Here is a 56,453-nt window from a genome sequence, read left to right as displayed (position 1 = left end):
TAGCCTAGCAAATAATCCTTTTGGAGGCTTGGACTTGTCTCAATTATTTGACTAGGAGTACCTATGAAACCTCAAAAACCTAAAAATCTAGGTTTTAAGCAGATATACTTTAATCTAGATAAAATACTCTTTCTTTTCTTTTTGACTTTCATGATGATTGAGTTTGTCTGGTTACCATCAAATTCTTGGATTGCTGGACTTTTGCTCCGTCAGACAGGTTATCTCTTTCTTTCCTACAACAATATTTTTGCTATTATAAAGGGTTCTCCCTTTGTTAGTCTTGCTTTATTTGTTCTGGTAATTGTTAATTTATTGGTCGCTTATTACCAGATAGGACTTCTCTTTATTGGTGCTCGGCACCTCCTCTATCATGAAAAGAGGACATTGCTGGAGTATAGTCGCAAGGTCTTTCGCCAAAGTTTCTTATTTATGAGGCAAGTGACGATTTCCAAGATAGCCTTTATTTTCTTTTATATCATGATGCTCTTTCCGTTGATTCGAAAGATTTTAAAGATTTACTACCTTAATAAAATTGTTATACCAGACTTCATCGTTGATTATGTGGAAGACAAGTATTGGCTAGTAGGTATAGTAGTTACTATTTTGGCTTTACTTCTGTTTTATATTTCAGTGCGTTTGATGTTTGCCCTACCTCAGCTTTTATTTGAGAAGAAAACAGTGAAAGAGGCGGTTAGATACAGTCTAGAGAAGACAAGAAAGCACTCCTGGTTTTATACTTGGAACTTGCTTTGGATTGTCGTCAAAACCTACCTATTTTTCATTCTTTTATTGATTCCAATATTAGCAAGTCAGGCATTGATGGATGGTCTGACCCATAAGGAATCTCTTGTGCTGGGAATGATCAACTTTGTTTTGATTAAAAATTTCCACTATATTGCCTTGACTTACTTTCTCATTAAGTTTGTTTCTTTCTTAACAGGAGAAGAATTAGAAATCACACCAAGGAGAAAGAAAGACCATTGGATGAGATGGGGAGTGATGGGCTGTGCCGCTATCTTTTTCGCTCTTGAGGGTTATGTTTATTTAGAAGCTCCAGTTGCCAATAAACCTTTAATCATCTCTCACAGGGGAGTATCTAATAAGAATGGTGTGCAAAATACAGTTCAATCTTTAGAAAAGACAGCTCAACTAAGTCCAGACTTTGTTGAGACGGATGTACAAGAAACAAAAGATGGCCAGTTTGTCATGATGCATGATGCCAATATCAAGAATCTGACGGGAGTTAATGCTAATCCTCAAGATTTAACCTTGGAGGAGTTAACCAAACTCGATATTTCAGAAAATGGTTATCATAGCAAGGTGTCTAGTTTTGATGACTATCTCAATAAAGCCAATGAATTGCATCAAAAGCTTCTTATTGAGATTAAAACCAGTCGAAAAGATAGCCCAGATATGATGAAACGCTTTATGAAAAAATATGGAACGGTTCTTAAGCAGAATGGTCACCAAATGCAGTCCTTGGACTATCATGTGATTGACCAGGTGTTAGCCTACGATTCTCAAATTCCAGTCTATTTCATACTACCTTATAATAGTATTTTTCCCAGAACCAAGGCTACAGGCTATACTATGGAGTATTCAACCTTAGATGAAAATTTTGTCAACAAGCTTTGGAATACCGATCAGAAATTGTACGTTTGGACTATCAATAGTTCAGAGTCCTTTGATAAATCTGTTCATTTGGGAGCAGATGGCATGATAACGGATGACTTGGAACTGATTCAAGACCAGGTTACTATTGCTCAAGAAGATCCAGAGTATACTGAATTGCTTTTCAAACAAGCTATGGAATTCTTTAATTTTTAGTAAGCAAAAAGAGGAACAGTTGTTCCTCCCACGATAGGCAAGTATTCTCTTGAATGCTTGTTTTTCTTATGCTTAGAATGGCAATTTCCCAGCGAAAGCACCCAGTTTTTTCTTGGTAGTTTCATCGATTTGTTCAAGAGCAGAGTTGATGGCTTGAACAGTCATATCTGAAAGAGTTTCAAGGTCTTCTGGGTCAACAACAGCTGGATTGAAGTCAATGCTGACAACTTTTTTGTCACCTGTTAAGGTCGCTTGAACAAGGTCTTGAGCAGATTTGCCAACAAATTGCATAGCAGCAAGTTCAGCTTGGCTTTGTTCCATTTGTTTTTGAAGTTTTTGTGCTTGGCGCATCATGTTTTGCATGTTCATCATGGTGATTTACAGTTTCCTTTTTCAATTATTTTCTTTTTTATTTTATCAATTTTAGAGTAAAAAGTCTATTATTAGTTTAAATTTAAAACATTAAATTTTCTGACAATTTATTGAAAAATGAGTGAAACCATGGTATAATGAAACGTAAAATGAATTCAGGTTTCCTGAGCCAATAGGAGTATACAATGAAAAAACTGGGTTTTGTCCTTTTATCTTCAGCCTTGCTATTGACAGCTTGTACTACTAACCAATCTAAGCCAAGCAATACAAGTGATTCATCTAAGGTGACAGCCTTGTCTGAAGACAAGCAAAAAATGCTTGATAAGGCCACTGCTGACTATAAGATTTTTGTGCAAGAGCAAATCGATAAACTGTTGACAGATACAGAAGGATTTGTCAAACTGTTGAAAGAAGGAAAACTAGAAGAAGCTAAGAAGGTCTATCCACTGATTCGTATGTCTTATGAGCGTTCAGAACCAATCGCCGAAAGTTTTGGAGAGTCAGATGTCAAGATTGACTTCCGTTTGGCAGACTACATGGACGAAAACAAGACAGAGGAAGGTTGGTCTGGTTTCCACCGTATCGAGCGTATCCTTTGGGAAGACAATACAACAAAAGGAACTGAAAGCTACGGTGATCAGTTGGTCAATGATATCAAGGAATTGAAAGCCAAGATTGCAACTGTGGATGTGGACTACAAGGTCATGTTAACTGGAGCTGTTGACTTGCTTAACGAAGTGGCAACAAGCAAGATTACAGGTGAAGAGGAAATTTACTCACATACAGACTTGTATGACTTCCGTGCCAATATCGAGGGAGCTGAGAAGATTTTCCAACTCTTTAAACCTTTACTTGAAAAATCAGACGCTAATCTAGTTAAAGAATTGGAAGCAGATTTCAAATCTGTTAATAGCTTGCTGGACAAACACATGACTGATAAGGAACACTACAAACTCTATACTGATTTGACAAAAGAAGATACTAAAGAATTGTCAGAAGCTGTGACAAAACTAGGCGAGCCTCTGTCACAAATGGGTAAATTTCTTAGTGGAGAATAAGAATCATGACTGAAAAAGACGAAAAGTTTTTTGAAAAGAAAATGGACCGTCGAGAATTTCTGAAAAAAGCAGGGATTGGAGGGGCTGGTTTAGCGCTAGGACTCTCTGGTGCTTCTGCTTTTTTCGCACCTAAGCTAGGAAGTCAGGAAAAAATCTCGTACGGAAATGAAAAAATTGCATTTTATGGCAAGCATCAAGCTGGGATTAGTACGCCCATGCAAAAGAATATCTATTTTGTTGTCTTGGACTTGCATACGACGGATAAGGATAAGATTATCCAGCTGTTCAAGGATTGGACGGATTATAGTGCCAAGTTGGTCGAGGGGGAACTAGTTAAAAAAGATGGACAGAATGCTCTCTTGCCTCCTAGCGATACTGGTGAAACAGTTGGACTCAATCCTCATCGTTTGACGCTGACTTTTGGTGTATCTGCCAGTTTTTTGAAAAAGATGAACTTGGAAAACAAGCGTCCTCAAGTTTTCAGAGATTTACCGCCTTTTCCTAAAGAGCAATTACGTGAAAAATATACTGGTGGGGATATTGTCATCCAGGCCTGTGCAGATGATGAGCAGATTGCCTTTCATGCTATTCGCAATCTTATCCGTAAGGGCAGAAATGCGGTGACCCTTCGTTGGAGTCAGTCTGGTTTTGCAGCTATCGGAGATCGAATGGAGACTCCGCGTAACCTCTTTGGTTTTAAAGATGGAACAGCAAATCCAACCAAGGAGAAAGACTTTGACCGCGTTATCTGGGCTGATAGTAAGGACTGGATGGAAAATGGATCTTATATGGCAGTTCGTCGGATTCAGATGTTTTTAGAGACCTGGGACCGCACTAGTCTCGAAGAACAAGAAAATACCTTTGGTCGTTACAAGGAAAGTGGTGCCCCCTTTGGTAAGAAAAATGAATTTGATGAAGTTGATTTGAGTCTTTTGCCTGATGATTCGCATGTTCGTTTGGCCAAGGAAGTGGATAAGCCACTTTTGCGTCGTTCTTATTCTTACTCAGATGGAATTGATGAAAAAACTGGCCAGTTTGATACAGGTTTGCTCTTCATTTCTTTCCAGAAGGATCCTGATAACTTTGTCAAGGTTCAAACCAATCTAGGTGCTACTGATAAGATGAATGAATACATCACTCACATTGGTAGTGGACTCTTTGCTTGCTTTGGTGGTGTAGAGAAAGGAGGCTACATTGGTCAGAAATTATTGGAGGGCTAGAAGCTGGTTCTTGGTTTTAGCCTTGTCACTTTTAATTCTTTCCCCAGTAGGTGCCCAAGAAAGCTTGAGTTCTTACTTTGTGAAAATCACTGATGCGTCCAAAGCGGTCAAAAATGGCAATCAGTCTGAGGCCCAGAAACTCGTTACGGAGATGGCAACAGATTTCGTAAGAGTAGAAGACAGTGATTCTGATGCTGGTAAGGTTGTCAAGAAAAAGTTAGCTCAATCAGGCGAGATTACTGAAGACAAACTTACTGAAATTTCTGCAGCTCTATTAGCTTTTGAAAAAGAACGAAATCCTGTTGACCTAGATGCGGAAAAAGAAAAATTGGTCAACCGTCTAATTCCTCGTTTTGAAGCGCTAGAACAGGCCATTACCTCCAAAGATTTGGACAAGGTTCGAGGAGCCTTTAAGAAAATGAATTCCACTTGGACCATCAATGAAAGTGTGGTCCGTGACAATAGTACGGCCCATTATGGACGTGTTGAAACTGCCATTTCCTTCCTGCGTAGTAGCATGGAAACCGAGCCTACGGATTTTAACTCCATCCAAACTTCCTTTGAGGACTTAAAAAAGGCTATTGATGATTTTGTAGCTGGAAAAGAAGTTGCAGCAACATCTTCTGATTTGAGCCTTAAAGATGGGATTGCCCTTTTGAAAAAGGCTTTGGAACAATTTCAAGCTGATGACCAAGCATCAGGAGCTGCTAGTATGAAGGAATTTATCACTATTTGGCCAACGATTGAAGGTTCTGTTAGCACGACCAATCCTTCCCTCTATACTCGAGTGGAAAGCGAGAGCCCTGTGATTATGGTCAAGGGAAGTGAGAATGAATACCAAGAAAAATTAGAAAAACTGATTGCAGATTTATCCCAAATTGATACCAGCGCACGTTACAATACCTTTGATGCCATGCTAATTCTTCTAAGAGAAGGTGTAGAAGCCCTCTTAATCGTTATGGCCTTGGTAACTACCTTGAAAGCAGCCAAGATGCGAAAAGGACTCAAGTGGGTTTATGGTGGTGCTATCACTGGAATCATGGCCAGTATTTTTATTGCTTTCATTCTGCAAATTGCTTTTCCAGCAGTGACATCAGGTTCCAATCGTGAAATTATCGAAGGAGCAGTTGGGATTTTTGCGGTAGCTATGATGATTTTGATTGGAATCTGGCTCCACAGCAAATCTTCAGTCAAAAAATGGAATGCCTTTATGGAGTCACAAATGGAAACAGTGACCAAGACAGGTTCCTTTATTTCCATGTTTGCCCTCAGTTTTCTAGCTGTTTTCCGTGAGGGAGCAGAAACCATTCTCTTTTATGTTGGGATTTTACCAAGAATTTCTATCTTTGAATTTGTCTTGGGAATTTCACTTGCCTTGCTTGTTCTTGTAATTATTGCCATCGTGATGAACAAGGCCAGTCAATTCTTCCTGCCACATAAAGTCTTCTTTATCCTGACTTGGATGATTTATGCTCTAGCCTTCAAGATGCTGGGAGTTAGTGTCCACGCTCTTCAGTTGACCAATATGGCACCTAACCACCTGCTGACAGGATTTCCAACAATCGACCTTCTTGGAATTTATCCAAGTTGGGAAGGCTTGGCCAGCCAGCTAATCTTTGTGGTTATTGTCTTGATTGTCACTTTTAGACAGGGTGAAGAATAAATGGATAGAAAAGAATTGACAATCGTTGAACATCTGGTAGAATTTAGAAAGAGATTATTGGCTGTAGTTATTTGTTTCTTTTTGGTATTCTGTGTCTCTCTGCTTTTTGCAGACCAGATTTACCAGTATGTGACCCAATCTTTTCAGCAAAAGTTGATTGTTTTAGGACCTAATGATATTTTATGGATTTACATTCGTTTGTCTAGTCTGATGGCCTTTACCATCACCTTACCTTACACAGTTTATCATATTTGGTCTTTCATCAAACCTGGTTTAAAGAAGGAAGAGGCTAGAGCGATTTTTGCCTATATTCCAGCTAGTTTCCTTTGTTTTCTAGTTGGACTGGCTTTTGGTTTTTACTTTGTAACACCAGCTATACTTCAGGTTTTATTAGGATTGGGAGAAGGATTATTTGAAACGCAGTTAACAGCCCAAAATTACCTGTCCTTTGTTTTTCAAACGACCTTGCCCTTGGCATTGATTTTTGAATTGCCGGTTATCATTGCCTTTTTGACGTCGATTGGACTCATTGGACCAGAATTATTGATTGCTTATCGCCGATACGCTTATTTTATCTTATTGGTACTTGCAGTCATTTTGACACCAGCCGACTTTGTCAGCGATTTGGCAATGACTGTTCCCTTGATCTTACTCTATGAATTGAGTATTGCTATCAGCAAACACATTATAAAACGCAAGCAGAAAGGAGAGAGAAATGGGAATCTTACGTGATATCGGAGCACCAGGATTGATTATCATCGTTTTAGGAGCTCTCTTGATTTTTGGACCAAAACGATTGCCTGAATTAGGTGAGTCAATCGGTAAAATGCTATCTGAATTTAAAAAAGCAGTTAAAGGAACTGAAAATCAAGATAAGGAAGGGTAAGACTTGTCTAATAAAAAAACTTTGTACTCTAGAAACCATTGTGTAGCTAGAGTGCAAAGTTTTTGCTTTTTTAGTTAAAATGAAGACTGTATTCTTTATGAATCTAAAGTATGACATTAAAATGATGATTTTGAGTTTTTATTATTTTTGCTTTGTAGTAAGGTAATATAGTCACTTTTGGTGTGGAATAAGTGAGAAATAAAAATAGTTCCTTGTGTTTGGTCGATAAAGTAAAGCAAGATATATTGCCCGATAATTTTTCCTCTTGTTGGGTACTTACTGTTGATTTTTAGTCCGATTTTTTCATCTGCATCAAAGCCAGCTTCAGGAAAGGTTTCTAAACTTTTTAAGCCGTCTAAAATTTTAACCACAGTATTTTTTGCAGACTGAGATAATAAAAGAACAGTAGTGATGTAGTCATGAATACTGTCAATTGCCTGACTCACTTCAGTAGATAGAATCACTTTATAAGTCATATCGTAGCCTCATATTGTCTAGGGAAGTTCCTTGTCCGGATTCGTATTCTCTTAAGGCGCGTTCAGATTGGGCTTGTAGTTCTTGAATCAATCGCTCACGATGTAAATCTTCTGCGGTTTTTATTGGTAAATCCTGTTCGAGAACAATCTGCTCGATAAAAAGACTAACAGCATCAGTCATAGTCATTCCTTTTTCCTTAATGATAGCTCTAGCTTTTTCCATTGATGACTCATTGATTTTAAAATTGTATTGCTTAGTAAGTGATGTAGTCATGGCATATCTCCAATCTATACTATATATAGCCAGTATATATCTTTTATACTTTTTAAGCAAGAAAAAACTTTGTACTCTGAAAACCCTCGCGTAGCTAACTAGAGTGCAAAGTTTTTTGTCTCTATAATATTTGTAGTGGGTAAATCCCCTATGGATATTATGGAGCCTATTTTGTTGTAGAAAAAAGTCCCATAAAATCTATAATGAAAAGCGATCAAACCATCATTAGAAAGCATCATATGGAACAATTACATTTTACTATACAAATGCAGTTTCTTCAACCGTCAGTTCTTCCCTCAAAAATCACTCTAAAATGTGATATAATAAGGCAGAATTGGAAATAGAAAACTATTTTCATCATTTTTTCAAAGACTCCATTAAGAAAATATGTAAAGACAAGATTAGAAAGTGAATATTCCTATGTCTTCTTACAAAAAGGTCTCTCTTTCTGAGATCAATCAATCTATTGAGACTCCAAATAACAATCATTTTTGGCAAAATCTAAAAGCATTCTTAGGACCTGGTGCACTTGTGGCAGTTGGCTACATGGATCCAGGAAACTGGATCACCAGCGTGGTTGGTGGTGCTTCCTACAAGTATAGTCTCTTATTTATTATTTTGATTTCCTCCATCATTGCCATGCAACTACAACAGATGGCTGGAAGGCTCGGTATCGTGACTAGGATGGACCTAGCACAGGCAACAGCTCATCATGCTCCCAAGTGGCTTCGCTATAGTCTGTGGGTGATTTTAGAATTAGCTTTAATGGCGACAGACTTGGCTGAGGTTTTAGGTTCAGCGATTGCCTTAAATCTTTTGTTTAAAATACCGATTATGGTCGCTATCCTCCTAACCGTTTTAGATGTATTTCTTTTGCTTTTGTTGATGAAATTTGGGTTCAAGAAGATTGAAGCTATCGTTACGACCCTTATTTTAACCATATTAGCTATCTTTACCTATCTGGTGGCTCTATCCAATCCAAGTATTCAGGGGATCTTTAGTGGTTATTTACCGACTTCGACTTTATTTGAAAGTCCCCTGCAGGGACATGAGAGTCAATTAACCTTAGCTTTAGGGATTGTAGGAGCGACAGTCATGCCTCATAATCTCTATCTTCATTCATCCCTATCACAAACAAGAAAAATTAACCACAAAGATAAGAAGGACGTGCGAAAAGCAGTGCGCTTTATGACCTGGGATTCAAATCTTCAGTTGTCCTTAGCCTTTGTTGTCAATTCCTTGCTTCTTATTTTAGGGGCATCCCTCTTTTTTGGTCATGCATCTGAAATTTCGGCCTTTTCTCAAATGTACCATGCTTTACAGGATTCGACAATAGCAGGAGCGATAGCTAGCTCAACTCTGTCAACTTTATTTGCTCTGGCCCTCTTAGCAAGCGGACAGAATTCTACCATCACAGGCACCTTGACAGGTCAGATTGTTATGGAAGATTTCTTGCATCTGAAATTACCTCAGTGGATTATCCGTATCGGGACACGTATTTTTGCCTTGCTCCCTGTGATTATAGTCGCCGTCTTGTTTGGACATCAAGAAAAAACCTTGGATCAGTTATTGGTCTATTCACAGGTTTTTCTTTCAATCGCTCTTCCATTCTCAATTTTCCCCCTAATTTATTTGACATCTAAGAAGTCGCTAATGGGAGAATTTACCAATGCCAAGTGGAACACAATCCTAGGTTACGCAGTTTCCATTATCTTAACCATTCTCAATATCAAACTTCTTTTCGATATTTTTTAAACTTGTTTAAATCAGGTCTCGGCATCAGCTTGAGGATTGATAAAGAAATAATAGTAGCGGTTGGTTTATGAAAATAAGAAACAAAAAAGAACAGTCGAAGCTGTTCTTTTTTTATCATTATTTGAGACCGTATTTTTTGTTGAAACGATCCACGCGTCCATCTGCTTGAGTGAACTTTTGACGTCCAGTGTAGAATGGGTGTGAGTCTGATGAAATTTCAACACGGATCAATGGGTAAGTTTCGCCTTCGAACTCAACTGTTTCGTTAGAGCGTTTTGTTGAACCGCTAAGGAATTGGTAACCAGTAGTTGTGTCCATGAAGACAACTGGGCGATATTCTGGATGGATATCTTTTTTCATTTTGCAATATTTCCTTTCTGCCATGGTCTCTTTGCGAGCCATAGATTGTTACCATACTAGTCTATCAGATTCTGAAAAGTTTGGCAAGTATTTTATCAGTTTTTAAGCAAGTTTTTTAACTTTTGGTAGATGATTTCGTTTTCTTCCAGGCTATAGGAATTGGCACCGCTTGCTAGAGGGTGGCCTCCGCCATTATGTTCCTTGGCGATTTCATTGATAGGATGAATTTTACTGCGTAAGCGAACGCGGTAGTGGCCATCAGCCTGCTCCACAAAAATTCCCCAGAGACTGACACTATCAATGCGTCCAGGAGCACCGACAATGGCTGCAGTTTCAGCATCGGTGACATCGAATTGTTTCAAGATTTCTTGACTCAGGATAACGCGCGCTGCACCATTTTCATCAACTTCCAGATGGTCGTAGATGTAGCCTTGAAGTTTAGCGATTTTGTAGCTCATAGTGTCCATTTTACGAGTGAGAGCCGCAAAGTCAAAGTTATGCTCTCTCAGATAGGCAGCCAGACGGAGGGTCCGTGCAGTGGTAGAAGGGTAGAGGAAACGACCTGTATCACCAACGATTCCTGCAAAGAGCAACTCAGCAGCTCGATCTGACAAGGCCAGTTGGGTAGTTTCAGCAAATAGGGTAATCATCTCACTAGCGCTACTTGAACTAGTGTCCACCCAAGATAGGTCACCATATACATCATCATTTGGATGGTGGTCAATCTTAATGAGAAAATCACCTTGACTATAGCGCTTATCATCGATACGAGCAGTATTCGCCGTATCACAGACGATAACAAGGGCGCCTTGGTAGGTACTATCTTCAACAAGATCCATCTCAGCCATCCAAGTAAGAGTTGGTTCATCAAAACCAACGGCTTTGATGATTTTTTCTGGGAAATGATGTTCCAGCAAAGCTTTCAATCCCACCTGACTTCCCAAGGCATCAGGGTCTGGTTTCATATGACGATGAATGATAATCGTGTCGTATTCTTTGATTTTTTCTAAAATTTGATGGCAAATTTCCATAAATAACCTCAATTCTTTCTCATTTCATTGTAGCACAAGAATTTTTATTTTTAAAATGAAAAAGATGTGATATAATGGAGAAAGATAAATTGAGGAGGACGATATGGCATTAGCAAAAATTGTATTTGCCAGTATGACAGGTAATACCGAAGAAATTGCAGATATTGTAGCAGATAAATTACGTGACTTGGGATTGGATGTCGATGTTGATGAATGTACAACTGTTGACGCTTCAGACTTCTTGGAAGCAGACATCGCTATCGTTGCGACCTATACTTATGGTGATGGAGAATTGCCAGATGAGATGATGGACTTCTACGAAGACCTAGCAGACCTCAACTTGAATGGCAAAATCTACGGAGTGGTCGGCTCAGGAGATACCTTCTACGATGAATTCTGTAAGGCTGTTGATGACTTTGATCGTGTCTTTGTAGCGACAGGGGCAGAAAAAGGTTCAGAGTGTGTTAAAGTTGATCTTTCTGCTGAGGAAGAAGACATTGAACGCTTGGAACAATTCGCAGAAGAATTGGCTGCTAAAGTAGGATAAGCATAAACGTGCGCTGATGCAATCAATCAGTGCATTTTTCTTATTATAAGTCGGGATTTTACTAGCCTATTTGGTGGCTTTTTGATACAATAATTCAAATAAAGGAGGAGACTGTATGGATTTAGATAGTATTCGTCAAGAAATCGATCAAATTGACGACCAAATTGTTAAACTTCTAGAAGAACGAATGCATTTAGTTGAAGGAGTTGTCGCTTACAAGAAGGCTTCGGGTAAACCGATTTTAGATACCGAGAGAGAAGCAGTTATTTTTGAGAAGGTTAGGAGTCGTGTAGAGGACAAGCGCTATCAGGAGACTATTGTCGCAACGTTTTCGGACATACTCAAACGTTCGCGTGATTATCAGGATCAAAATATCAAATGAAAAAAGAACAATTTTATCCGCTAGGGATTTTTCTAGCTGCTATGTTTGGCGGACTTGTCCGCTACTTTGTTTCTTCTTGGTTGCCAGCTAGTCCAGAATTTCCTTGGGGAACCCTTCTTGTCAACTATATAGGAATTTTCTGCTTGGTCTATCTGGTAAAAGGCTATCTGGTATATAAGGGAAGCAGTAAAGGCTTGGTTTTAGCACTGGGGACAGGCTTTTGTGGAGGTTTAACAACCTTTTCCAGTCTAATGCTTGATGCTGTAAAACTGCTGGATACAGGGCGTTATCTTAGTTTGATCATGTATTTGCTTTTGAGTATCGGTGGAGGTCTGCTTTTGGCTTATTATTTGGGGAGGAAGAAATGGTAATCGTCTATCTTGCAATCGCTTGTGGCTGCGGAGCTTTAGTGCGCTATTTCTTTTCTCGATATAATCAAGCTTCTAAATTTCCTCTCGGAACGCTCATGGCCAATCTTTTAGGTTGTTTTTTAATTGGACTATTCTACAATCATGTGGAAGCCAAGGAAGTCTATGCTATTCTAGCAACAGGCTTTTGCGGAGGTTTAACAACTTTTTCGACCTTGAATGACGAACTTCAAAGACTGCTAAGCGATAGGAAGGTCTTTTATTCTTACCTGACTTTGACCTACCTAGGTGGTTTGATTGCGATTTTTTTAGGAATTCTGTTGTAAATTTCTTTACTTTTTTGTGGAAATTTGGTAAACTGTATCTTGTGTGTAATGGACGCACAAAAATACAGTTTATCCGCTGAGGAGGATTCCTCAAGATTGACAAAGATAGGAGAATAAAATGAATCCATTAATCCAAAGCTTGACTGAAGGTCAACTTCGTACAGATATCCCATCATTCCGTCCTGGTGACACTGTTCGTGTACACGCGAAAGTTGTCGAAGGTAACCGTGAACGTATTCAGATTTTTGAAGGTGTTGTTATCGCACGTAAAGGTGCTGGCATCTCAGAAAACTACACAGTTCGTAAAATCTCTAACGGTGTAGGTGTTGAGCGTATCTTCCCAATCCACACTCCACGTGTTGAAAAGATCGAAGTTGTTCGTTACGGTAAAGTACGTCGTGCGAAATTGTACTACTTGCGTGCTCTTCAAGGTAAAGCAGCTCGTATCAAAGAAATCCGTCGTTAATTCGACTAAAAAACTCTGCTTTTTCAGCAGAGTTTTTATCTAGCTCCCTTAGTTCAATGGATATAACAACTCCCTCCTAAGGAGTAGTTGCAGGTTCGATTCCTGCAGGGGGCATTTTAAGAAGCGTAAAGAAACATAAAGAATATTCAAAGTGTTTATTTATAGGCAATCATCACAATTTAGTTTTTTAAAATAGGATAGTATATTTTATTTTTTTGACCAAAACTTGACCAAATTTTGACCAAAAATTAGATTTAAGTTAATGAATATAGAATAAAGTGGATCATGAAAATGCCTTATTTGATTTTACGACTTTCTTTATCATCTTTAATTTAGTTTTACTTGTATTAGCAAGCTTGGTGGAATACAAGTGGAAGAGGGAATATTAATAAAAGTGGAGAAAACGATATTAGTTTCTCTCCACTTTTATGTTTCTAGCTAATTGGTAATAATAAGTTTTAGGATTGAAGTTACCTATCTTTATCTTTCAAAAAATGGTCAATCTTAGCCATCAAGAGCTTGTGGTCGTAAATTTTACAGATATCACGAGCCTGTAAATAATATTCAAGAATTTCATCGTGCTTTAAAAAATCTTTTCCAGCATTCGCAACGATAGTTAAAAGAGGTGCCAACTGATAGCTAGTCTCTTTTTGTTTACAAAAGTCAATGGTTTCTAAGGCTTCTTGGACAGCTTCTAACTCCTTTCCTTTAGAGTGTAAATAATAGGCGAAATTATGTTTAACTCGAATATAACCAAATAAATACTCTTGGTGGTTTAAATCTTTTTCTTGGTACAAACTGATAAGAAGTGAGTTATTTTCTTCGTATTCTGCATCACGTCCTACAGAAAAATAGAAATTAGATAAAGTATTGAGGAGTTTAAGATACACAGATGAACTGGACGAAAGCTTTGGTAAAGTATTTTCTAGACTAGCAATAGCTTCATCTTTGGAATCATGTAAGTAGAAAAGGATAATCGCTTGAATCCATAGAAGATAAAATTCATCTTCGGTAGATAGATATTGAGACTTTTCTTTTTCTAAGTTTAAGAGGTATTCTAAATCCTCGTAATTACGATCTTCAAGTAATTTTTCTGCTAATTTCTTAAAGGGTGTTATATTGGAAGTCATTTCAATCTGTTCATCGAAAAAATATTCTAAGGGAACTTGAAGCCGATTTGCAAGTTTATAGAGTAAATCAGCAGCAGGCATATAGTTGCCACGTTCTATTTTGCTGATTTGGCTTTGCTCACAAATTCCTTCGGAAAGTGTTTTTTGTGAGAAGCCTTTTTCTTTTCTCTTAGCTTTTAGTTTATCAGATAATATGCTCATCTTTAAACCTTCTTTAAATAAATTTACGATTAATTATATACTTTTAATCTCTATTTTTCAAATTTCTAACGCAGAAATAGTCAAAAAAACATAAAATAAAAAAAATATGATAAAAATAATACTTATTTCTTGACAAAGAATATTTAAAGTAGTACACTTACAAGTGTAAAGATAAGAAAAAGGTGGTTAATATGAGTATTTTATTAAACTTTCGTAAAATCATTTTTATATTATCCTTTTTAGGATTGTTTGTAAGCGGTTGCTTTTTTTGAAAAAACTGTAAATCAATCACAATATATTTTGGGCTCGAGAATTATACAACAAGCTGAAACAACTAATGGAGTTGATCTTGGGCTTGCGGATTGATTTATTAAACTTTTTGTGAAATAACATTTATACAGTGAATCGTGTCACGGATCGAATGCCCTAAAGGGGGATTGGTAAGTTCACTTTAACCTATTACTCTCTCATACACTAGTCATACAGGGATTATATCTCTTGATGTGGGTGTATAAATGTTAGGAGGAGAATAGAAATGAGAAATACAGTAATACAGACATTTAATTTATCAAAATCCTATGATGGAAAAATTGTCTTAGATAGGATAGATTTTACATTAAGACAGGGAGAAATCTATGGCTTACTAGGAAGAAATGGTACTGGAAAGACAACCTTTATCAAGGCTATTTTAGGCTTGACAGATATGGATAGTGGTGAAGTGAATATTCTATCTGAAAAACTGTTAGGTGAATTTTCTAAGGACTTGCTATCTCAAATCGGTGTGGTATTGGACAGTGCTTCTTTTTATCCTAATTTAACGGGACCTGAAAATCTCTTTATTTTTGCAAGATTGAGAGGAATTTCGCTAAAACAGGTAGAGCAAGCGTTACAAGTAGTAGGATTAGATGGGGAAAATAAAAAACTATTCAAGCAGTATTCTCTGGGAATGAAGCAAAGGTTAGCAATTGCTAACGCTATTATGCACCAGCCGAAAATTCTGATATTAGATGAACCAACAAATGGTTTAGATCCTATTGGTATCCTTGAAATGCGCCGTTATCTAAAGGAACTCAGTACCAATCATGGCATTTCGATTTTAATATCCAGCCACATTATTTCAGAACTTGAAAAGCTTGTAGATAGAGTTGGGATACTGCATGATGCCCACCTTATGGCTGAAAAGACTATGAAGGAATTAATAGATGGTGCAGATAAAAGGAAAATCCACCTAATTGTTTCGGATGCTCCTCAAGCTAAGGAAGTGCTTTGCAGGATAAATCTGCAAGAACAGATTAGTATTCTTTCGGATATAGAACTTGAACTTCAGGGAGAATCACCTACTTTTGACATTGCAGTCGTATCTAACTCCTTAAAAGACAACGGAATAGTTCTAAAAGAATATTCTTACAAAAACAATGAAAGTTTAGAGGATTATTTTAAGCGGGTAACAGGAGATGAGGGAATTGCTTGATTTAGTGAAGATTGAATTTCTCAAACAAAGGCATCAAAAACTGAATTTGGTTGTATATGGTGTTGTTTCCCTCTACCTAGCTCTCATCTGTTATTATGTAAATGATGCGAGAGGGTTGTTTGACTCCTTTCCCTTTGTCTATAAATTTTCTTTGTCTTATTTAAACTTTTTGATTCTCCCTTTGTATTGTGTTTCCTATACAATACAGACATTCGGTGTTGAATATCGCTATCGCATCATGAACAACTTAAAACTCGCCTCAGCAAATCTGATGAAGACATTCTGGGCTAAGATTTTGTATATAGAAATCAATGCTCTGTGTATCATGTTATTCACCTATATTTCGGTTTCCTTATTTGCACTACTATCTCGCTTTTCTTCAACAGTCAGTTTGTCTTTATTATTAAGATTCTTCTATCTTTGTATGAGTAGTGGTGTCTTAATTCCCATGGGAGTATTTCCTTTAGTTGCTTTGGTCATGATAAAAGTCAGAGGCAAGGAGATAGTTGGAAATTTGGTCGGCGTCATGTATGTTTTAGTGTCATTTTTTTTAGCAAGGACGAGTCCAAATATCAGTCCAGTAACAAGTGCTAACAGTTTAATCTGGGAAGGAAACAGAGAAGGAGTGGTGCTTCAACAGCCAGCTATCTTATCGATTATTGTACTAGGTTTATCTTTACTTGTTTTGTCTTTCTTGTCCATTAAATCTTGGTTAAGAAAGGTGGATGAATAAATGTTGATGCTAGAATTGACTAAACTAAGAAGGCGAAAGATTCTGTATATGATTCCCTTTGTAGCCATCCTGCTCTTTTTGTTAGAGTTTATGATTGGCCATCAGATTTATCAAGGGCATTCGTACGGTAGTGTGAATGGCTGGTATGTAGAAAATGGTTTCTTCTTTTTGAACTACTATTTTCTCCTCCCTTTTGCGAGCATGATTTTAGTGGATTTGATAAGAATAGAACAAGTGTCTAAAACGATTTCAAATCTCAGACTGATTCCTGTCGATTTGAAACAATTACTCCAAGCGAAGTTTATGCTTGCTTTGTTGATTAATCTACTAGTCAGTGAATTCACTTTTTTGGCTATGCTGGTCCTAGAGTTAATGGATGGTGATTTTGCTTTCTCTAGTCTTGCAATGTTATCTTGGGGACTTGTTTATGGAGCAATTGCTTTTGCTTATACACTGTCTGCTGGTATTATTGTCCTCTTCTTAGGAAAATATCGGAAGGAACTTATCCTTGCCCTACCACTTGCCTTTTTATTGTCATTTGCAGGTTTGTTTGCTTTAACAACGGTTGTTGGGCGGTATTATCTGGCAAATTTACTACTAATCATCATGGAGCAATTTACGGTTTTAACAGTTTCTGTATATGCCATTTGGTTGGTTACCTTGGTGGCATGTCTCCTTTATTTGTTGGCAGATAAACGCATGATGAACATTATTTTTGCTTATAAATGACTGTATTTTATATAACTTTTGGAGTTATGAATACAGCGGATTTAAATATTTGTTACTGGTATCTCTTTTGAATTTTTAATCCCAAAGGTTGAGGTGTCTAATTAGATATCAAAACCCGCTCAGCTGAGCGGGTTTCGTCTATTCTTTCCTTTTACAGTACCCATGTACGAATAGCGTGGGCGACGCCAGATTCATCGTTAGTTTTAGTGATGTATTTGGCGATTTTTTTGATTTCTGGATTTCCATTTTCCATGACAACTGGATTACCAACGACTTCCAGCATGGCGCGGTCATTTTCTTCGTCCCCGATAGCCATGGTTTCATCTTTGGTCAATCCTAGTTTTTCAGCTAAGTGAGTAATAGCTGAACCCTTATCTACATTCTTTTTAAGGAGTTCGAGGTAGAAAGGAGCAGATTTGTTAATAGAGTAGCGTTCGTAAAATTCATCTGGAATCTTTTCAATCGCAGCATCGAGAATCTCTGGTTCATCAATAAACATACATTTGACGATTTCCTTATCAGCCATTTCTTCAGGTGTACGATAGAAGATAGGCATGCTGACGAGGGTTGATTCGTGTACAGTGTATTTTCCGATATTACGATTGGCTGTGTAGATGCCATCCTTGGTAATAGCATGCATGTGGACACCAAGTTTGCGACTGAGGAATTCCATATCTAGATAGTCTTCATAAGTCAAGGATTCACTAATAATTTCATGTCCTGTAGCAGTTTCTTGAACAAGGGCACCGTTGAAGGTCACTACATAGTCCCCCTCATCTCTTAAGTTTAATTCGTCTAAAAGTTTGGCAACACCTGCAATGGGACGGCCAGTTGCAATCACGACTTTGACACCAGCTTCTTTGGCATCTTGGATAGCTGCAAAGACCTCAGGAGTGATTTTCTTTTGACTGTTGACAAGGGTTCCATCGATATCGACGGCGATTAGTTTAATACTCATATAGTTCCTCTTTTAGTTTTTATTTGGTTTAAAATGATCGTTTTCGATCAAGTGTAAAAATTGCTGGGTAATGCTTGCAAAGATGCTATTTTGTTCCAACATTTCTTTTGGAAAATAAAAGCGATTATCTCCGTGACGACTGCCAGCAAGGGATTGGACGATAGGAGACAGGCTAGAGAGTTCTGCCAGCTCTCCATTTTTCTGTAAAATCTCAATCTGTGTCCGTGGATTTTCAGATTCGGGACGATAAATATCATAAGGAAGGTCAAAGTTCTTATGAATGGCAGTGTAGTAGTCTGGATCAAAGCCAATGTCTTCAACCAATTTTCTCATGCTGGCGAGTTGGTCTTGATCCTCTTGTGAAAAGGTGATGGATTTAAAGACCTTGCGGTTGACAAAACGTTGCGACAAGTCTGCAAGAATCTTGTCAGGACTGGTCATCCAGAGCTGGAAGTAGGTATTCATCACACCATCATCTAGAGCCAGATAGTCAGACAAGGTCACGTTTTTTTCAAAGAAAGGTAGGAGATGTGGAGAAGTTCGTGCAAAGAAATCTTTGTCCTCAGGATAGAGTTCCTTAGCGCGTTTGAGGAGATTCTGTAGGAGGACTTCCATAGCGCGTGTTGCAGGATGGAAATAGACCTGCATATACATCTGATAGCGACTGAGGACGTAGTCTTCGATGGCGTGCATGCCATTGCGCTGAAAGGCAATACCATTTTCGACAGGACGAATAACTCGGAGGATTCGAGTCAGGTCAAATTCCCCATAAGATGCTCCCGTAAAATAGGAATCGCGCAAGAGATAGTCCATGCGGTCTGCATCAATCTGACTAGAAATGAGTTGCACGACCTGCTTGTTAGGATAGGTATGGTCGATAACACTGGCTACCTTTTCTGGAAAATCTGGTGCCACTTGTAGCAGGACTTGGTGAATCTCCGTCTCAGGACTTTGGATAATTTCCTGCGTAATCGCCTCATGATTTGTGTCAAAGAGATTTTCAAAAGTATGCGAATAGGCACCGTGTCCTAGGTCATGAAGCAGGGCTGCAGTCATGGTTAAGAGAGACTCGGCAGGATTCCATTCCTCAGGATATTTTTCTTCAAAAATCTCTGTGATGCGTCGTGCAATCTCATAGACTCCTAAGCAGTGGGAAAAACGACTGTGTTCTCCACCGTGGAAGGTATAACTGGAAGTTCCCAGTTGCTTGATGCGGCGCAAGCGTTGAAATTCTTTTGTATTAATCAAGTCGTAGATGATTTGATTATTGACATGGATGTAGTTGTGAACAGGGTCACGGAATACTTTTTCGTTCATATGACCATTATAGCAAAAAGCTAGAGTTTTTGGTAAAATAGTAGGACAAGAGACAAGAAAGAGGACTTGATGTGAAGATTCGGATGCGAAATACGATTCAGTTTGATGAGCAGTTGGAAGTGATTGACCAGCTTTATGACGTGGAAGTGCATGAAAAGGGAGATTATAGCTACCTGCTTTTTTATAATGAGGAGAAGGAAAAAGTAGTTATTAAATTTCATGGTCAAGAGTTGGTGATGAGCCGATTTTCCAATCCCAAGACCATTATGCGCTTTCTAAAGGATAGCGATAGTTTAGCCTATATCCCTACACCTATGGGCATGCAGGAGTTTATCATCCAAACGAGCCGTTATGAAATTGATGGGCAAAAGATTGAACTAGACTATCAACTACAAAATCAAGAGGGACATCCCTTTGCCAGCTATCAATTGGAAATTACTTGGGGCTAGTCTCATGTCTTTTTCAAATTTACCTAGCTATCTTCTTAGATTGGCTCCCTAGTGTGGTAGATTAGGCTAATTTTTGGTATAATAAAAGTTATGGAAATCGAAAAAACCAATCGTATGAATGCGCTCTTTGAATTTTATGCAGCGCTTTTGACAGACAAGCAAATGAACTACATAGAGCTCTACTACGCTGATGATTACAGCCTTGCTGAGATTGCCGAGGAGTTTGGTGTCAGTCGTCAGGCTGTCTATGACAATATCAAACGGACAGAAAAGATTCTGGAAGATTATGAGATGAAATTGCACATGTACTCGGACTACATTGTCCGTAGTCAAATTTTTGACCAGATTTTGGAACGCTATCCCAAGGATGATTTTCTGCAGGAACAGATAGAAATTTTAACAAGCATTGATAATAGAGAATAAGAGGAAGAAATATGGCATTTGAAAGTTTAACAGAACGTTTGCAGAACGTTTTTAAAAATCTACGTAAAAAAGGAAAAATTTCTGAAGCTGATGTCCAAGAGGCAACTAAAGAGATTCGCTTGGCCTTGCTTGAGGCCGACGTTGCTTTACCAGTTGTGAAGGACTTCATTAAAAAGGTTCGTGAACGAGCTGTAGGGCATGAAGTCATTGATACCCTCAACCCTGCGCAACAGATTATTAAAATCGTTGATGAGGAACTGACAGCCGTTTTAGGTTCTGATACGGCTGAGATTATCAAGTCACCTAAGATTCCGACGATTATCATGATGGTCGGTTTGCAGGGGGCTGGTAAAACAACCTTTGCTGGTAAATTGGCCAACAAACTCAAGAAGGAAGAAAATGCTCGTCCTTTGATGATTGCGGCGGATATTTACCGTCCTGCGGCTATTGATCAGCTTAAAACCTTGGGGCAACAAATTGATGTGCCTGTCTTTGCACTTGGAACAGAAGTACCAGCTGTTGAGATTGTCCGTCAAGGTTTGGAACAAGCCCAAGCCAACCATAATGATTATGTCTTGATTGATACGGCGGGTCGTTTGCAGATTGATGAGCTTTTGATGAATGAGCTTCGTGACGTCAAAGCTTTGGCTCAACCAAACGAAATTCTGCTCGTCGTTGATGCCATGATTGGTCAGGAAGCAGCCAATGTTGCGCGTGAGTTTAATGCTCAGTTGGAAGTGACTGGGGTCATCCTTACCAAGATTGATGGGGATACTCGTGGTGGTGCTGCCCTATCTGTTCGTCACATTACTGGAAAACCAATCAAGTTCACTGGTACAGGTGAAAAGATTACAGATATCGAAACCTTCCACCCAGATCGCATGTCTAGCCGTATCCTTGGTATGGGGGATATGCTGACCTTGATTGAGAAAGCTTCTCAAGAATACGATGAGCAAAAAGCCTTTGAAATGGCTGAAAAGATGCGCGAAAACACCTTTGATTTCAATGATTTCATTGATCAGTTGGATCAGGTGCAAAACATGGGGCCAATGGAAGACTTGCTCAAGATGATTCCAGGTATGGCCAATAATCCAGCCCTTCAAAATATGAAGGTGGATGAGCGCCAAATTGCTCGCAAACGTGCTATTGTGTCTTCAATGACACCTGAAGAACGTGAAAATCCAGATTTGTTAAATCCAAGCCGTCGCCGTCGTATCGCTGCAGGTTCTGGAAATACATTTGTCGAAGTCAATAAATTCATCAAAGACTTTAACCAGGCTAAACAACTCATGCAAGGTGTCATGTCTGGGGATATGAACAAAATGATGAAGCAGATGGGAATCAATCCAAACAACCTTCCTAAAAATATGCCAAATATGGGAGGAATGGATATGTCTGCCCTTGAAGGAATGATGGGACAAGGTGGTATGCCTGACTTGTCAGCGCTTGGAGGAGCAGGTATGCCAGATATGAGCCAGATGTTTGGTGGTGGACTCAAGGGTAAAATCGGTGAATTTGCTATGAAACAGTCCATGAAACGCATGGCTAACAAAATGAAAAAAGCGAAGAAGAAACGCAAGTAAGACAAAGGAAGGTCGCAGGGCTTTCCTTTTTTATACTCAATGAAAATCAAAGAGCAAACTAGGAAACTAGCCGTAGGCTGTACTTGAGTACGACAAGGCGACGTTGACGTGGTTTGAATTTGATTTTCGAAGAGTATTAGAAAGAAGAAAGCGAGCACTTCCCTAGTTGGAAATGCTCGTTTTTTGATGTGTTTAGACTCTTATACTCAATGAAAATCAAAGAGCAAACTAGGAAACTAGCCGCAGGCTGTACTTGAGTACGGCAAGGCAACGTTGATGTGGTTTGAATTTGATTTTCGAAGAGTATTAGTCTTTATTTTCGTATGGCAAGATTAAGTTCAAGATGATTCCTGTCATGGCTGATAGGGCAGTACCTGAAAGGGTAACTGGACCAAGTTTAAGGATAGCTCCTCCAAGTCCAAGGACCAACATAGCACTTGCGATGATTAGGTTACGCATTTGACCGAAATCAACACGTTCTTTAATCAAGACTTTCAAACCATTGCTGGCGATAACTCCATAGAGAAGGATAGACATACCACCAAGTACAGCATTTGGAATAGTTGAAATCAAGGCAGTGAATTTACCAAGGAAGCTAAGGGCAATTGCGATAAGGGCAGCGTTACGGATAACTGAGACAGAAGCGATACGGGTCATACCGATAACCCCTGTATTTTCTCCGTAAGTTGTATTGGCTGGTCCACCAAGGAAGGCAGAAACAGAAGTTGCGATACCGTCACCAAGAAGAGTACGGTGAAGACCTGGTTCTTTCAAGAATTGACGGCCACAGATTTGACCCAAAACAGTATGGTCTCCGATGTGTTCAGAAATTGTTACGATAGCGATTGGAAAGATAGCAATGGTTTCTGGACCAAAGTAAAGATTGTATTCTTTAAAGGCACCACCTGTGCTAAATGGCAAGTAGAAACCAGGAATCTCGAACCAGTTAGCTTTAAGAACTGGTGTAAAGTCAACCAAGCCAAGGGTTAGTGCGAAGAGGTAACCACCGATAATGGCAAAGAGGAATGGAATGATTCGTAGGAAACCTTTTCCTTTTGTGTTGATAAATGCAGCAATCAAGAAAGTAACAACTGCTACAAGAGCATTTTTCCAATTTCCATCAGCTACAAGACCAGCATTGGTAACAGCTGAACCTGCAAGTCCAAGACCGATAACGATGATCATAGGTCCGATGATGATTGGTGGCAAGAGTTTATCAATCCATTTTGTACCCGCAAAACGAACACTTGCAGCAACAAGGACATAGACCAAACCAGTCAAGATAACCCCTGTTTGGGCAGCAGATACATCGCCACCCATTTCTTTCATAGCAAGTGACATTGCTGTGATAAAGGCAAATGAAGAACCTAGATAAACTGGAACTTTAAAACCAGTTGAAATCATGTAGATGAGTGTTCCAACACCTGAAGCAAAAAGGGCAACAGATACAGGCATTCCCAAAATCAATGGTACCAAGATGGTCGCCCCAAACATGGCGAAAACGTGTTGGAAACTAAGGAGAATTCCTTTTCCAGCCGAAGGACGTTGGTCAACGTCTAGTAACAAATCAACAGTTGATTCTTGTTTCATATAAACCTCACTTTTGGGCATCAAAAAAGAGCCCATTATTTTACAGCAATAGGCCCTCAGAGTAAGACTTCTTTAAAATCTAGACTTTAAAGAGTTTCAAATATTTCTGCGTCTTCGTCACCTCACGGGATGACATTAAAAACCTTTGCTTGTGATAGTATAGCAGAAATTACAAACTTTGTAAATATTTTTTTACTAAAAAATTTAAAGCGGGCGTTTGTTGGGCATGCCAGCCTTTCTTGGGTATTTGTTGGGCGTTTCTTTTTTCTTTTCTACGACTGTGATGTAACGTGGATCTCCATTTGGGAGGGCGTAACTTAGATTATCTTCGACCTTACTAAAGAGGAGATTGAGGGCATTCTTAGCTTCTAATAACTCCTCAGGCGCATTGCTGGCCTTGAGTGCCAATAGTTTTCCGCCAACCTTAAGGTAGGGAATAGTCAATTCAGACAAAACCTGCATGCGGGCAACCGCACGAGCCGTTACAAAATCATATTGAGCACGGAAGTTCTTGTCTTGGGCAAAGTCTTCTGCACGTCCATGGTAGAAATGGACATCGTGCAAATCCAGTTCTTGAGCCAAGAGTTGGAGGAAGTTGATGCGCTTATTGAGTGAATCAATGATGGTCACATCTAACTGAGGATAGAGAATTTTCATCGGCAGACTAGGAAAGCCTGCCCCAGCTCCAATATCAAGCAATTTGATAGTTTCATTGGGAATCAAGCCTTGCAGAATAGGTGCAATCGAATCGTAAAAGTGTTTGAGATAAACTTCTTCCTTGTCCGTAATGGCTGTTAAATTAATCTTTTCATTCCACTCGACCAAGAGCTCAAAATAGCGTTCAAATTGTTTTTTTTGCTGGTCCGAAAGTGGAAGGTTCTGCTCGGCAAGCAAGTTGTAAAATGTTTCTGGTTTCATAGTTATTTCCTTCTTTAGTATCATCTTATTTTACCACAATCATAAAAAATTTGATATACTGGTACTAATCTAAAAGTAGAAAGGACTTATATCATGACTTGGATTATTCTTGGAGTTTTGGCTCTTGTTGTTATTTTTGTGATTGTTAGCTATAACGGTTTGGTTAAGAATCGTATGCAAACAAAGGAGGCTTGGAGTCAGATTGATGTTCAGTTGAAACGTCGAAATGATCTCTTGCCAAACTTGATTGAGACTGTAAAAGGTTATGCCAAATATGAAGGTTCTACCCTTGAAAAGGTGGCAGAACTACGTAATCAAGTGGCGGCAGCGACTTCACCAGCAGAAGCTATGAAAGCTAGTGATGCCCTCACTCGTCAGGTTTCAGGTATTTTTGCAGTTGCAGAAAGCTATCCAGATTTGAAAGCTAGTGCCAACTTTGTTAAATTGCAAGAGGAGTTGACAAACACAGAAAATAAAATTTCTTACTCTCGTCAACTCTATAACAGTGTTGTCAGCAACTACAATGTAAAATTAGAAACTTTCCCAAGCAATATCATCGCTGGAATGTTTGGATTTAAAGCAGCAGATTTCCTTCAAACACCAGAAGAGGAAAAGGCAGTTCCTAAGGTTGATTTTAGCGGTTTAGGTGACTAAGATGTTGTTTGATCAAATTGCAAGCAATAAACGAAAAACCTGGATTTTGTTGCTGGTATTTTTCCTACTCTTAGCTCTTGTTGGCTATGCGGTTGGTTACCTCTTTATGCGGTCTGGGCTTGGTGGCTTGATTATCGCACTGATTATCGGCTTTATCTACGCCTTGTCTATGATTTTTCAATCGACAGAGATTGTCATGTCCATGAATGGAGCGCGTGAGGTGGATGAGCAAATGGCACCAGACCTCTACCATGTAGTAGAAGATATGGCTATGGTCGCTCAGATTCCTATGCCTCGTGTTTTCATCATTGATGATCCAGCCTTAAATGCCTTTGCGACAGGTTCTAATCCTCAAAACGCAGCGGTTGCTGCGACGTCAGGCCTCCTTGCTATCATGAATCGTGAGGAGCTAGAAGCTGTTATAGGACATGAAGTCAGTCATATTCGTAATTACGATATCCGTATTTCGACTATTGCTGTTGCCCTTGCTAGTGCTATCACCATGCTTTCTAGTATGGCAGGTCGCATGATGTGGTGGGGTGGTGCAGGTCGCAGACGAAGTGACGATGACCGAGATGGAAATGGTCTAGAAATCATTATGCTAGTGGTTTCTCTACTTGCAATTGTGCTGGCACCTCTCGCTGCAACCTTAGTGCAACTAGCGATTTCTCGTCAGAGGGAATTCCTAGCAGATGCTTCCAGTGTTGAGTTGACGCGCAATCCTCAAGGGATGATCAATGCTCTACGAAAGTTAGACAATAGTAAACCCATGAGTCGTCCTGTAGATGATGCCAGCAGTGCACTTTATATCAATGATCCCAAGAAAGGGGGAGGGTTCCAAAAACTCTTTTATACCCACCCACCTATCTCAGAACGGATTGAACGTCTAAAACATATGTAGAAAAAATCCAGAGGTCGTCTCTGGATTTTTGATATGTTGCAAATTTATAAATCTTCTAAATTAACTAGCTCCAAACCGCGTTCTGTTAAACGATAGATAGTCGTACAGACCTCTTTTAAGAAACGCCTGTCATGAGTAACAGTGATGAGACCGCCTGGATAAGTTGCAAAGAGTTTTCTGATTTGGGGTTGGGAAGTGGGAGAAAAGTTTCGTGTGGGTTCATCCAGCAGAAGAAAGTTTGGTTTGCGCAGGACTAAATCCAAAAGCAGGAGTTTTCCCTGTTGACCGCCAGATAAGGAGCGAATTTGATGCTGCATTTCTGGATAACTGAAATTGAGACTGGCTAAGTGAGATTGGATTTTCTGCAGTTCCTCTTTTTCACCAGTTTTGCTGAGATAGGCGATTGGGGATAAATCCAATTGCAGTTTCTTGTGATAATCTTGTAGCATAAAACCAAGAGCAATCTCTCTTTTCGCACTTAGTAGTTGCTGTAACTTGGCTAACAGAGTTGATTTTCCAACACCATTTGGGCCTATGATACCGATTTTTTCTTGGCCACGGACAGTTAGTTGTAGTTCCTGAGCCAAAACTCGATCTCCAATGGACAAATTTTCTTTTTCCAGTTGGATTAAGATTTTAGAAGCCGGCAATGGCTGTATTTCTGAGAAGAAAAGTTGAATGTGTTCTTCTTCAAGTGGTTTTTGGGTCATGGACTGAGCTAGCTTTTCGTAGCGTTTTTCTTGAGAGAGAACATTTTTCATCTTTTTGGCCAATAGGCGACCGGCAGTACTGTCTTTGGTAACTCGAAGCGCAGTTTCTACATTTTGCTTGACTCGCCGATGTTTTTCCATGGTTTTATCGTAGGCTCTTTGCTCGTTAGCTGCTTGCTGGCTTTGTCTGGCAAAATTAGCCTTTCTCTGGTCACTATAGCGTTCATAGTCTAAATGTTCTACTAGCGTTTCCGCTTCTTTCCGATGTTTAACCAATCGTAAGTGGACAATAGTATCAGCCGTTTCAGAAAGAAAATCCTCATCATGGGAAATGAAAATAACGGTTTGCTTAATCGTGCGAATCTGACCTTTTAGCCAATCAACTGTTTCAAGATCTAAGTAATTTGAAGGTTCATCTAAAAATAAAATCTCAAAGGGTTTGGCTAATTCATGGATGAGCTGAATTTTCAAGGCTTCGCCACCTGAGAGACTACCAATCTTTTGCTCACTAGCAAAACGGTCGCTATCAAAATGCAACTCCTCAGCCAAACGATAGAGGATACCGTAGTCTAAATCAGCGAGATCTAAAAAGAAGTAGTCGTGTAGAGTTCTATTTTTTAGCTCCTCAGGCAACTTTTGAGGAATGTAGGCTAGTGACTGAAGGTCAGACTGGATATCTCCTTTAATAGTGAAATCAGGCAATGTTTCTCCCATTAAAGCTCGTAGCAAGGTTGACTTTCCATTTCCTTCTTCACCAATAATTGCAACCTTTTCCCTGTCTTGGATAGTCATGCTTAAGTCAGATACAAGGTCTCGTAAATCTTTGTTTTGTGTGATAGTCAGATGATTGATTTTTATCATATTCTTGCCTTTTCTAGAATGTCCATTGTGCATAACAAAAAGCTCTACTTTACCTAGTAGAGCCCAAAGTCACTATTAAAAACGCCATTATCCAAGTCAAAAATCCCATCAAACTAGGTCAGTCTAACCCTATCAAATCCAAGAGGAGCAGATGGCTAGCTTTCTAGTTTTTTGATTTTCAAAGAGGATAAAGTACTAGAAAATCTAGTACCAAAAGAGCATGCAAAAAGAGACAAAAACAAGATCTACTAAATAAAGTTTTTTATTTGATAGACTTAGTTGTTCATGTCTCCCTTACCTCCGAGTATTAGTACCTCTATCCTATACCTTTAAGGATATTTTGTCAATAGTAAATCCAAAATTCTAAACTCTAAAATCCAAAAACAGGTCCATAGAGTGTCAAAACGTGCTTAACTTGATTGTAGTGGAATTTATCATAGTTCCGCCAAGCAGTGCGAGCTTCTTCATTCAGTTTAAGTGTGCTAAGTCCAATCAAGAGACTGGTACGTTGGTAAAATTTCTCAAGATCAATTAAGATAGAGTTATCTAGTTTATCGGCTTTTTTAAGTTGATTGAGAAGCTGGTCAATAATTTGTTGCAAGCGATAGTCATCAGGTAAACCTTGTTTACAGGTCTGGTAGGCTTTATTTAACTCGGAAATGAGTTGATGTGCTTCTAAGATTAGTTCTTTGTCTTCCATATGAGCGTCCTCCTTTGCTCATGTATTGATGCCTATAGTATAGCACAAAAAATATATTTGTCATAATAAATATATCAAAAAATACATTAAGATGTTTTAAAAGTTTAGAGACTTTACTTGACCTCCTTTCATGGTATAATCAAGAGAGTAAATCTTTATGGAGGAAGTATGAAATTAAATATTCAAGAAATCCGTAAGCAGCCTGAAGGTTTGCATTTTGAGCAAACTCTAGACATATCAGCTGACTTACGTGACCGTAACCAAGAAATTTTAGATGTTAAAGATATTCTAGCAGTTGGGAAAGTACAGTACGAAGACCGTATGTATTTCTTAGATTATCAACTATCTTACACCATTGTTCTTGCTTCTAGTCGCAGTATGGAGCCAGTTGAGTTGGCAGAGTCTTATCCAGTAACAGAGGTTTTCATGGAAGGCGCAACCAACCAACTAGATCAGGAAGTTTTAGACGATGACTTGGTCCTGCCTATCGAAAATGGGGAAATCGACCTTGCTGAGAGTGTTTCAGATAATATCTTGCTAAACATTCCAATCAAAGTCCTGACAGCTGAAGAAGAAGCTGGTCAAGGTTTTGTGTCTGGAAATGACTGGCAAATCATGACAGAGGAAGAATACCAGGCCCAACAAACAGTCAAGAAAGAAGAAAATAGTCCTTTTGCTGGCTTACAAGGACTATTTGATGGAGACGAATAATGGTCTTGTCAAAGAAACGCGCGCGAAAAGTGCTAGAAGAAATCATTGCTCTCTTCCCAGATGCCAAGCCAAGTCTCGATTTCACCAATCATTTTGAACTCTTAGTTGCGGTCATGTTGTCAGCTCAGACAACGGATGCAGCGGTAAATAAGGCCACACCAGGTCTCTTTGCTGCCTTTCCAACGCCACAAGCCATGTCTGTTGCGACAGAGAGTGAGATTGCTTCACACATTTCTCGTCTTGGGCTTTATCGAAATAAAGCGAAGTTCCTTAAGAAGTGTGCGCAACAGTTATTAGAAGATTTTGATGGTCAAGTGCCTCAGACACGTGAGGAATTGGAGAGTCTGGCAGGTGTTGGTCGCAAGACAGCCAATGTTGTGATGAGTGTAGGATTTGGGATTCCAGCCTTTGCAGTGGATACTCATGTGGAGCGTATTTGTAAACACCACGATATCGTCAAAAAATCAGCGACACCACTTGAGGTGGAAAAGCGTGTCATGGATATCCTGCCGCCTGAGCAGTGGTTAGCAGCTCATCAGGCCATGATTTATTTCGGAAGAGCCATTTGTCATCCTAAAAATCCAGAGTGTGACCAGTACCCACAGTTATATGACTTTAGCAATTTATAAGATGAGTCATCAAAAGTTTTTGCTTGATTTTAAGCATGATTTGTGCTATATTATTTGATAACTAAATATTCCTTTAAACCTGTCCCGTGAGGCAGGCAAGGAGCGCGATGATAAAGTAGAAGGGTGAAGTCTATACTGTTTGCAGTAGGGCTCGCTTAGCTATACATTCTAAGTCTCCTTGTTTAAGGAGACTTTTCTTTTTGGAGGTTTGTCATGAAGACAAAAGAAGTTGTAGACGAATTGACCGTCAAACGAGCGATTACTCGTATTACTTATGAGATTATCGAACGTAACAAAGATTTGAATAAAATCGTCTTGGCTGGTATTAAAACTCGTGGTGTCTTTATTGCCCACCGTATCAAAGAACGTTTGGAGCAACTAGAAAATCTTTCAGTTCCTGTCGTGGAATTGGACACTAAACCTTTCCGTGATGATGTTAAAAGCGGAGAAGATACTTCTTTGATTTCTGTTGATGTGACAGGCCGTGAGGTTATCTTGGTGGATGATGTGCTCTATACAGGTCGTACCATCCGCGCTGCTATTGATAATATTGTCGGTCATGGTCGTCCTGCGCGCGTGAGTTTAGCAGTTCTAGTCGATCGTGGACATAGAGAACTGCCAATCCGTCCAGATTACGTTGGAAAAAATATCCCAACTAGTCGTTCTGAAGAAATCATCGTAGAGATGGCAGAACTTGATGGTCAAGACAGAGTTCTGATTACTGAAGAAGCTTAGAAAGCTAAAGGAGTAGCCATGTCAGAAAATCAACTAGCATTGAACCATGTGGTGTCCATGGAAGACCTCACTGTCGATCAAGTGATGAAATTGATCAAGCGAGGTATTGAGTTTAAAAACGGAGCTCAGCTTCCCTATGAAAACCACCCGATTGTTTCCAACCTTTTCTTTGAAGATTCCACACGGACGCATAAGTCCTTTGAAGTGGCAGAGATTAAATTGGGATTGGAAAGACTTGACTTTGATGTCAAGACCAGCTCGGTCAATAAGGGTGAGACACTTTATGATACCATCTTGACTTTATCTGCTTTAGGAGTTGACGTCTGTGTGATTCGCCACCCAGAGGTTGACTACTACAGAGAGTTAATTGCTAGTCCCACGATTACGACTTCCATCATCAATGGTGGAGATGGTTCGGGTCAACACCCTAGCCAGAGCTTGCTTGATTTGATGACCATTTATGAGGAATTTGGTCATTTTAAGGGTCTCAAGGTTGCGATTGCAGGCGACTTGGATCACTCACGTGTTGCCAAATCCAATATGCAGATTTTGAAACGCTTGGGAGCTGAGCTTTATTTTGCTGGACCTGAGGAATGGAGAAGTCAAGAGTTTGCAGACTATGGACAGTTTGTAACCATTGATGAAATCATTGATCAGGTGGATGTTATGATGTTTCTTCGTGTGCAACATGAACGTCATGATAGTGGAGCTGTCTTTTCAAAAGAAGACTACCATACCCAACATGGCTTGACTCAAGAACGTTATGATCGTTTGAAAGAAACAGCAATCCTCATGCACCCAGCTCCAGTCAATCGTGATGTAGAAATCGCAGACCACTTGGTTGAAGCACCAAAATCACGGATTGTCCAACAAATGACCAATGGTGTCTTTGTTCGAATGGCAATCTTAGAATCCGTACTGGCGAGTAGAAACGCCAACTAAAACACAAGACGTTAAAAGACGCCAGTGAGCGTCCACGAGAGGTGAAAATATGACAAAAAGACTTCTAGTATTAGAAGATGGTACAATTTTTGAAGGCAAAGCCTTCGGAGCAGATATTGATGTAACAGGCGAAATCGTCTTTAATACAGGGATGACCGGCTATCAAGAGTCTATTACAGATCAGTCTTATAATGGACAAATCTTGACCTTTACTTATCCTTTGGTAGGAAATTATGGAATTAACCGTGATGATTACGAATCCATTATTCCAACTTGTAAGGGAGTCGTTGTTTTCGAAGAAGCGCGTAGAGCAAGTAACTGGCGAAATCAAATGACCTTGGATGAATTTTTGAAAGCTAAGAAAATTCCGGGTATTTCAGGGATTGATACGCGTGCCCTTACCAAGATTATCCGTAAGCATGGTACCATGCGAGCAACCTTGACTCATGTTGGGGACAGCATGGATCATGTGACGGACCAGCTCCAAGCAACAGTCTTGCCGACAGACAATATCAAACAGGTTTCCACTAAAACTTCATATCCTGCTCCAGGAGTTGGTTTAAGTGTAGTGCTAGTGGACTTTGGTCTCAAGCACTCAATCTTACGTGAACTTTCTAAGCGAAACTGTAACGTGACGGTTGTTCCTTATTCGACAACAGCTGAAGAAATTCTTCATCTTAATCCTGATGGAGTGATGTTGTCAAATGGGCCAGGTAACCCAGAAGATGTTCCACAAGCACTCGACATGATTCGCGGTGTGCAAGGGAAAATCCCAATCTTTGGTATTTGTATGGGGCACCAACTCTTTGCAATGGCAAACGGTGCAAAGACTTACAAGATGAAGTTTGGTCACCGTGGCTTTAACCATGCGGTACGTGAAATTGCAACAGGACGAGTAGACTTCACCAGCCAGAACCATGGTTATGCAGTTAGCCGTGAGGATTTGCCAGAGCATTTGATCATCACCCATGAAGAAATCAATGATAAGTCAGTTGAAGGTGTGCGTCACAGATACCAACCTGCTTTCTCTGTTCAATACCACCCAGACGCAGCACCTGGTCCACACGACGCTAGCTACCTCTTTGATGAATTTATCGAGATGATGGAAGCTTTTAAACAATCAAACTAAGAACGAGTAAAAATTCGTCGGAGAATTTATTTAATGTCGCCCCGAGAGGCGACGAATAGAAAGGCAGGTCGTTTCTTTTAGTCGCTATTAGGCGAACTAAAAACTCCCTGCACTAGATTTTTTACCGAAAAGTATCGTTTCGCTAAAAAATCGTCGGAGAATTTATTTAATGGCAACCCGAGAGTTGCCGAATAGAAAGGAGAAGATACATTGTTCGCGGAAGTGAACACGCCCTAAGAACTGTGTGAAAAAGATAAACATCGTTTTGACGCTGAAGGCGTCTGCACCGAGTTTCCTATTTTCACTTTGTTCTTGTCAGGCTTTGTATCATAAACTATGCCTAAACGTACTGATATTCAAAAAATTATGGTGATTGGTTCTGGTCCGATTATTATTGGTCAGGCTGCTGAGTTTGACTACGCTGGGACCCAGGCTTGCTTGTCGTTGAAAGAGGAGGGTTATGAAGTTGTCTTGGTTAACTCAAACCCTGCAACTATCATGACGGACAAGGAGATTGCGGACAAGGTTTACATCGAACCGATTACACTTGAGTTTGTGACACGTATTCTTCGTAAGGAACGTCCAGATGCCTTGCTTCCAACTCTTGGTGGGCAAACAGGGCTTAATATGGCTATGGAATTGTCTAAAAACGGCATTCTAGATGAGCTCGGTGTCGAACTTCTGGGAACTAAATTGTCTGCCATCGACCAAGCGGAGGACCGTGACCTCTTTAAACAATTGATGGAAGAGCTCAACCAACCAATTCCAGAATCAGAAATTGTAAATACGGTTGAAGAAGCAGTTGCCTTTGCTGCAACTATTGGCTACCCAGTCATTGTCCGTCCAGCCTTTACCCTTGGTGGTACTGGTGGTGGTATGTGTGCCAACGAGGAAGAATTGCGTGAAATCGCTGAAAATGGGTTGAAATTGTCACCTGTTACCCAATGTTTGATTGAACGTTCGATTGCTGGCTTCAAGGAAATCGAATATGAAGTCATGCGTGACTCAGCTGACAATGCTTTGGTTGTTTGTAACATGGAAAACTTTGACCCAGTTGGGATTCACACAGGAGATTCTATTGTATTTGCTCCAGCGCAAACCATGTCAGACTATGAAAACCAAATGCTACGTGACGCTAGCTTGAGCATTATTCGTGCCCTCAAGATTGAAGGTGGATGTAACGTCCAGCTAGCCCTTGATCCGCATAGCTTTAAGTATTATGTTATCGAAGTAAATCCTCGTGTATCGCGTTCTTCAGCCCTGGCATCTAAGGCGACAGGTTATCCGATTGCTAAATTGGCTGCTAAGATTGCTGTGGGATTGACCTTGGATGAGATTATCAATCCAGTTACAGGTTCAACCTACGCTATGTTTGAACCAGCCCTCGACTACGTCGTTGCCAAGATTCCACGTTTCCCATTTGACAAGTTTGAAAAAGGGGAACGCCGTCTTGGTACCCAGATGAAGGCGACTGGAGAAGTCATGGCGATTGGCCGTAACATTGAAGAGTCACTTCTTAAAGCTTGTCGCTCACTTGAAATTGGCGTTCACCACAATGAAATGCCAGAACTTGCAGCAGTTTCTGATGATGCTTTGATTGAAAAGGTTGTGAAAGCCCAAGATGACCGTCTCTTCTATGTGTCAGAAGCTATTCGCCGTGGTTACACACCAGAAGAAATTGCTGAATTGACTAAGATTGATATCTTCTATCTTGATAAACTCTTGCATATCTTTGAAATTGAGCAAGAATTAGGTGCCCATCCACAAGATCTAGAAGTTTTGAAAACTGCCAAACTCAATGGTTTCTCAGACCGTAAGATTGCGGAACTTTGGGAAACGACTGCAGACCAAGTTCGCCAACTTCGTTTGGAAAACAAGATTGTCCCAGTCTACAAGATGGTTGATACCTGTGCGGCAGAGTTTGACTCTGAAACACCATACTTCTATTCAACCTATGGTTGGGAAAATGAGTCTATCAAGTCTGATAAGGAATCTGTACTTGTCCTAGGTTCAGGTCCAATCCGTATCGGTCAAGGGGTTGAGTTTGACTACGCAACTGTTCATTCTGTTAAGGCTATTCAAGCAGCTGGTTATGAAGCTATTATCATGAACTCAAACCCAGAGACCGTTTCTACGGACTTCTCTGTGTCTGACAAGCTCTACTTTGAACCATTGACATTTGAAGATGTCATGAATGTCATTGACTTGGAGCAACCAAAAGGCGTTATTGTTCAGTTTGGTGGTCAAACAGCTATCAACCTTGCGGAGCCATTGGCAAAAGCAGGTGTGACCATCCTTGGCACACAGGTTGCTGACCTAGACCGAGCTGAAGACCGTGACCTCTTTGAGCAAGCTCTCAAAGACTTGGATATTCCACAGCCACCAGGACAAACAGCGACTAATGAAGAAGAAGCAGTGCTTGCAGCACGCAAGATTGGTTTCCCAGTCCTCGTTCGTCCATCTTATGTTTTGGGTGGACGTGCCATGGAAATCGTTGAAAACGAAGAAGACCTTCGTTCTTACATGCGAACTGCTGTTAAGGCTAGTCCTGACCACCCAGTTCTTGTCGACTCTTACATCGTTGGGCAAGAGTGTGAAGTTGATGCTATTTCAGACGGAGAAAATGTCCTCATCCCTGGTATCATGGAGCATATCGAACGTGCCGGTGTCCACTCAGGTGACTCAATGGCCGTTTATCCACCACAAACCTTGTCGCAAAAGGTTCAGGAAACCATCGCAGATTATACCAAACGTCTAGCAATTGGTCTTAACTGTCTTGGAATGATGAACATCCAGTTTGTCATCAAGGATGAAAAAGTCTACGTTATTGAGGTCAATCCACGTGCCAGCCGTACGGTTCCATTCCTTTCTAAGGTAACCAATATCCCTATGGCTCAAGTAGCGACCAAGCTCATTCTTGGGCAAAGACTTGAAGAACTTGGATACCACGATGGACTTTATCCAGAAAGCACTCGAGTTCATATCAAGGCTCCTGTCTTCTCCTTTACGAAACTAGCTAAGGTAGACAGCTTGCTCGGTCCTGAAATGAAGTCAACAGGGGAAGTTATGGGTTCTGATACTACTTTGGAAAAAGCTCTCTATAAGGCCTTTGAAGCTTCTTATCTACACTTGCCAACCTTTGGAAATGTTGTATTTACCATCGCTGATGATGCAAAAGAAGAGGCCTTGGACTTAGCTCGTCGTTTCCAAAATATTGGCTACGGTATCCTTGCGACAGAAGGGACAGCAGCCTTCTTTGCTAGTCATGGATTGCAAGCCCAACCTGTTGGTAAGATTGGTGATGATGAACAGGATATCCCAAGCTTTGTTCGCAAAGGGAAAATCCAAGCGATTATCAATACTGTCGGAACCAAACGAACTGCTGACGAGGATGGTGAGCAAATCCGTCGTTCAGCCATTGAACATGGTGTGCCACTCTTTACAGCCTTAGATACAGCTAATGCCATGCTTAAAGTGCTGGAAAGCCGTAGCTTTGTCACAGAAGCGATTTAAATAGAAAAAAGAGAAGGTGTGACTATCTTCTCTTTTTTGTTATATTTTTTTTTTGTAAACTACTGATTAATCAGTTTTTGCGATAAGCTTTAATACTATGACTATACCATTCTTGCATTTCTTTTGATGGTGGTGTCATATAATCCCCGTACATCTGGTTTAAAAATTGGTCATATTTTTTAGGAACGGGCAACATACGGCCTTCAAACTCAGTTAAAATCAGTTCTTTAAAGGTGTCAACTGGGAAGACTTCTTTCATACCTTCCTTACCAATCCCAATTCCTCCTTCATATTGAGGAGTGTTGGTTGCAGCTTTTTTGACTAGCTGATCAATTTTCTTGTAAAAGTAACGGGGATTGACCAATCGGAGAGCGTACCAGCTACATAATCTTAACAAATCTTTTAGTTTGCTATCACCGTGAACTGCACGTGATTTTTTGATATAAGCTAGTTGACGAAGGGCTACATACTTATAACTCTTGTCGACAATGCTCAAGTCTGTAAAGCGATCAATTGGGAAGACATCGATGAAGAGACTGGTGTCATGACGCTTGTACTTAACATGGTCTTCGATAACAGTAGAAGTATCCAAAATCGATGCGAAATTATGGAAGTACCAAGAAGAAGTGTCGTAGGAGAGAACCTTATAACGAGGATGATTTTCTTCCTCAATAATCTTCAGTAAACGCTCATAATCTTCACGATAAAGGGAAATATCAATATCATCGTCCCAGGGAATCATACCTTTGTGGCGGATAGCTCCAAGCATGGTTCCATAACTGAGAAAATAAGGAATATCATGTTTCTTACAAGTCTCATCAATATAGTCTAGCAGAGCTAGTTGAATTTCTTTAATTTCTTCTTTTTCTAAATATTGCATCCTAATCCTCCAATTTGTAGGCATGAAATTCATGACTGTAGAAGCGTTTTTCTTCAGGTGGTAGGGTCATATAATCTCCATAAAATTGTGTCAAAATAGTATCAAATTTTTCAGGCGCAGGAAGGCTTAAATTCTCAAAGGCCAAATCGATTGTTTTATCGAAGGTACCACTTGGGAAGACTTCTTTTTCCTTAAATTTAGATGGGATAAAGGCCATATACTGCCCATTTTCACGACTATATTTTTGAATTTCGTTCTCGATTTTATTTGCGAAATAACGAGGTGAAACCGGTCGAAGGAGCAACCAAAAGGCTGTTCGTATCCAATCTTTTAAAAGGTTATCTTTATAGACAATATTTTTATGTTTACTGAAAGACAGAAGTTTGAAGCTTTCCAGTTTATAACAAATATCAATGACCTTAGGGTCATCAAAGCGATCCATAGGGAAAATATCGATAAAAACACCAGAATCATAGGTTTTTGTATTTCGAGTATCAATAATTTTAGTTGTACTGTCGGTTACTTTGATAAAGTTGTTAAAGTAGTTTTTATCAGTTTCTAAGGATAGGAGCTTATACTTGCTTTTTTCCTTTTGAAAAATGGTAATAAATCGTTGGTAGTCTTCTCGAGGCATGGACAGATCAATATCGTCGTCCCAAGGGATAAAGCCTTGATGTCGAACTGCCCCAATCAGAGTACCGTAGTTAATAATATAGTTGATATTGTGCTTCTTACAGAGAGTATCAATATAATCCAAAATTTCTAATTCAATTTGTTTGGCATCTTCAATGGTTAGTTGTTTCATTCTACACTCCTATGATCTTTTGAATTTATTTTTTAAGGCTAGGACATGGTTTAAAAATTCATAGAAAATGCTATCTTTGGTGAAGACAAGTAGACCAATATAAGAGATGGCTGATAGCAAGACAATCAAACCAGTATTAATCAAAAATGGCAAATTAATGACCATATCCACAGGATACAAGAAATTAATCAGGAGATAAATTCCTACGAAAGAAAGTGAAAAGAGGGAGTATCGAACAGTATAGCTGAAGATATGTCCCAAGTGGATAAGCTGTTTTCTATGAATGAAAATGATATAGAAAACAAGTAGAGAGGCCTCTGATAACATAGTTGTCAGTAAGTAGTATTCAGGAGCTACGATATGGTTGAAAAAGAGGAGACTATTTAAGCCCAAATTGAGTAATCCTGCAAAGACTGTATAGACTGTGATACGTTTTTCATAGCCATTTGTAAAGAGAATTTGGGAACCAAGAATGGTATCTAGTGCCAGAATAATTGTACGAAAAGCGAAGAGAGAGGTTAAGATACCACCTCCGATATATTTTTCACTACCGTAAAGTAGGATGGCATTTGATCCTAAAACCATGAGTCCAAAACTCAGTGGAATGATAAAGAAGTTAAAGATTCGACTTCCTCTGTTAACAAGGGCGACATAAGCTTCCTTATCGCCTTTTCCTAGATAGTAACTGAGACGAGGCACACTCACTCCAATTGCACCTGTTACAACCCCAGCTATAACGGTCACAATTCGTTGAGCCATAGTATAGTAACTAACGTTGACATCAATTCCTGTTTTAACGAGGAAGAGACGGTCCAAAAATGTGAAGAGCATATTGGCATTGGCAAAAACCAACATGGCTGTTAGAGGGAGAAAGAGCGGTTTAAAATCACTTAGGTGAATCTTAACAAGTTTAATGTCTCTTTTAATCCAAAAATAACTAATCAGATAGTTAATCAGTGTCGATAAACTCATCACGAGTGTGTAGACGACAATATCATGTTCATTTTTGACAAACAGGAAAATAGAGACCAGCATCAGGATACGGATGAAGGCAGTCTTGTAGAAAAGAAAACTGTAATTTTCCAGAGCCTCATTGACCCATTCGATTGAAAAAATCTGGGCAATGAGTTGAATTCCCATAACAAGGTAGACTTTTTTGATAATTGGATTATCAGTAAAGAAGAGAGGATAGGCTAGGATATAGACAGCAGTGGTCAAAATCGTACAAGCTATACACAGATAAAAAAGACTAGAGAAGGTTCTATTAAGATCCTTTTTGTTATCCTTGACATTACTGATGGCACGTAAACCGTAGTTATAGACTCCATAAGTCGCAAAGGGCAAGAAAAATGACAAAATAGTGTCAACTGAGTTGAAGTAACCATAGTCAGTTCGGTCTAGGACACGCGCGACATAGGTTCCAGTTAGGATGGGAAAAATAATATTTAAGACACGAATTCCCATATAAGATAGAGCATTTAATTTTATACTTTTCATTCAATTTACCTCGTTTTTCATTATATCATAAAGTTAGCTAATAAGAAATGAAGGGCAGTAAGTCGAGTAATCACTTTGAAGTTTCAAAGTTTGATTTTAAGTTTTCTTTAAGGAAAATATATTATTCTGAAGGACTCTAACATTTCACAGCCATTTATTTGTAATTGCTACAGAATTCCTAGTCATTACTAGAAATGGACTAGTTTCTTTGAATAATAGAACTGCTTAATCCGCCTATTCTAGAAGGGGAGGACCGGTATTTCTTTCATGATGGGACTAGATTGTGGTATAATAGAGAGAATAAGTTTTTTAGTAAGACAAAGGAGAAAATAGATGATTTATGCAGGAATTCTTGCTGGTGGAACTGGCACACGCATGGGAATCAGTAATTTGCCAAAACAATTTTTAGAGCTAGGTGATCGACCTATTTTGATTCATACAATTGAAAAATTTGTCTTGGAACCAAGCATTGAAAAAATTGTGGTTGGGGTTCATGGAGACTGGGTTTCCCATGCAGAGGATCTTGTAGATAAATATCTACCTCTTCATAAGGATCGTATCATCATTACAAAAGGTGGTGCTGACCGTAATACGAGTATTGAGAAAATCATTGAAGCTATCGATGCTTATCGTCCGCTTACTTCAGAGGATATCGTTGTTACGCACGACTCTGTTCGTCCATTCATTACGCTTCGCATGATTCAGGACAATATCCAACTTGCCCAAAATCATGACGCAGTGGACACAGTGGTAGAAGCGGTTGATACTATCGTTGAAAGCACTAATGGTCAATTCATTACAGATATTCCAAATCGTGCTCACCTTTATCAAGGACAAACACCTCAAACATTCCGTTGCAAGGACTTCATGAACCTTTACGGTTCTCTCTCTGTTGAAGAGAAAGAAATCTTAACAGATGCATGTAAGATTTTTGTGATCAAAGGAAAAGATGTGGCCTTGGCTAAGGGTGAATACTCAAATCTAAAAATCACAACAGTGACAGATTTGAAGATTGCAAAAAGTATGATTGAGAAAGACTAGTGAAATGATTAATCAAATTTATCAACTGACTAAGCCCAAGTTTATCAACGTCAAATACCAGGAAGAGGCTATTGACCAAGAAAATCATATCCTCATACGTCCTAATTATATGGCGGTCTGTCATGCGGATCAGCGTTACTATCAAGGAAAACGTGATCCAAAGATTTTGAATAAAAAACTTCCAATGGCAATGATTCACGAGTCATGTGGAACCGTTATTTCTGACCCAACAGGAACCTATGAGGTTGGGCAAAAAGTTGTCATGATTCCGAATCAGCCTCCTATGCAGAGTGATGAAGAATTCTATGAGAACTACATGACAGGGACCCATTTCTTGTCTAGTGGATTTGATGGCTTTATGAGAGAGTTTGTTTCTCTCCCTAAAGACCGTGTAGTGGCTTATGATGCTATCGAAGATACGGTTGCAGCCATTACAGAGTTCGTCAGTGTTGGCATGCATGCCATGAATCGTCTATTGACTCTTGCTCATAGCAAGCGGGACCGAATCGCCGTTATCGGAGATGGAAGTTTGGCATTTGTGGTTGCTAATATTATCAACTATACTCTACCAGAAGCTGAGATTGTGGTTATTGGTCGTCATTGGGAAAAGTTGGAACTTTTCTCATTTGCCAAAGAATGTTATATCACTGATAATATTCCTGAAGATTTGGCCTTTGACCATGCTTTTGAGTGTTGTGGTGGTGATGGTACTGGACCAGCTATAAATGACTTGATTCGTTACATTCGTCCTCAGGGAACGATTCTCATGATGGGTGTTAGCGAATATAAAGTCAATCTCAATACACGCGATGCCTTAGAAAAAGGTTTGCTCTTGGTTGGTTCCTCTCGTTCTGGTCGCATCGATTTTGAAAATGCCATCCAAATGATGGAAGTCAAGAAATTTGCCAATCGTCTTAAAAATATCCTTTATCTAGAAGAACCTGTAAGAGAAATTAAAGATATTCACCGTGTCTTTGCGACCGATTTAAATACAGCCTTCAAAACTGTGTTTAAGTGGGAAGTATAAGTGCTGGAGGTTAATTGTGGAGAAAATCATTAAAGAAAAAATTTCTTCCTTACTCAGTGAAGAAGAGGAAGTCCTCAGTGTTGAACAACTGGGGGGAATGACCAATCAAAACTATTTGGTCAAAACAACAAATAAGCAGTACATTGTTAAGTTTTTTGGTAAAGGGACTGAAAAACTAATCAATCGTCAAGATGAAAAGTACAATCTTGAATTACTCAAAGATTTAGACCTAGATGTAAAAAATTATCTTTTTGATATTGAAGCTGGTATCAAAGTAAATGAGTATATCGAATCTGCGATTACACTTGATTCAACTACAATCAAGACCAAGTTCGATAAAATTGCTCCAATTTTACAAACCATTCATGCTTCTGGCAAGGAATTAAGAGGAGAATTTGTTCCTTTTGAAGAAATCAAGAAATACGAATCCTTGATTGAAGAACAAATTCCTTATGCTAACTATGAAGTAGTTCGAGAAGAAGTCTTCTCCTTGGAGAAGAGACTGGCTGACTTAGGTGTTGACAGAAAATCTTGTCATATCGATTTGGTGCCTGAAAACTTTATCGAATCACCTCAAGGACGACTTTATCTGATTGACTGGGAATATTCATCAATGAACGATCCAATGTGGGATTTGGCTGCCCTCTTTTTAGAGTCTGAATTTACTCCTCAAGAGGAAGAAGACTTCTTGTCTCACTATGAGAGTGATCAAACACCTGTCTCTCGTGAAAAGATTGCAATCTATAAAATTTTGCAAGATGCTATCTGGAGTCTATGGACTGTCTATAAGGAAGAGCAAGGTGCAGATTTTGGCGACTATGGTGTGAGTCGTTACCAGAGAGCTGTTAATGGTTTGGCTTACTATGGAGGTTCAGATGAAAAATAAAAATGGAGTTTCTTTTGGTCTACTCTCAGGTATTTTCTGGGGGTTAGGTCTAACAATTAGTGCTTATATCTTTTCAATTTTTACAGATTTGTCGCCCTTTGTGGTGGCAGCTGCTCACGATTTCTTGAGTATCTTTATCTTACTAGCTTTTCTTTTAGTAAAAGAAGGGAAAGTTCGTCTCTCAATTTTCTTAAATATTCGCAATGTTAGTGTGATCATCGGAGCCTTACTAGCTGGTCCTATCGGTATGCAGGCTAATCTTTATGCGGTTAAGTATATCGGAAGTTCCTTAGCTTCATCGGTATCTGCTATCTACCCTGCAGTTTCAGTTTTATTGGCTTTCTTTTTTTTGAAGCACAAGATTTCGAAAAATACTGTGTTTGGGATCATCTTGATTATTGCAGGGATTATTGCTCAGACCTATAAGGTTGAACAGGTCAATTCCTTCTACATTGGGATTCTTTGTGCATTGGTTTGTGCTATTGCATGGGGAAGTGAGAGTGTTCTTAGCTCCTTTGCTATGGAAAGTGAATTGAGTGAAATCGAAGCCCTCTTAATTCGTCAAGTGACTTCATTCTTGTCCTATCTTGTAATTGTGCTCTTCTCTCATCAGTCATTTGCAGAAGTAGCCAATGGGCAATTGCTAGGTCTCATGATTGTCTTTGCAGCCTTTGATATGATTTCTTACTTGGCTTACTATATCGCTATCAATCGCTTGCAACCTGCTAAAGCTACTGGATTGAACGTGAGCTATGTAGTTTGGACTGTCTTGTTTGCAGTTGTTTTCTTGGGTGCACCGCTAGATATGTTGACAATTATTACGTCACTTGTCGTTATTGCTGGAGTTTATATTATTATTAAAGAATAAAGGAGATTCGTGTGAAAGCCATCATCTTAGCAGCGGGCTTGGGAACTCGCTTGCGTCCTATGACTGAAAATACCCCTAAAGCCTTGGTTCAGGTTAATCAAAAACCCCTGATTGAATACCAAATTGAGTTTCTCAAAGAAAAAGGAATTAACGACATCATCATCATCGTTGGTTACCTTAAAGAACAATTCGATTATTTAAAAGAGAAATATGGTGTTCGCCTCGTCTTCAATGATAAATACGCTGACTACAATAACTTTTACTCTCTCTATCTTGTAAAAGAAGAATTAGCTAACAGCTATGTTATTGATGCCGATAATTATCTCTTTAAAAATATGTTCCGCAATGATTTGACACGTTCGACTTATTTTAGTGTCTATCGTGAAGATTGTACTAATGAATGGTTCTTAGTCTATGGCGATGACTACAAAGTTCAAGACATTATTGTTGATAGCAAGGCAGGTCGCATCCTTAGTGGTGTATCCTTCTGGGATGCTCCAACTGCAGAAAAGATTGTCAGCTTTATTGACAAGGCTTATGCAAGTGGTGAATTTGTTGATCTCTACTGGGACAATATGGTTAAGGATAATATCAAAGAGCTGGATGTCTATGTTGAAGAATTAGAAGGCAATAGTATCTATGAAATCGATAGTGTCCATGACTATCATAAATTAGAAGAAATTCTTAAAAACGAAAATTAAAGATTCCAACATCTGGCTAAAATAGTCGGATGTTTTTTTGATTTTTTACGAATAGATAGATGAGTAGAAAAAGAAATGGAGATATTTATGAAAATCACAAACTATGAAATCTATAAATTGAAAAAATCAGGTTTGAGCAATCAACAGATTTTAAACGTTCTAGAATACGGTGAAAATGTCGATCAAGAACTGTTGTTAGGAGATATTGCAGATATATCAGGTTGCAGAAATCCAGCTGTTTTTATGGAACGTTATTTTCAGATAGACGATAAGCATTTGGAGAAGGAGTTTCAAAAATTTCCATCTTTCTCTATTTTAGACGACTGTTATCCTTGGGATTTAAGTGAAATATACGATGCGCCTGTGCTTTTATTTTACAAGGGAAATCTTGACCTCTTGAAATTTCCTAAGGTAGCAGTTGTGGGCAGTCGTGCTTGTAGCAAACAGGGAGCTAAGTCAGTTGAAAAAGTCATTCAAGGCTTGGAAAATGAACTGGTAATCGTAAGTGGATTAGCCAAGGGCATTGACACAGCAGCCCATATGGCAGCTCTTCAGAATGGTGGAAAAACCATTGCAGTGATTGGAACAGGTTTGGATGTGTTTTATCCTAAAGCCAATAAACGTTTGCAAGACTACATCGGCAATGACCATCTGATTCTTAGTGAATATGGACTTGGTGAACAACCTCTAAAATTTCATTTTCCTGCCCGTAATCGCATCATTGCTGGACTTTGTCGAGGTGTGATTGTAGCAGAGGCTAAGATGCGCTCAGGTAGTCTCATTACCTGTGAGAGGGCAATGGAAGAAGGACGCGATGTTTTTGCTATTCCTGGAAGTATTTTAGATGGACTATCAGACGGTTGCCATCATTTGATTCAAGAAGGGGCAAAATTGGTCACCAGTGGGCAGGATGTTCTTGCAGAATTTGAATTTTAATACTCTTCGAAAATCTCTTCAAACCACGTCAGCTTCACCTTGCCGTAGGTATGGTTACTGACTTCGTCAGTCTCATCTGCAACCTCAAAGCAGTGCTTTGAGCAACCTGCGGTTAGTTTCCTAGTTTGCTCTTTGATTTTCATTGAGTATAAGAAGAAAGTCCGCTTACTAGACAAACTTTTCTTCTATATATAGTAGCTAAGTCTTGACAGTTATGGCAAAATGGTTTACACTTTATAAAGTTTATTACTTTGAAAAGGTGTGATACTGTGGCTACGGCAACAAAAAAGAAAAAATCAACAGTTAAAAAAAATCTAGTAATCGTGGAGTCGCCTGCTAAGGCCAAGACGATTGAAAAATATCTAGGCAGAAACTACAAGGTTTTAGCCAGTGTCGGGCATATCCGTGATTTGAAGAAATCCAGTATGTCTGTCGATATTGAAAATAATTATGAACCGCAATATATCAATATTCGAGGAAAGGGCCCTCTCATCAATGACTTAAAAAAAGAAGCCAAAAAAGCTAATAAAGTCTTCCTGGCGAGTGACCCGGACCGTGAAGGAGAAGCGATTTCTTGGCATTTGGCCCATATTCTCAACTTAGATGAAAATGATGCCAACCGTGTGGTCTTCAATGAAATCACCAAGGATGCGGTCAAAAATGCTTTTAAAGAACCTCGTAAGATTGATATGGACTTGGTCGATGCCCAACAGGCTCGTCGTGTCCTAGACCGTTTGGTAGGCTATTCGATTTCGCCTATTTTGTGGAAGAAGGTCAAGAAGGGCTTATCAGCAGGGCGCGTTCAATCTATTGCGCTTAAGTTAATCATTGACCGTGAGAATGAAATTAATGTCTTTCAGCCTGAAGAATACTGGACAATTGATGGTGTCTTTAAAAAGGGAACCAAGCAATTTCAGGCATCCTTCTATGGAGTAGATGGCAAAAAGCTGAAACTGACTAGCAATGATGAGGTCAAGGAAGTCTTGTCTCGTCTGACTAGTAAAGACTTTTCAGTGGATCAGGTGGATAAGAAAGAGCGCAAACGCAATGCTCCATTACCTTATACTACTTCATCTATGCAGATGGATGCTGCCAATAAAATCAATTTCCGTACTCGAAAGACCATGATGGTTGCCCAACAGCTCTATGAAGGGATTAATATTGGTTCTGGTGTCCAAGGTTTGATTACTTATATGCGTACTGATTCGACCCGTATCAGTCCTGTAGCCCAAAATGAAGCTGCAAGTTTCATTACGGATCGTTTTGGTAGCAAGTATTCTAAGCATGGTAGCAAGGTTAAAAATGCTTCAGGTGCTCAGGATGCCCATGAGGCTATTCGCCCGTCTAGCGTTTTTAATACACCTGAAAGTATTGCTAAGTATCTGGACAAGGACCAGCTCAAGCTCTATACCCTTATCTGGAATCGTTTTGTGGCTAGCCAGATGACAGCTGCTGTCTTTGATACTATGGCTGTTAAATTGTCGCAAAATGGAGTTCAATTTGCTGCCAATGGTAGTCAGGTTAAGTTTGATGGTTATCTTGCCATTTATAATGATTCTGACAAGAATAAGATGTTACCGGACATGGCTGTTGGAGATGTAGTCAAGCAGGTAAATAGCAAACCAGAGCAACATTTCACTCAACCGCCTGCTCGCTATTCTGAAGCGACACTGATCAAGACCTTGGAGGAAAATGGGGTTGGCCGTCCGTCAACCTACGCACCAACAATTGAAACCATTCAGAAACGTTATTATGTTCGCCTTGCAGCCAAACGCTTTGAACCGACAGAGTTGGGAGAAATTGTTAATAAGCTCATCGTTGAATATTTCCCAGATATCGTAAACGTGACCTTTACAGCTGAAATGGAAGGCAAACTGGATGATGTCGAAGTCGGAAAAGAGCAGTGGCAACGTGTCATTGATGCCTTTTACAAACCATTCTCCAAAGAAGTGGCCAAGGCTGAAGAAGAAATGGAGAAAATCCAGATTAAGGATGAACCAGCTGGATTTGATTGTGAAGTGTGTGGCAGTCCAATGGTCATTAAACTTGGTCGTTTTGGTAAGTTCTATGCTTGTAGCAATTTCCCAGATTGCCGTCATACCCAAGCAATCGTGAAAGAAATCGGTGTTGAGTGTCCAAGTTGTCATCAGGGACAAATCATTGAGCGTAAAACCAAGCGTAACCGTCTCTTCTATGGTTGCAATCGCTATCCAGAATGTGAATTTACCTCTTGGGATAAGCCTGTTGGTCGTGACTGTCCAAAATGTGGCAATTTCCTCATGGAGAAAAAAGTCCGTGGTGGTGGCAAGCAGGTTGTATGTAGTAATGGTGACTACGAAGAAGAAAAGATTAAATAAGAGGAGAGTCCTGAAAGTGAATTTCAGGCTCTTTTTGGTTGGAACTTGACAAAATTCACCATTGTATGCGAAACTAGAAGAAGATTATTTTATACTCAATGAAAATCAAAGAGCAAACTAGGAAACTAACCGCAGGTTGCTCAAAGCACTGCTTTGAGGTTGCAGAAGAGACTGACGAAGTCAGGAACCATACCTACGGTAAGGGTGACGTTGACGCGGTTTGAAGAGATTTTCGAAGAGTATTAACTAGGAGAAGTTATGCGTCTTATCTATCTAATTATTGGTTTCTTATCACTGGCCTTGGCTATTATTGGGGTTGTTTTGCCCTTATTGCCGACAACGCCTTTTCTTTTGTTGTCTATTGCTTGTTTCTCAAGAAGTTCCAAGCGCTTCGAAGATTGGCTTTATCATACCAAACTCTATCAAGCATATGTGGCTGATTTTCGTGAGACCAAGTCCATTGCGCGTGAACGTAAGAAAAAAATCATCGTATCTATCTACATCTTGATGGGAATTTCCATTTATTTTGCACCTCTTTTACCAGTCAAAATCGGTCTAGGAGCCTTGACCATCTTTATCACCTATTATCTCTTCAAGGTCATTCCAGACAAAGAATAGTTAAAATAGTAGTTATTTGCCTTGATAAAATTGAAAGCATATTCACAACAATATGATATAATAAGTTTAAAGTAATCTTCAAGGAGAATCAAATGATTTACGAATTTTGTGCTGAAAATGTGACCTTGCTTGAAAAAGCGATGCAGGCTGGATCTCGTCGAATCGAACTCTGTGATAATCTTGCAGTTGGTGGGACAACACCCAGCTATGGAGTGACTAAGGCAGCGGTTGAATTGGCAACCAACTACGATACGACCATTATGACCATGATTCGTCCACGTGGTGGCGACTTTGTCTATAATGACCTAGAAATTGCTATCATGCTAGAAGACATTCGGTTGACTGCTCAGGCTGGAAGTCAAGGGGTCGTTTTTGGTGCTTTAACTGCTGATAAGAAGTTGGATAAAGCTAATCTTGAGAAGCTGATAGCTGCATCAAAAGGAATGGAAATTGTCTTCCATATGGCCTTTGATGAATTAAGTGATGAAGATCAACTGGAAGCTATTGACTGGCTCAGTCAAGCTGGTGTTACTCGTATCTTAACTCGTGCTGGTGTGTCTGGCGACTCCTTAGAAAAACGTTTTGCTCACTATCACAGAATTTTGGAGCACGCTAAAGGTAAAATTGAAATTCTACCAGGTGGGGGGATTGACCTTGACAACCGTCAAACCTTTATCAATCAGCTAGGCGTGACACAATTACATGGAACCAAGGTTGTCTTTTAAAAAATAGAAAGGAACTGCTAGCTTTGGGTAGCAGTTTTCACTTATGTTTGAAATTTTTAAATCCTATCAGTTTAATCAAGAAAAGGCTCATGATTATGGTTTTGTAGAAAATGGTGGAGTGTGGACCTATAGTTGCCAAATTTTGCAGGATGACTTTGTCATGACTGTGTCCATCACTACTGATAATGTGAGTTTTCAAGTCTTTGACCAGGAGACTGGTGACCTCTATCCTCAAGTTCATATGGAAAGTATGACAGGAAGTTTTGTTGCAAGTGTCCGTGAGGCTTGTCTGGAGATTCTCTACCAGATTCGGAAGGCTTGTTTTGAGGTACAGGATTTTATCTGCCCTCAGACTAAGCGAATCATGACTCAAGTTCAGGAAAAGTATGGTAATGAGCTGGAGTATCTGTGGGAGAAATCGCCTGATACGGCAGTGTTAAGACATGAAGGCAATAAAAAGTGGTATGCCGTCTTGATGAAAATTTCTTGGGATAAGCTGGAAAAGGGCAGAGAAGAGCTAGTGGAAGCAGTCAACCTCAAACATGACAAAGTAGCCGATTTACTTTCAAAAAAGGGCATTTATCCAGCTTTTCATATGAATAAACGTTACTGGATTAGTGTGGCGCTTGATGATACTTTATCAGATAAAGAAGTATTGGAATTTATAGAAAAAAGTTGGAACTTAACCACTAAAAAATGAAACATTTCAATGGTTTTCAAGAACTTTCAATTAGCAAAATATTCTCTACTGAAGAAATTTTCAGAAAATATTGGATTTTTTCTTGACAAGCACTTTTGCCTATGCTAAAATACTAAACAAGATATCAAACGAAGGAGAAAGTCAAACATGAAAACAGCTAAGTTTAATCAATTTGCTTTGTTGTTGAGGTACTCGGGCTAGTGCAAAAAGCATTAGTCCTGTTTGGCTTACCAAGCGGGAGTGAATCAACATCTCGCTTGGGTTTCTGAGCGAGATGTTTTTTTAAAACCACATTTGGAAAAGGGGAAATCTTATGAGAACAGTTGAATTTCTAGATACCAGCCTTCGGGATGGAGAACAGACGCCGGGTGTTAACTTTTCAATCAAGGAAAAAATTGCCATTGCAAGACAGCTGGAGAAATGGGGCATTTCAGCCATCGAAGCTGGTTTTCCAGCGGCTAGTCCAGACTCATTTACGGCAGTTCAGGAGATTGCTAAGACCTTGAAGAAAACGGCAGTGACTGGTTTGGCCCGCTCTGTCAAGTCTGATATTGATGCTTGTTACGAAGCCCTCAAGGATGCCAAATATCCACAGGTTCACGTCTTTATCGCTACTAGTCCCATTCACCGCAAGTATAAGCTCAATAAGAGCAAGGAAGAGATTCTAGAAGCTATTAAGGAGCATGTCTCTTATGCACGTTCCAAGTTTGAGGTTGTCGAATTCTCTCCTGAGGATGCGACCAGAACAGAGTTGGATTTCCTCTTACAAGTCGTTCAAACAGCGGTTGATGCAGGTGCGACTTATATCAATATCCCTGATACGGTAGGATTTACCACACCAGAGGAATATGGAGCTATCTTCAAATACTTGATTGAGAATGTCAAAACGGAACGTCAGATTATCTATTCGCCTCACTGTCATGATGACCTCGGAATGGCAGTGGCTAATAGCCTTGTTGCTGTCAAGAATGGGGCAGGACGAGTCGAAGGAACCATCAATGGTATCGGGGAGCGAGCTGGTAATGCTGCTTTGGAAGAAATTGCAGTGGCCCTCAATATTCGTCAAGATTACTATCAAGCAGAAACTAGTATTGTTTTAAATGAAACCATCAATACGTCAGAAATGGTTTCTCGCTTCTCAGGTATCCCAGTTCCTAAAAACAAGGCCGTTGTTGGTGGCAATGCCTTTTCTCATGAATCTGGTATTCACCAAGACGGAGTCCTTAAAAATCCTCTTACTTATGAGATTATCACCCCTGAATTGGTCGGTGTCAAGAGTAACAGCCTCCCACTTGGAAAATTGTCAGGTCGCCATGCCTTTGTTGAAAAACTAAGAGAACTGGCCTTAGACTTTACAGAAGAGGATATCAAACCACTCTTTGCTAAGTTCAAGGCATTGGCCGACAAGAAACAAGAAATCACAGATGCAGATATTCGTGCTCTGGTAGCTGGAACCATGGTTGAAAATCCAGAAGGCTTCCACTTTGATGATTTACAACTTCAAACTCATGCAGATAATGACATTGAAGCACTCGTTAGCCTAGCCAATATGGATGGTGAGAAAGTTGATTTCAATGCGTCAGGGCAAGGTTCTGTTGAAGCAATCTTTAACGCTATCGATAAGTTCTTTAACCAATCCGTCCGCTTGGTGTCCTATACTATTGACGCTGTGACAGATGGAATTGATGCCCAAGCTCGGGTTTTGGTCACTGTTGAAAACAGAGATACAGAAACCATCTTTAATGCAGCAGGGCTTGATTTCGATGTACTGAAAGCATCTGCTATTGCCTACATCAATGCTAATACCTTTGTTCAAAAAGAGAATGCTTGTGAGATGGGACGCAGTGTTTCCTATCGTGATATGCCTAGTGTGTAAAGGAGAAAGCTATGACAAAGAAAATAGTAGTTCTGGCAGGGGATGGAATCGGCCCAGAAATCATGGAGGCTGGTTTAGAAGTTTTGGAAGCTCTAGCTGAAAAAACAGGCTTTGACTATGAAATAGACAAACGACCTTTTGGAGGTGCAGGAATTGATGCAGCAGGCCATCCTTTACCTAGTGAAACCCTCAAAGCATGTAGAGAAACAGATGCCATTCTCCTAGCGGCTATCGGTAGTCCTCAGTATGATGGAGCAGCGGTTCGCCCTGAACAAGGCTTGCTAGCTCTCCGTAAGGAACTCAATCTCTATGCCAATATTCGCCCTGTAAAAATCTTTGACAGTCTCAAGCATTTGTCACCACTCAAACCGGAACGAATTGCTGGTGTAGACTTTGTTGTGGTACGGGAGTTGACAGGTGGGATTTATTTTGGGGATCATATTCTTGAAGAAAGAAAAGCGCGTGATATCAACGACTATAGCTATGAGGAAGTGGAGCGGATTATTCGCAAAGCCTTTGAAATCGCAAGAAGTCGGAGAAAAATCCTTACCAGTATTGATAAGCAAAACGTGTTGGCAACATCAAAACTCTGGCGGAAAGTAGCTGAGAAGGTCGCAAAGGATTTCCAAGATGTGACCTTGGAACACCAGCTAGTCGACTCAGCTTCCATGCTTATGATTACTAATCCTGCTAAGTTTGATGTCATCGTGACGGAGAATCTTTTCGGCGATATCTTATCTGATGAATCAAGCGTTCTATCAGGTACACTCGGGGTTATGCCATCAGCCAGTCATTCTGAAAACGGACCAAGTCTCTATGAGCCCATTCACGGTTCAGCTCCTGATATTGCAGGTCAAGGAATTGCTAATCCTATCTCCATGATTTTATCAGTAGCCATGATGCTGAGAGACAGCTTTGGACGTTATGAGGATGCAGAGCGTATCGAGCGTGCTGTTGAGGCAAGTTTGGTAGCTGGAATTTTAACGAGAGATATAGGAGGACAGGCTTCGACCAAGGAAATGACAGAAGCCATTATTGCAAGGTTATGAAGTTAGACGAAAAAATTACTCTAGTTCTCTTGATTTGGAATGTCATGGTTTTCTTGATTTATGGCATTGACAAATCCAAGGCAAGGAGAAGAACTTGGCGCATCCCAGAGAAAATCTTACTCATTTTAGCCTTTACTTGTGGTGGTTTTGGAGCTTGGTTTGCAGGAATCATTTTTCACCACAAGACTAGAAAATGGTACTTTAAAACAGTTTGGTTTCTTGGGATGGTGACCACACTAGTAGTCTTATATGTTATTTGGAGGTAATGGATGGTAGGAAAATCGATTTTTGATAAATTATGGGACCGTCATGTCATCACAGGAGAAGAAGGGCAGCCCCAACTCATGTATGTGGATCAGCACTACATCCACGAGGTGACCAGTCCTCAGGCTTTTCAAGGATTACGAGATGCAGGTCGCAGATTGAGACGACCAGACTTGACATTTGGAACCTTTGACCACAATGTCCCGACGGTCAATATCTATGATATTCGAGATGTGATTTCCAAGGCGCAAATTGATAAACTAGCTGAAAATGTTAAGGAGTTTGGAATTGAACACGCAGCCCACGGTTCTGAAAAGCAAGGAATTGTTCATATGGTTGGTCCAGAAACAGGACGAACCCAACCAGGAAAGTTCATCGTCTGTGGAGACAGTCATACGGCTACTCACGGAGCTTTCGGAGCCATCGCCTTTGGGATTGGAACTAGTGAGGTTGAGCATGTCTTTGCGACCCAGACACTCTGGCAGGTCAAACCCAAGAAAATGTTAGTTGAATTCAAAGGTGTACCTCAAAAGGGAGTCTATTCTAAGGATTACATACTCACCTTGATTGCCAAGTATGGTGTCGCCTGTGGTGTTGGCTATGTGGTGGAATATCGTGGGGAAGCGATTGATGCTTTGACCATGGAAGAGCGAATGACTATCTGCAATATGTCCATCGAGTTTGGTTCTAAGATGGGCATCATGAATCCAGATCAGACGACTTATGACTATCTCAAGGGACGGGAATGTGTTCCAGAAGCTTTCGAGGAGGCGGTTTCTGACTGGAAGACCCTAGTCAGTGACGAGGATGCTGTCTATGATAAGGTTATCCAGATGGATGTCTCAGACTTGGCTCCCATGGTGACTTGGGGAACTAATCCTGCTATGGGGGTTGACTTTGACAGTAGCTTCCCAGAAATTAAGGATATGAATGATGAGCGAGCTTATAATTACATGAACTTGGAGCCTGGTCAAAAGCCAGCGGATATTGAACTAGGTTATGTTTTTATCGGATCTTGTACCAATGCTCGTCTCAGCGATTTACAACTGGCTGCTCGATTTGTCAAAGGAAAGAAAATCGCTCCCAACTTAACGGCTATCGTAGTTCCTGGCTCTCGTCCTGTCAAACGAGCTGCTGAGAAGTTGGGCTTGGACAAGGTATTCCTAGATGCTGGCTTCGAATGGAGAGATCCAGGGTGTTCTATGTGTCTAGGAATGAATCCTGATAAAGTACCAGATGGTGTTCATTGTGCCTCAACTAGCAACCGTAACTTTGAAGATCGACAAGGCTTTGGTGCTAAGACTCATCTCTGCAGTCCAGCCATGGCAGCTGCGGCAGCTATCGCAGGGCGCTTCGTAGATGTTCGACAAATGCAAGAAGCCCAGTAAGGAGAGGATATGGAGAAATTTACAGTTTATAGGGGAACAACCGTTCCACTTATGAATGACAACATCGACACTGACCAAATCCTTCCCAAGCAGTTTCTCAAGTTAATTGATAAAAAAGGCTTTGGTAAGTACCTCATGTATGCTTGGCGTTATTTGGATGACAAGTATACTGAGGACCCAGACTTTGTCTTTAACCGACCTGAATATCGAAAAGCTAGTATTCTCATCACAGGGGATAACTTTGGGGCTGGCTCTTCGAGAGAGCACGCAGCTTGGGCTCTAGCAGATCACGGCTTTAAGGTCGTTATTGCAGGATCTTTTGGAGATATTCATTACAATAATGAACTCAATAATGGTATGTTGCCCATTGTTCAACCTAGGGAAGTTATAGAAAAATTAGCTCAGCTCCACCCAAGTGATCAGGTAACTGTGGACTTGGAACAACAAAAAATTATCTCACCAGTTGGAGAATTCACTTTCGAAATTGATAGCGAGTGGAAACACAAGCTCCTAAATGGATTGGATGATATCGGTATTACTTTGCAGTATGAAGATTTGATTGCTGCTTATGAAAAACAACGACCAGCCTACTGGCAGGATTAGAAGAAAAATAGAAAAGGAAATAGAATTATGACAAAACACATTCAATGGAACGGAACACTTTCACAAGAAGGCTATGACATTTTAAAAGGTGAGGGCGGATGTATCGTTTGCCCTACAAAAGTCGGCTACATCATCATGACCAGCGATAAGGCAGGACTTGAACGTAAGTTCGCAGCCAAAGAGCGTAACCGTAACAAACCGGGGGTTGTTCTTTGCGGTAGCATGGATGAGCTCCGCGCTTTAGCACAACTCAACCCAGAAATTGAAGACTTTTACCAAAAACATTGGGATGAAGATATTCTTCTTGGCTGTATCCTTCCTTGGAAACCAGAAGCTTTTGAGAAATTGAAAGCTTACGGTGATGGTCGTGAAGAACTGATGACTGACGTTCGTGGAACTAGCTGCTTTGTTATCAAATTTGGGAAAGCTGGTGAACAGTTAGCTGCTAAACTTTGGGAAGAAGGTAAGATGGTCTACGCTTCATCTGCAAACCCATCTGGTAAAGGAAACCGAGGTAAGGTTGAAGGAATCGGTCAACGTATCGAAGGAGCAGTGGACCTTGTTATCGAAGCTGACGACTATGTTGCTTCAATCCAGCCAGACAAAACGATTGAAACTCGCTACGAGCAAGGTGTGATGGTGTCTATGGTCGATAAAGACGGCAAGCTTATTCCAGAACAAGGAGGAGCACGCTCAATCTCACCAGCACCAGTTGTGATCCGTAAAGGACTTGACATTGATAAAATCATGATGCATCTGTCAGACACCTTTAACTCATGGGACTACCGTCAGGGTGAGTATTATTAGAATGTAGAAGAAGTGGGGAGAAAATAATCTCTCCTCTTTTTTGTTGTTTATATAAGAAAATCCGAACATTATATTTTAAAATATAAAATAATTTGACAAAACCTGTACTTTGGTTTATAATAAATTAAGGAAACGTCGGAAAAGGCGTAGTGATGCGCAAGCATAGGTAGGTCATTACAAAAGAAACGAGACATCGATATGTTAAATGAATTTCCAATTTTTGATTACGAAGATATCCAATTGATTCCAAACAAATGTGTCATTAAAAGCCGTGCAGAAGCGGATACAAGTGTCACTCTAGGAAATCACACCTTTAAACTACCTGTTGTACCAGCTAATATGCAGACGATTTTGGATGAAAATGTCGCAGAGCAACTAGCTAAAGGGGGTTACTTCTACATTATGCACCGTTTTGATGAGGCGGGACGCATTCCCTTTATTAAGCGCATGCACGATCAAGGGCTCATTGCTTCTATCTCTGTCGGTGTTAAGGACTATGAGTATGATTTCGTTAGCCAGCTCAAGGCTGATGCTCCAGAATACATCACGATTGACATTGCCCATGGTCATGCGGATAGCGTGATTTCTATGATTCAACACATCAAGAAAGAATTGCCAGATACTTTTGTCATTGCTGGAAATGTGGGAACACCAGAAGCTGTGCGTGAATTGGAAAATGCTGGTGCGGATGCTACTAAGGTTGGAATCGGTCCTGGTAAGGTTTGTATCACCAAGGTCAAGACTGGTTTTGGTACAGGTGGTTGGCAGTTAGCTGCTCTACGCTGGTGTGCTAAGGCTGCACGTAAACCGATTATCGCTGATGGAGGAATTCGTACACACGGTGACATTGCTAAGTCTATCCGCTTCGGTGCCAGCATGGTCATGATTGGTTCCCTCTTTGCAGGACACATTGAAAGTCCAGGGAAAACGATTGAAGTTGATGGTGAACACTTCAAAGAATACTACGGTTCAGCTTCACAATATCAAAAAGGTGCTTACAAAAATGTGGAGGGCAAACGCATCTTGCTTCCTGCCAAAGGCCATTTGCAAGACACTTTAACTGAGATGGAACAAGATCTTCAAAGTGCTATTTCTTATGCAGGTGGACGTCAGGTTGCTGACCTTAAACACGTTGATTATGTTATCGTGAAAAACTCTATCTGGAATGGGGATGCTTCCCACTAAGACGGGCCATCTGACCAGAAAAAAACTTGTTATTAGAGCAAATTTCTGTTATAATAAAACAAGTTTCCACCCTTAGTGTAATGGATATCACGTAAGATTCCGGTTCTTGAGATGGGGGTTCGATTCCCTCAGGGTGGATATAAAGAAAAAAGCCTTTAATAGGGCTTCAGATTGAAGACAAAGTCCTTAGAACACAAGTTTCTAAGGGCTTTTCTTTGTGTAAAGTCGTATAATAGAGGTAA

General features: G+C 39.9%; 61 protein-coding genes and 2 tRNA genes (1 of these 63 running past the window's edge). 47 read left to right on the top strand and 16 right to left on the bottom strand.

The window, feature by feature from the left end:
• A protein-coding gene (locus tag M1F37_RS08060) for a 3'-5' exonuclease (RefSeq protein WP_247935404.1) crosses the window boundary here: on the top strand, positions 1-55 show its end. It extends 536 nt beyond the left edge of the window; 55 of the gene's 591 nt are visible here — the last part of the coding sequence; the start codon falls outside the window, past its left edge; its stop codon occupies positions 53-55.
• A gap of 8 nt (positions 56-63) precedes the next feature.
• Positions 64-1,827, top strand: a complete 1,764-nt coding sequence (locus tag M1F37_RS08055) for a glycerophosphoryl diester phosphodiesterase membrane domain-containing protein (RefSeq protein ID WP_247935403.1) — start codon at positions 64-66, stop codon at positions 1,825-1,827.
• A gap of 72 nt (positions 1,828-1,899) precedes the next feature.
• Here the strand turns inward: M1F37_RS08055 and M1F37_RS08050 are convergent, their stop codons facing one another.
• Positions 1,900-2,199 (bottom strand): YbaB/EbfC family nucleoid-associated protein, encoded by a 300-nt coding sequence (locus M1F37_RS08050; protein WP_000981526.1) that lies wholly within the window; start codon positions 2,197-2,199, stop codon positions 1,900-1,902.
• Between the two features lie 185 nt (positions 2,200-2,384).
• Between M1F37_RS08050 and efeO the strand changes: the two genes are divergently transcribed.
• The 5 genes from efeO to tatA are packed head-to-tail and all read left to right on the top strand — an operon-like array spanning position 2,385 to position 7,026.
• The gene (efeO, locus tag M1F37_RS08045) at positions 2,385-3,257 is read left to right on the top strand and encodes an iron uptake system protein EfeO (protein WP_247935402.1); all 873 of its coding nucleotides are present in this window, start codon (positions 2,385-2,387) and stop codon (positions 3,255-3,257) included.
• Positions 3,258-3,262: 5 nt separating this feature from the next.
• Entirely contained in the window at positions 3,263-4,477 is a 1,215-nt protein-coding gene (gene efeB / locus M1F37_RS08040; protein ID WP_247935401.1) for an iron uptake transporter deferrochelatase/peroxidase subunit, read from the top strand.
• Positions 4,452-6,140 (top strand): FTR1 family protein, encoded by a 1,689-nt coding sequence (locus M1F37_RS08035; protein WP_247935400.1) that lies wholly within the window; start codon positions 4,452-4,454, stop codon positions 6,138-6,140. The genes efeB and M1F37_RS08035 overlap by 26 nt, the downstream gene beginning before the upstream one ends.
• A complete protein-coding gene (gene tatC, locus M1F37_RS08030; RefSeq protein WP_247935399.1) occupies positions 6,141-6,872 on the top strand; it encodes a twin-arginine translocase subunit TatC in 732 nt (243 codons plus the stop codon).
• Positions 6,856-7,026: a twin-arginine translocase TatA/TatE family subunit gene (gene tatA / locus M1F37_RS08025; RefSeq protein WP_247935398.1), complete on the top strand. Its 171-nt coding sequence runs from the start codon at positions 6,856-6,858 to the stop codon at positions 7,024-7,026. The genes tatC and tatA overlap by 17 nt, the downstream gene beginning before the upstream one ends.
• A 116-nt stretch (positions 7,027-7,142) precedes the next feature.
• Here the strand turns inward: tatA and M1F37_RS08020 are convergent, their stop codons facing one another.
• Together M1F37_RS08020 and M1F37_RS08015 are read right to left on the bottom strand one after the other, a co-directional pair.
• Positions 7,143-7,502, bottom strand: coding sequence for a type II toxin-antitoxin system RelE/ParE family toxin (locus M1F37_RS08020; RefSeq protein ID WP_247935397.1), 360 nt, complete (start codon positions 7,500-7,502; stop codon positions 7,143-7,145).
• Positions 7,492-7,776, bottom strand: a complete 285-nt coding sequence (locus M1F37_RS08015; protein WP_247935396.1) for a type II toxin-antitoxin system RelB/DinJ family antitoxin — start codon at positions 7,774-7,776, stop codon at positions 7,492-7,494. The genes M1F37_RS08020 and M1F37_RS08015 overlap by 11 nt, the downstream gene beginning before the upstream one ends.
• Positions 7,777-8,196: 420 nt before the next feature.
• Between M1F37_RS08015 and M1F37_RS08010 the strand changes: the two genes are divergently transcribed.
• The gene (locus tag M1F37_RS08010) at positions 8,197-9,531 is read left to right on the top strand and encodes an Nramp family divalent metal transporter (RefSeq protein WP_247935395.1); all 1,335 of its coding nucleotides are present in this window, start codon (positions 8,197-8,199) and stop codon (positions 9,529-9,531) included.
• 117 nt (positions 9,532-9,648) lie between these two features.
• On the opposite strand, the gene M1F37_RS08005 is transcribed toward M1F37_RS08010, so the two are convergent.
• Entirely contained in the window at positions 9,649-9,891 is a 243-nt protein-coding gene (locus M1F37_RS08005; RefSeq protein ID WP_000710764.1) for a type B 50S ribosomal protein L31, read from the bottom strand.
• Positions 9,892-9,986: 95 nt separating this feature from the next.
• Positions 9,987-10,922 (bottom strand): DHH family phosphoesterase, encoded by a 936-nt coding sequence (locus tag M1F37_RS08000; RefSeq protein ID WP_247935394.1) that lies wholly within the window; start codon positions 10,920-10,922, stop codon positions 9,987-9,989.
• 103 nt (positions 10,923-11,025) lie between these two features.
• Between M1F37_RS08000 and M1F37_RS07995 the strand changes: the two genes are divergently transcribed.
• From M1F37_RS07995 to M1F37_RS07970, 6 genes are all read left to right on the top strand, one after another.
• Positions 11,026-11,469 (top strand): flavodoxin, encoded by a 444-nt coding sequence (locus M1F37_RS07995; RefSeq protein ID WP_001162125.1) that lies wholly within the window; start codon positions 11,026-11,028, stop codon positions 11,467-11,469.
• Between the two features lie 115 nt (positions 11,470-11,584).
• On the top strand, positions 11,585-11,851 hold the full coding sequence (locus tag M1F37_RS07990; RefSeq protein WP_247935393.1) for a chorismate mutase: 267 nt from the start codon (positions 11,585-11,587) through the stop codon (positions 11,849-11,851).
• Positions 11,848-12,222, top strand: coding sequence for a fluoride efflux transporter CrcB (gene crcB / locus M1F37_RS07985; RefSeq protein ID WP_247935392.1), 375 nt, complete (start codon positions 11,848-11,850; stop codon positions 12,220-12,222). Before M1F37_RS07990 ends, crcB (M1F37_RS07985) begins: the two co-directional genes overlap by 4 nt.
• Positions 12,216-12,545: a fluoride efflux transporter CrcB gene (gene crcB / locus M1F37_RS07980; RefSeq protein WP_247935391.1), complete on the top strand. Its 330-nt coding sequence runs from the start codon at positions 12,216-12,218 to the stop codon at positions 12,543-12,545. Before crcB (M1F37_RS07985) ends, crcB (M1F37_RS07980) begins: the two co-directional genes overlap by 7 nt.
• Positions 12,546-12,663: 118 nt before the next feature.
• A complete protein-coding gene (gene rplS / locus M1F37_RS07975; protein WP_001068669.1) occupies positions 12,664-13,011 on the top strand; it encodes a 50S ribosomal protein L19 in 348 nt (115 codons plus the stop codon).
• 42 nt (positions 13,012-13,053) lie between these two features.
• Positions 13,054-13,125, top strand: a tRNA-Arg gene (locus tag M1F37_RS07970).
• Positions 13,126-13,481: 356 nt separating this feature from the next.
• Here M1F37_RS07970 and M1F37_RS07965 read toward each other — a convergent pair.
• Positions 13,482-14,342, bottom strand: a complete 861-nt coding sequence (locus M1F37_RS07965; protein ID WP_247935390.1) for a helix-turn-helix domain-containing protein — start codon at positions 14,340-14,342, stop codon at positions 13,482-13,484.
• A gap of 535 nt (positions 14,343-14,877) precedes the next feature.
• Here M1F37_RS07965 and M1F37_RS07960 point away from each other — a divergent pair.
• From M1F37_RS07960 to M1F37_RS07950, 3 genes are read left to right on the top strand one after another with little or no spacing between them, the layout of a single operon-like run.
• Positions 14,878-15,813 (top strand): ABC transporter ATP-binding protein, encoded by a 936-nt coding sequence (locus tag M1F37_RS07960; RefSeq protein WP_247935389.1) that lies wholly within the window; start codon positions 14,878-14,880, stop codon positions 15,811-15,813.
• Entirely contained in the window at positions 15,806-16,546 is a 741-nt protein-coding gene (locus tag M1F37_RS07955; protein ID WP_247935388.1) for an ABC transporter permease, read from the top strand. The genes M1F37_RS07960 and M1F37_RS07955 overlap by 8 nt, the downstream gene beginning before the upstream one ends.
• Positions 16,547-17,275 carry an ABC transporter permease gene (locus M1F37_RS07950; RefSeq protein WP_247935387.1) on the top strand — a complete coding sequence of 243 codons (729 nt, stop codon included), beginning with the start codon at positions 16,547-16,549 and terminating at the stop codon, positions 17,273-17,275. It begins immediately after the preceding gene.
• 151 nt (positions 17,276-17,426) lie between these two features.
• On the opposite strand, the gene yidA is transcribed toward M1F37_RS07950, so the two are convergent.
• The gene (gene yidA / locus M1F37_RS07945) at positions 17,427-18,233 is read right to left on the bottom strand and encodes a sugar-phosphatase (protein ID WP_247935386.1); all 807 of its coding nucleotides are present in this window, start codon (positions 18,231-18,233) and stop codon (positions 17,427-17,429) included.
• A gap of 12 nt (positions 18,234-18,245) precedes the next feature.
• The gene (locus M1F37_RS07940) at positions 18,246-19,550 is read right to left on the bottom strand and encodes an HD domain-containing protein (RefSeq protein WP_247935385.1); all 1,305 of its coding nucleotides are present in this window, start codon (positions 19,548-19,550) and stop codon (positions 18,246-18,248) included.
• Between the two features lie 71 nt (positions 19,551-19,621).
• On the opposite strand from M1F37_RS07940, the gene M1F37_RS07935 reads away from it, so the two are divergent.
• From M1F37_RS07935 to ffh, 3 genes are all read left to right on the top strand, one after another.
• A complete protein-coding gene (locus M1F37_RS07935) occupies positions 19,622-19,999 on the top strand; it encodes a DUF1934 domain-containing protein (protein WP_247935384.1) in 378 nt (125 codons plus the stop codon).
• Between the two features lie 90 nt (positions 20,000-20,089).
• Positions 20,090-20,422, top strand: a complete 333-nt coding sequence (locus M1F37_RS07930) for a putative DNA-binding protein (RefSeq protein ID WP_000402066.1) — start codon at positions 20,090-20,092, stop codon at positions 20,420-20,422.
• Positions 20,423-20,433: 11 nt separating this feature from the next.
• On the top strand, positions 20,434-22,005 hold the full coding sequence (gene ffh, locus M1F37_RS07925) for a signal recognition particle protein (RefSeq protein ID WP_247935383.1): 1,572 nt from the start codon (positions 20,434-20,436) through the stop codon (positions 22,003-22,005).
• A 306-nt stretch (positions 22,006-22,311) separates the two neighbouring features.
• Here the strand turns inward: ffh and M1F37_RS07920 are convergent, their stop codons facing one another.
• Complete coding sequence (locus M1F37_RS07920; protein WP_247935382.1) at positions 22,312-23,595, bottom strand: uracil-xanthine permease family protein; 1,284 nt, start codon at positions 23,593-23,595, stop codon at positions 22,312-22,314.
• Positions 23,596-23,799: 204 nt separating this feature from the next.
• Positions 23,800-24,513, bottom strand: a complete 714-nt coding sequence (rsmG, locus tag M1F37_RS07915) for a 16S rRNA (guanine(527)-N(7))-methyltransferase RsmG (protein WP_247935381.1) — start codon at positions 24,511-24,513, stop codon at positions 23,800-23,802.
• Between the two features lie 93 nt (positions 24,514-24,606).
• On the opposite strand from rsmG, the gene M1F37_RS07910 reads away from it, so the two are divergent.
• Together M1F37_RS07910 and htpX are read left to right on the top strand one after the other, a co-directional pair.
• Positions 24,607-25,167 carry a LemA family protein gene (locus M1F37_RS07910; RefSeq protein WP_000219846.1) on the top strand — a complete coding sequence of 187 codons (561 nt, stop codon included), beginning with the start codon at positions 24,607-24,609 and terminating at the stop codon, positions 25,165-25,167.
• 1 nt (position 25,168) lies between these two features.
• Positions 25,169-26,068, top strand: a complete 900-nt coding sequence (gene htpX / locus M1F37_RS07905; protein ID WP_247935380.1) for a zinc metalloprotease HtpX — start codon at positions 25,169-25,171, stop codon at positions 26,066-26,068.
• A gap of 44 nt (positions 26,069-26,112) precedes the next feature.
• Here htpX and M1F37_RS07900 read toward each other — a convergent pair whose 3' ends face one another.
• Positions 26,113-27,672, bottom strand: coding sequence for an ATP-binding cassette domain-containing protein (locus tag M1F37_RS07900; protein ID WP_247935379.1), 1,560 nt, complete (start codon positions 27,670-27,672; stop codon positions 26,113-26,115).
• Positions 27,673-28,009: 337 nt separating this feature from the next.
• Complete coding sequence (locus M1F37_RS07895; RefSeq protein ID WP_247935378.1) at positions 28,010-28,339, bottom strand: helicase BlpT; 330 nt, start codon at positions 28,337-28,339, stop codon at positions 28,010-28,012.
• A gap of 168 nt (positions 28,340-28,507) precedes the next feature.
• On the opposite strand from M1F37_RS07895, the gene M1F37_RS07890 reads away from it, so the two are divergent.
• The 6 genes from M1F37_RS07890 (at position 28,508) to carB (ending at position 35,998) form a co-directional block, all read left to right on the top strand.
• The gene (locus M1F37_RS07890; RefSeq protein ID WP_247935377.1) at positions 28,508-29,050 is read left to right on the top strand and encodes a YceD family protein; all 543 of its coding nucleotides are present in this window, start codon (positions 28,508-28,510) and stop codon (positions 29,048-29,050) included.
• Positions 29,050-29,679 (top strand): endonuclease III, encoded by a 630-nt coding sequence (nth, locus tag M1F37_RS07885; RefSeq protein WP_115904738.1) that lies wholly within the window; start codon positions 29,050-29,052, stop codon positions 29,677-29,679. Before M1F37_RS07890 ends, nth begins: the two co-directional genes overlap by 1 nt.
• A 213-nt stretch (positions 29,680-29,892) precedes the next feature.
• A complete protein-coding gene (gene pyrR / locus M1F37_RS07880) occupies positions 29,893-30,414 on the top strand; it encodes a bifunctional pyr operon transcriptional regulator/uracil phosphoribosyltransferase PyrR (RefSeq protein WP_247935376.1) in 522 nt (173 codons plus the stop codon).
• Positions 30,415-30,432: 18 nt separating this feature from the next.
• Positions 30,433-31,356: an aspartate carbamoyltransferase catalytic subunit gene (locus M1F37_RS07875; protein WP_247935375.1), complete on the top strand. Its 924-nt coding sequence runs from the start codon at positions 30,433-30,435 to the stop codon at positions 31,354-31,356.
• 49 nt (positions 31,357-31,405) lie between these two features.
• Entirely contained in the window at positions 31,406-32,485 is a 1,080-nt protein-coding gene (locus M1F37_RS07870) for a carbamoyl phosphate synthase small subunit (RefSeq protein WP_077805018.1), read from the top strand.
• A gap of 336 nt (positions 32,486-32,821) precedes the next feature.
• Positions 32,822-35,998 carry a carbamoyl-phosphate synthase large subunit gene (carB, locus tag M1F37_RS07865; protein WP_247935374.1) on the top strand — a complete coding sequence of 1,059 codons (3,177 nt, stop codon included), beginning with the start codon at positions 32,822-32,824 and terminating at the stop codon, positions 35,996-35,998.
• Positions 35,999-36,068: 70 nt separating this feature from the next.
• On the opposite strand, the gene M1F37_RS07860 is transcribed toward carB, so the two are convergent.
• The 3 genes from M1F37_RS07860 to tacF are packed head-to-tail and all read right to left on the bottom strand — an operon-like array spanning position 36,069 to position 39,180.
• A complete protein-coding gene (locus M1F37_RS07860; RefSeq protein WP_247935373.1) occupies positions 36,069-36,878 on the bottom strand; it encodes a LicD family protein in 810 nt (269 codons plus the stop codon).
• A 1-nt stretch (position 36,879) separates the two neighbouring features.
• Positions 36,880-37,683 (bottom strand): LicD family protein, encoded by an 804-nt coding sequence (locus tag M1F37_RS07855; RefSeq protein WP_247935372.1) that lies wholly within the window; start codon positions 37,681-37,683, stop codon positions 36,880-36,882.
• Positions 37,684-37,692: 9 nt separating this feature from the next.
• The gene (tacF, locus tag M1F37_RS07850) at positions 37,693-39,180 is read right to left on the bottom strand and encodes an oligosaccharide flippase family protein (RefSeq protein WP_247935371.1); all 1,488 of its coding nucleotides are present in this window, start codon (positions 39,178-39,180) and stop codon (positions 37,693-37,695) included.
• Positions 39,181-39,513: 333 nt separating this feature from the next.
• Between tacF and M1F37_RS07845 the strand changes: the two genes are divergently transcribed.
• The 6 genes from M1F37_RS07845 to dprA all read left to right on the top strand — a co-directional run bounded on the left by M1F37_RS07845 (position 39,514) and on the right by dprA (position 44,639).
• A complete protein-coding gene (locus tag M1F37_RS07845) occupies positions 39,514-40,221 on the top strand; it encodes a 2-C-methyl-D-erythritol 4-phosphate cytidylyltransferase (RefSeq protein ID WP_247935370.1) in 708 nt (235 codons plus the stop codon).
• A gap of 4 nt (positions 40,222-40,225) precedes the next feature.
• Positions 40,226-41,248 carry a ribitol-5-phosphate dehydrogenase gene (locus M1F37_RS07840; RefSeq protein ID WP_000609877.1) on the top strand — a complete coding sequence of 341 codons (1,023 nt, stop codon included), beginning with the start codon at positions 40,226-40,228 and terminating at the stop codon, positions 41,246-41,248.
• A 16-nt stretch (positions 41,249-41,264) separates the two neighbouring features.
• Positions 41,265-42,134 carry a phosphotransferase gene (locus M1F37_RS07835; RefSeq protein ID WP_247935369.1) on the top strand — a complete coding sequence of 290 codons (870 nt, stop codon included), beginning with the start codon at positions 41,265-41,267 and terminating at the stop codon, positions 42,132-42,134.
• Positions 42,124-43,002 carry a DMT family transporter gene (locus M1F37_RS07830; RefSeq protein ID WP_247935368.1) on the top strand — a complete coding sequence of 293 codons (879 nt, stop codon included), beginning with the start codon at positions 42,124-42,126 and terminating at the stop codon, positions 43,000-43,002. The genes M1F37_RS07835 and M1F37_RS07830 overlap by 11 nt, the downstream gene beginning before the upstream one ends.
• Before the next feature lie 11 nt (positions 43,003-43,013).
• Positions 43,014-43,703, top strand: a complete 690-nt coding sequence (locus M1F37_RS07825; RefSeq protein WP_070527772.1) for a sugar phosphate nucleotidyltransferase — start codon at positions 43,014-43,016, stop codon at positions 43,701-43,703.
• 87 nt (positions 43,704-43,790) lie between these two features.
• Positions 43,791-44,639, top strand: coding sequence for a DNA-processing protein DprA (dprA, locus tag M1F37_RS07820; RefSeq protein WP_020902792.1), 849 nt, complete (start codon positions 43,791-43,793; stop codon positions 44,637-44,639).
• Here dprA and M1F37_RS07815 read toward each other — a convergent pair.
• Positions 44,636-44,782 (bottom strand): hypothetical protein, encoded by a 147-nt coding sequence (locus M1F37_RS07815; RefSeq protein ID WP_031233114.1) that lies wholly within the window; start codon positions 44,780-44,782, stop codon positions 44,636-44,638. The genes dprA and M1F37_RS07815 overlap by 4 nt on opposite strands.
• 126 nt (positions 44,783-44,908) lie before the next feature.
• Here M1F37_RS07815 and topA point away from each other — a divergent pair, with 126 nt between their 5' ends.
• The 13 genes from topA (at position 44,909) to M1F37_RS07755 (ending at position 56,349) form a co-directional block, all read left to right on the top strand.
• Complete coding sequence (gene topA / locus M1F37_RS07810) at positions 44,909-46,996, top strand: type I DNA topoisomerase (protein ID WP_020902794.1); 2,088 nt, start codon at positions 44,909-44,911, stop codon at positions 46,994-46,996.
• 98 nt (positions 46,997-47,094) lie between these two features.
• Positions 47,095-47,220, top strand: a complete 126-nt coding sequence (locus tag M1F37_RS10015; RefSeq protein ID WP_004258001.1) for a hypothetical protein — start codon at positions 47,095-47,097, stop codon at positions 47,218-47,220.
• Between the two features lie 34 nt (positions 47,221-47,254).
• Positions 47,255-47,614 (top strand): YbaN family protein, encoded by a 360-nt coding sequence (locus tag M1F37_RS07805; RefSeq protein ID WP_004258004.1) that lies wholly within the window; start codon positions 47,255-47,257, stop codon positions 47,612-47,614.
• A gap of 92 nt (positions 47,615-47,706) precedes the next feature.
• Positions 47,707-48,339, top strand: a complete 633-nt coding sequence (locus M1F37_RS07800; RefSeq protein ID WP_070527769.1) for a copper homeostasis protein CutC — start codon at positions 47,707-47,709, stop codon at positions 48,337-48,339.
• A 43-nt stretch (positions 48,340-48,382) separates the two neighbouring features.
• Entirely contained in the window at positions 48,383-49,039 is a 657-nt protein-coding gene (locus tag M1F37_RS07795) for an MmcQ/YjbR family DNA-binding protein (RefSeq protein WP_247935367.1), read from the top strand.
• Positions 49,040-49,352: 313 nt separating this feature from the next.
• The gene (locus M1F37_RS07790; protein ID WP_247935366.1) at positions 49,353-50,915 is read left to right on the top strand and encodes a 2-isopropylmalate synthase; all 1,563 of its coding nucleotides are present in this window, start codon (positions 49,353-49,355) and stop codon (positions 50,913-50,915) included.
• An 11-nt stretch (positions 50,916-50,926) separates the two neighbouring features.
• Positions 50,927-51,964: a 3-isopropylmalate dehydrogenase gene (gene leuB, locus M1F37_RS07785; RefSeq protein WP_247935365.1), complete on the top strand. Its 1,038-nt coding sequence runs from the start codon at positions 50,927-50,929 to the stop codon at positions 51,962-51,964.
• On the top strand, positions 51,961-52,230 hold the full coding sequence (locus M1F37_RS07780; RefSeq protein WP_247935364.1) for a DUF1294 domain-containing protein: 270 nt from the start codon (positions 51,961-51,963) through the stop codon (positions 52,228-52,230). The genes leuB and M1F37_RS07780 overlap by 4 nt, the downstream gene beginning before the upstream one ends.
• A gap of 3 nt (positions 52,231-52,233) precedes the next feature.
• Positions 52,234-53,616 (top strand): 3-isopropylmalate dehydratase large subunit, encoded by a 1,383-nt coding sequence (gene leuC, locus M1F37_RS07775; protein ID WP_247935363.1) that lies wholly within the window; start codon positions 52,234-52,236, stop codon positions 53,614-53,616.
• A gap of 9 nt (positions 53,617-53,625) precedes the next feature.
• Complete coding sequence (gene leuD, locus M1F37_RS07770; RefSeq protein ID WP_247935362.1) at positions 53,626-54,219, top strand: 3-isopropylmalate dehydratase small subunit; 594 nt, start codon at positions 53,626-53,628, stop codon at positions 54,217-54,219.
• Between the two features lie 27 nt (positions 54,220-54,246).
• A complete protein-coding gene (locus M1F37_RS07765; protein WP_247935361.1) occupies positions 54,247-55,026 on the top strand; it encodes an L-threonylcarbamoyladenylate synthase in 780 nt (259 codons plus the stop codon).
• A 198-nt stretch (positions 55,027-55,224) separates the two neighbouring features.
• Positions 55,225-56,211: a GMP reductase gene (locus M1F37_RS07760; RefSeq protein WP_125454453.1), complete on the top strand. Its 987-nt coding sequence runs from the start codon at positions 55,225-55,227 to the stop codon at positions 56,209-56,211.
• Between the two features lie 66 nt (positions 56,212-56,277).
• Positions 56,278-56,349 (top strand) — tRNA-Arg (locus M1F37_RS07755).
• Positions 56,350-56,453 lie beyond the last annotated feature (104 nt).

This window comes from Streptococcus mitis (assembly GCF_023109105.1).
GTDB classification, from domain to species: Bacteria; Bacillota; Bacilli; order Lactobacillales; family Streptococcaceae; genus Streptococcus; species Streptococcus mitis_BW.
Note: the sequence above shows the minus strand (reverse complement) of the source record. Positions and strands in the feature narration are given on the sequence as shown.

Bases quoted from the DNA above. Each gene is read 5' to 3' on its own strand.
- M1F37_RS07990 (WP_247935393.1), top strand. From the start codon at position 11,585: ATGGATTTAGATAGTATTCGTCAAGAAATCGATCAAATTGACGACCAA.
- tacF (WP_247935371.1), bottom strand. From the start codon at position 39,180: ATGAAAAGTATAAAATTAAATGCTCTATCTTATATGGGAATTCGTGTC.
- M1F37_RS08015 (WP_247935396.1), bottom strand. From the start codon at position 7,776: ATGACTACATCACTTACTAAGCAATACAATTTTAAAATCAATGAGTCA.
- pyrR (WP_247935376.1), top strand. From the start codon at position 29,893: ATGAAGACAAAAGAAGTTGTAGACGAATTGACCGTCAAACGAGCGATT.
- yidA (WP_247935386.1), bottom strand. From the start codon at position 18,233: ATGAGTATTAAACTAATCGCCGTCGATATCGATGGAACCCTTGTCAAC.
- leuD (WP_247935362.1), top strand. From the start codon at position 53,626: ATGGAGAAATTTACAGTTTATAGGGGAACAACCGTTCCACTTATGAAT.
- M1F37_RS07840 (WP_000609877.1), top strand. From the start codon at position 40,226: ATGATTAATCAAATTTATCAACTGACTAAGCCCAAGTTTATCAACGTC.
- M1F37_RS07895 (WP_247935378.1), bottom strand. From the start codon at position 28,339: ATGGAAGACAAAGAACTAATCTTAGAAGCACATCAACTCATTTCCGAG.
- leuC (WP_247935363.1), top strand. From the start codon at position 52,234: ATGGTAGGAAAATCGATTTTTGATAAATTATGGGACCGTCATGTCATC.
- M1F37_RS07940 (WP_247935385.1), bottom strand. From the start codon at position 19,550: ATGAACGAAAAAGTATTCCGTGACCCTGTTCACAACTACATCCATGTC.
- M1F37_RS07995 (WP_001162125.1), top strand. From the start codon at position 11,026: ATGGCATTAGCAAAAATTGTATTTGCCAGTATGACAGGTAATACCGAA.
- efeB (WP_247935401.1), top strand. From the start codon at position 3,263: ATGACTGAAAAAGACGAAAAGTTTTTTGAAAAGAAAATGGACCGTCGA.
- htpX (WP_247935380.1), top strand. From the start codon at position 25,169: ATGTTGTTTGATCAAATTGCAAGCAATAAACGAAAAACCTGGATTTTG.
- M1F37_RS08020 (WP_247935397.1), bottom strand. From the start codon at position 7,502: ATGACTTATAAAGTGATTCTATCTACTGAAGTGAGTCAGGCAATTGAC.
- M1F37_RS07875 (WP_247935375.1), top strand. From the start codon at position 30,433: ATGTCAGAAAATCAACTAGCATTGAACCATGTGGTGTCCATGGAAGAC.
- M1F37_RS08005 (WP_000710764.1), bottom strand. From the start codon at position 9,891: ATGAAAAAAGATATCCATCCAGAATATCGCCCAGTTGTCTTCATGGAC.
- M1F37_RS07795 (WP_247935367.1), top strand. From the start codon at position 48,383: ATGTTTGAAATTTTTAAATCCTATCAGTTTAATCAAGAAAAGGCTCAT.
- M1F37_RS07910 (WP_000219846.1), top strand. From the start codon at position 24,607: ATGACTTGGATTATTCTTGGAGTTTTGGCTCTTGTTGTTATTTTTGTG.
- M1F37_RS07845 (WP_247935370.1), top strand. From the start codon at position 39,514: ATGATTTATGCAGGAATTCTTGCTGGTGGAACTGGCACACGCATGGGA.
- M1F37_RS07890 (WP_247935377.1), top strand. From the start codon at position 28,508: ATGAAATTAAATATTCAAGAAATCCGTAAGCAGCCTGAAGGTTTGCAT.
- efeO (WP_247935402.1), top strand. From the start codon at position 2,385: ATGAAAAAACTGGGTTTTGTCCTTTTATCTTCAGCCTTGCTATTGACA.
- M1F37_RS10015 (WP_004258001.1), top strand. From the start codon at position 47,095: ATGAAAATCAAAGAGCAAACTAGGAAACTAACCGCAGGTTGCTCAAAG.
- M1F37_RS07760 (WP_125454453.1), top strand. From the start codon at position 55,225: ATGTTAAATGAATTTCCAATTTTTGATTACGAAGATATCCAATTGATT.
- M1F37_RS07870 (WP_077805018.1), top strand. From the start codon at position 31,406: ATGACAAAAAGACTTCTAGTATTAGAAGATGGTACAATTTTTGAAGGC.
- M1F37_RS08000 (WP_247935394.1), bottom strand. From the start codon at position 10,922: ATGGAAATTTGCCATCAAATTTTAGAAAAAATCAAAGAATACGACACG.
- nth (WP_115904738.1), top strand. From the start codon at position 29,050: ATGGTCTTGTCAAAGAAACGCGCGCGAAAAGTGCTAGAAGAAATCATT.
- M1F37_RS08010 (WP_247935395.1), top strand. From the start codon at position 8,197: ATGTCTTCTTACAAAAAGGTCTCTCTTTCTGAGATCAATCAATCTATT.
- rsmG (WP_247935381.1), bottom strand. From the start codon at position 24,513: ATGAAACCAGAAACATTTTACAACTTGCTTGCCGAGCAGAACCTTCCA.
- M1F37_RS07830 (WP_247935368.1), top strand. From the start codon at position 42,124: ATGAAAAATAAAAATGGAGTTTCTTTTGGTCTACTCTCAGGTATTTTC.
- M1F37_RS07765 (WP_247935361.1), top strand. From the start codon at position 54,247: ATGACAAAACACATTCAATGGAACGGAACACTTTCACAAGAAGGCTAT.
- carB (WP_247935374.1), top strand. From the start codon at position 32,822: ATGCCTAAACGTACTGATATTCAAAAAATTATGGTGATTGGTTCTGGT.
- dprA (WP_020902792.1), top strand. From the start codon at position 43,791: ATGAAAATCACAAACTATGAAATCTATAAATTGAAAAAATCAGGTTTG.
- crcB (WP_247935392.1), top strand. From the start codon at position 11,848: ATGAAAAAAGAACAATTTTATCCGCTAGGGATTTTTCTAGCTGCTATG.
- tatC (WP_247935399.1), top strand. From the start codon at position 6,141: ATGGATAGAAAAGAATTGACAATCGTTGAACATCTGGTAGAATTTAGA.
- M1F37_RS07855 (WP_247935372.1), bottom strand. From the start codon at position 37,683: ATGAAACAACTAACCATTGAAGATGCCAAACAAATTGAATTAGAAATT.
- M1F37_RS07920 (WP_247935382.1), bottom strand. From the start codon at position 23,595: ATGAAACAAGAATCAACTGTTGATTTGTTACTAGACGTTGACCAACGT.
- M1F37_RS07930 (WP_000402066.1), top strand. From the start codon at position 20,090: ATGGAAATCGAAAAAACCAATCGTATGAATGCGCTCTTTGAATTTTAT.
- M1F37_RS08055 (WP_247935403.1), top strand. From the start codon at position 64: ATGAAACCTCAAAAACCTAAAAATCTAGGTTTTAAGCAGATATACTTT.
- M1F37_RS07790 (WP_247935366.1), top strand. From the start codon at position 49,353: ATGAGAACAGTTGAATTTCTAGATACCAGCCTTCGGGATGGAGAACAG.
- M1F37_RS07900 (WP_247935379.1), bottom strand. From the start codon at position 27,672: ATGCACAATGGACATTCTAGAAAAGGCAAGAATATGATAAAAATCAAT.
- M1F37_RS07960 (WP_247935389.1), top strand. From the start codon at position 14,878: ATGAGAAATACAGTAATACAGACATTTAATTTATCAAAATCCTATGAT.
- ffh (WP_247935383.1), top strand. From the start codon at position 20,434: ATGGCATTTGAAAGTTTAACAGAACGTTTGCAGAACGTTTTTAAAAAT.
- M1F37_RS07950 (WP_247935387.1), top strand. From the start codon at position 16,547: ATGTTGATGCTAGAATTGACTAAACTAAGAAGGCGAAAGATTCTGTAT.
- leuB (WP_247935365.1), top strand. From the start codon at position 50,927: ATGACAAAGAAAATAGTAGTTCTGGCAGGGGATGGAATCGGCCCAGAA.
- M1F37_RS07965 (WP_247935390.1), bottom strand. From the start codon at position 14,342: ATGAGCATATTATCTGATAAACTAAAAGCTAAGAGAAAAGAAAAAGGC.
- M1F37_RS07800 (WP_070527769.1), top strand. From the start codon at position 47,707: ATGATTTACGAATTTTGTGCTGAAAATGTGACCTTGCTTGAAAAAGCG.
- rplS (WP_001068669.1), top strand. From the start codon at position 12,664: ATGAATCCATTAATCCAAAGCTTGACTGAAGGTCAACTTCGTACAGAT.
- crcB (WP_247935391.1), top strand. From the start codon at position 12,216: ATGGTAATCGTCTATCTTGCAATCGCTTGTGGCTGCGGAGCTTTAGTG.
- M1F37_RS07860 (WP_247935373.1), bottom strand. From the start codon at position 36,878: ATGCAATATTTAGAAAAAGAAGAAATTAAAGAAATTCAACTAGCTCTG.
- M1F37_RS08050 (WP_000981526.1), bottom strand. From the start codon at position 2,199: ATGATGAACATGCAAAACATGATGCGCCAAGCACAAAAACTTCAAAAA.
- M1F37_RS07780 (WP_247935364.1), top strand. From the start codon at position 51,961: ATGAAGTTAGACGAAAAAATTACTCTAGTTCTCTTGATTTGGAATGTC.
- tatA (WP_247935398.1), top strand. From the start codon at position 6,856: ATGGGAATCTTACGTGATATCGGAGCACCAGGATTGATTATCATCGTT.
- M1F37_RS07815 (WP_031233114.1), bottom strand. From the start codon at position 44,782: ATGAAAATCAAAGAGCAAACTAGGAAACTAACCGCAGGTTGCTCAAAG.
- M1F37_RS07805 (WP_004258004.1), top strand. From the start codon at position 47,255: ATGCGTCTTATCTATCTAATTATTGGTTTCTTATCACTGGCCTTGGCT.